At 70.5% G+C, this 55,148-nt stretch carries 55 protein-coding genes and 1 pseudogene (1 of these 56 running past the window's edge); 26 read left to right on the top strand and 30 right to left on the bottom strand.

The window, feature by feature from the left end:
- The 4 genes from ABZS97_RS14930 to ABZS97_RS14915 all read left to right on the top strand — a co-directional run.
- Positions 1-456, top strand: partial view of an XRE family transcriptional regulator gene (locus ABZS97_RS14930; RefSeq protein WP_356137568.1) — the 3' portion only. 129 nt of this gene lie to the left of the window's left edge; the window shows 456 of its 585 coding nt (coding positions 130-585); its start codon lies beyond the left edge, outside the window; it ends in the stop codon at positions 454-456.
- Positions 457-566: 110 nt separating this feature from the next.
- Positions 567-2,078 carry a phosphatidylinositol-specific phospholipase C domain-containing protein gene (locus tag ABZS97_RS14925; protein ID WP_356137566.1) on the top strand — a complete coding sequence of 504 codons (1,512 nt, stop codon included), beginning with the start codon at positions 567-569 and terminating at the stop codon, positions 2,076-2,078.
- Positions 2,079-2,445: 367 nt separating this feature from the next.
- Positions 2,446-3,210, top strand: coding sequence for a hypothetical protein (locus ABZS97_RS14920; protein WP_356137588.1), 765 nt, complete (start codon positions 2,446-2,448; stop codon positions 3,208-3,210).
- A gap of 338 nt (positions 3,211-3,548) precedes the next feature.
- On the top strand, positions 3,549-4,028 hold the full coding sequence (locus ABZS97_RS14915; RefSeq protein WP_356137564.1) for an ATP-binding protein: 480 nt from the start codon (positions 3,549-3,551) through the stop codon (positions 4,026-4,028).
- Between the two features lie 143 nt (positions 4,029-4,171).
- Here the strand turns inward: ABZS97_RS14915 and ABZS97_RS14910 are convergent, their stop codons facing one another.
- On the bottom strand, positions 4,172-4,903 hold the full coding sequence (locus ABZS97_RS14910) for a GAF domain-containing protein (protein ID WP_356137562.1): 732 nt from the start codon (positions 4,901-4,903) through the stop codon (positions 4,172-4,174).
- The gene (locus ABZS97_RS14905) at positions 4,903-5,757 is read right to left on the bottom strand and encodes a GAF and ANTAR domain-containing protein (RefSeq protein WP_356137560.1); all 855 of its coding nucleotides are present in this window, start codon (positions 5,755-5,757) and stop codon (positions 4,903-4,905) included. The genes ABZS97_RS14910 and ABZS97_RS14905 overlap by 1 nt, the downstream gene beginning before the upstream one ends.
- Before the next feature lie 993 nt (positions 5,758-6,750).
- On the opposite strand from ABZS97_RS14905, the gene ABZS97_RS14900 reads away from it, so the two are divergent.
- Both ABZS97_RS14900 and ABZS97_RS14895 read left to right on the top strand, forming a co-directional pair.
- Positions 6,751-7,194, top strand: coding sequence for a MarR family transcriptional regulator (locus ABZS97_RS14900; protein ID WP_356137558.1), 444 nt, complete (start codon positions 6,751-6,753; stop codon positions 7,192-7,194).
- Positions 7,191-7,709: a hypothetical protein gene (locus ABZS97_RS14895; protein ID WP_356137556.1), complete on the top strand. Its 519-nt coding sequence runs from the start codon at positions 7,191-7,193 to the stop codon at positions 7,707-7,709. The genes ABZS97_RS14900 and ABZS97_RS14895 overlap by 4 nt, the downstream gene beginning before the upstream one ends.
- On the opposite strand, the gene ABZS97_RS14890 is transcribed toward ABZS97_RS14895, so the two are convergent.
- The 3 genes from ABZS97_RS14890 to ABZS97_RS14880 all read right to left on the bottom strand — a co-directional run bounded on the left by ABZS97_RS14890 (position 7,702) and on the right by ABZS97_RS14880 (position 9,571).
- Positions 7,702-8,226 carry a potassium channel family protein gene (locus ABZS97_RS14890; protein ID WP_356137554.1) on the bottom strand — a complete coding sequence of 175 codons (525 nt, stop codon included), beginning with the start codon at positions 8,224-8,226 and terminating at the stop codon, positions 7,702-7,704. The two genes, ABZS97_RS14895 and ABZS97_RS14890, sit on opposite strands and share 8 nt — an antisense overlap.
- Positions 8,227-8,384: 158 nt before the next feature.
- The gene (locus ABZS97_RS14885; protein ID WP_356137552.1) at positions 8,385-9,053 is read right to left on the bottom strand and encodes an SDR family NAD(P)-dependent oxidoreductase; all 669 of its coding nucleotides are present in this window, start codon (positions 9,051-9,053) and stop codon (positions 8,385-8,387) included.
- Between the two features lie 134 nt (positions 9,054-9,187).
- A complete protein-coding gene (locus ABZS97_RS14880; RefSeq protein ID WP_356137550.1) occupies positions 9,188-9,571 on the bottom strand; it encodes an STAS domain-containing protein in 384 nt (127 codons plus the stop codon).
- Between the two features lie 432 nt (positions 9,572-10,003).
- Here ABZS97_RS14880 and ABZS97_RS14875 point away from each other — a divergent pair, with 432 nt between their 5' ends.
- From ABZS97_RS14875 to ABZS97_RS14860, 4 genes are all read left to right on the top strand, one after another.
- Entirely contained in the window at positions 10,004-10,747 is a 744-nt protein-coding gene (locus tag ABZS97_RS14875; RefSeq protein WP_356137548.1) for a GAF and ANTAR domain-containing protein, read from the top strand.
- A 214-nt stretch (positions 10,748-10,961) separates the two neighbouring features.
- Complete coding sequence (locus tag ABZS97_RS14870; RefSeq protein ID WP_356137546.1) at positions 10,962-11,831, top strand: MoxR family ATPase; 870 nt, start codon at positions 10,962-10,964, stop codon at positions 11,829-11,831.
- Complete coding sequence (locus tag ABZS97_RS14865; RefSeq protein WP_356137544.1) at positions 11,828-13,243, top strand: VWA domain-containing protein; 1,416 nt, start codon at positions 11,828-11,830, stop codon at positions 13,241-13,243. Before ABZS97_RS14870 ends, ABZS97_RS14865 begins: the two co-directional genes overlap by 4 nt.
- Before the next feature lie 54 nt (positions 13,244-13,297).
- A complete protein-coding gene (locus ABZS97_RS14860) occupies positions 13,298-13,732 on the top strand; it encodes a cupin domain-containing protein (protein ID WP_356137542.1) in 435 nt (144 codons plus the stop codon).
- Positions 13,733-13,845: 113 nt separating this feature from the next.
- On the opposite strand, the gene ABZS97_RS14855 is transcribed toward ABZS97_RS14860, so the two are convergent.
- From ABZS97_RS14855 to ABZS97_RS14845, 3 genes and pseudogenes are all read right to left on the bottom strand, one after another.
- Positions 13,846-15,180, bottom strand: coding sequence for a glycoside hydrolase domain-containing protein (locus tag ABZS97_RS14855; RefSeq protein WP_356137540.1), 1,335 nt, complete (start codon positions 15,178-15,180; stop codon positions 13,846-13,848).
- A 111-nt stretch (positions 15,181-15,291) separates the two neighbouring features.
- Positions 15,292-15,580: pseudogene (locus ABZS97_RS14850) on the bottom strand (hypothetical protein); the annotation flags it as partial.
- 95 nt (positions 15,581-15,675) lie between these two features.
- On the bottom strand, positions 15,676-16,731 hold the full coding sequence (locus ABZS97_RS14845; protein WP_356137538.1) for a cellulase family glycosylhydrolase: 1,056 nt from the start codon (positions 16,729-16,731) through the stop codon (positions 15,676-15,678).
- Positions 16,732-17,634: 903 nt separating this feature from the next.
- Here ABZS97_RS14845 and ABZS97_RS14840 point away from each other — a divergent pair.
- From ABZS97_RS14840 to ABZS97_RS14830, 3 genes are all read left to right on the top strand, one after another.
- On the top strand, positions 17,635-18,624 hold the full coding sequence (locus ABZS97_RS14840; protein WP_356137586.1) for a LacI family DNA-binding transcriptional regulator: 990 nt from the start codon (positions 17,635-17,637) through the stop codon (positions 18,622-18,624).
- A 162-nt stretch (positions 18,625-18,786) separates the two neighbouring features.
- Positions 18,787-19,950, top strand: a complete 1,164-nt coding sequence (locus ABZS97_RS14835; protein WP_356137536.1) for an MFS transporter — start codon at positions 18,787-18,789, stop codon at positions 19,948-19,950.
- Between the two features lie 96 nt (positions 19,951-20,046).
- Positions 20,047-20,697 carry a hypothetical protein gene (locus tag ABZS97_RS14830; RefSeq protein ID WP_356137534.1) on the top strand — a complete coding sequence of 217 codons (651 nt, stop codon included), beginning with the start codon at positions 20,047-20,049 and terminating at the stop codon, positions 20,695-20,697.
- A gap of 91 nt (positions 20,698-20,788) precedes the next feature.
- Here ABZS97_RS14830 and ABZS97_RS14825 read toward each other — a convergent pair whose 3' ends face one another.
- Entirely contained in the window at positions 20,789-21,412 is a 624-nt protein-coding gene (locus ABZS97_RS14825; RefSeq protein ID WP_356137532.1) for a histidine phosphatase family protein, read from the bottom strand.
- A gap of 109 nt (positions 21,413-21,521) precedes the next feature.
- On the opposite strand from ABZS97_RS14825, the gene ABZS97_RS14820 reads away from it, so the two are divergent.
- Positions 21,522-22,265: a maleylpyruvate isomerase family mycothiol-dependent enzyme gene (locus ABZS97_RS14820; protein WP_356137530.1), complete on the top strand. Its 744-nt coding sequence runs from the start codon at positions 21,522-21,524 to the stop codon at positions 22,263-22,265.
- A gap of 42 nt (positions 22,266-22,307) precedes the next feature.
- Here the strand turns inward: ABZS97_RS14820 and ABZS97_RS14815 are convergent, their stop codons facing one another.
- Positions 22,308-22,712, bottom strand: coding sequence for a MarR family transcriptional regulator (locus ABZS97_RS14815; protein WP_356137528.1), 405 nt, complete (start codon positions 22,710-22,712; stop codon positions 22,308-22,310).
- Positions 22,713-22,797: 85 nt separating this feature from the next.
- On the opposite strand from ABZS97_RS14815, the gene ABZS97_RS14810 reads away from it, so the two are divergent.
- Positions 22,798-24,303 carry an MFS transporter gene (locus ABZS97_RS14810; protein ID WP_356137526.1) on the top strand — a complete coding sequence of 502 codons (1,506 nt, stop codon included), beginning with the start codon at positions 22,798-22,800 and terminating at the stop codon, positions 24,301-24,303.
- 72 nt (positions 24,304-24,375) lie between these two features.
- Positions 24,376-24,651 (top strand): DUF6332 family protein, encoded by a 276-nt coding sequence (locus ABZS97_RS14805; protein WP_356137524.1) that lies wholly within the window; start codon positions 24,376-24,378, stop codon positions 24,649-24,651.
- On the opposite strand, the gene ABZS97_RS14800 is transcribed toward ABZS97_RS14805, so the two are convergent.
- From ABZS97_RS14800 to ABZS97_RS14785, 4 genes are all read right to left on the bottom strand, one after another.
- Positions 24,612-25,277, bottom strand: a complete 666-nt coding sequence (locus ABZS97_RS14800; RefSeq protein ID WP_356137522.1) for a response regulator transcription factor — start codon at positions 25,275-25,277, stop codon at positions 24,612-24,614. The two genes, ABZS97_RS14805 and ABZS97_RS14800, sit on opposite strands and share 40 nt — an antisense overlap.
- The gene (locus tag ABZS97_RS14795) at positions 25,274-26,545 is read right to left on the bottom strand and encodes a sensor histidine kinase (protein WP_356137520.1); all 1,272 of its coding nucleotides are present in this window, start codon (positions 26,543-26,545) and stop codon (positions 25,274-25,276) included. The genes ABZS97_RS14800 and ABZS97_RS14795 overlap by 4 nt, the downstream gene beginning before the upstream one ends.
- Positions 26,546-26,645: 100 nt before the next feature.
- On the bottom strand, positions 26,646-27,869 hold the full coding sequence (locus ABZS97_RS14790) for an MFS transporter (protein ID WP_356137518.1): 1,224 nt from the start codon (positions 27,867-27,869) through the stop codon (positions 26,646-26,648).
- Between the two features lie 202 nt (positions 27,870-28,071).
- On the bottom strand, positions 28,072-28,809 hold the full coding sequence (locus ABZS97_RS14785) for a TetR/AcrR family transcriptional regulator (protein ID WP_356137516.1): 738 nt from the start codon (positions 28,807-28,809) through the stop codon (positions 28,072-28,074).
- A 150-nt stretch (positions 28,810-28,959) separates the two neighbouring features.
- Here ABZS97_RS14785 and ABZS97_RS14780 point away from each other — a divergent pair, with 150 nt between their 5' ends.
- Positions 28,960-29,409 carry a nitroreductase family deazaflavin-dependent oxidoreductase gene (locus ABZS97_RS14780; RefSeq protein ID WP_356137514.1) on the top strand — a complete coding sequence of 150 codons (450 nt, stop codon included), beginning with the start codon at positions 28,960-28,962 and terminating at the stop codon, positions 29,407-29,409.
- Here the strand turns inward: ABZS97_RS14780 and ABZS97_RS14775 are convergent.
- Positions 29,399-30,640: a geranylgeranyl reductase family protein gene (locus ABZS97_RS14775; RefSeq protein ID WP_356137512.1), complete on the bottom strand. Its 1,242-nt coding sequence runs from the start codon at positions 30,638-30,640 to the stop codon at positions 29,399-29,401. The two genes, ABZS97_RS14780 and ABZS97_RS14775, sit on opposite strands and share 11 nt — an antisense overlap.
- Positions 30,641-30,822: 182 nt before the next feature.
- Between ABZS97_RS14775 and ABZS97_RS14770 the strand changes: the two genes are divergently transcribed.
- Positions 30,823-32,178: a dipeptidase gene (locus ABZS97_RS14770; RefSeq protein ID WP_356137510.1), complete on the top strand. Its 1,356-nt coding sequence runs from the start codon at positions 30,823-30,825 to the stop codon at positions 32,176-32,178.
- 108 nt (positions 32,179-32,286) lie between these two features.
- On the opposite strand, the gene ABZS97_RS14765 is transcribed toward ABZS97_RS14770, so the two are convergent.
- Positions 32,287-33,327, bottom strand: a complete 1,041-nt coding sequence (locus ABZS97_RS14765) for an NUDIX domain-containing protein (protein ID WP_356137508.1) — start codon at positions 33,325-33,327, stop codon at positions 32,287-32,289.
- Between the two features lie 181 nt (positions 33,328-33,508).
- Complete coding sequence (locus ABZS97_RS14760; RefSeq protein WP_356137506.1) at positions 33,509-33,703, bottom strand: hypothetical protein; 195 nt, start codon at positions 33,701-33,703, stop codon at positions 33,509-33,511.
- A 150-nt stretch (positions 33,704-33,853) separates the two neighbouring features.
- Between ABZS97_RS14760 and ABZS97_RS14755 the strand changes: the two genes are divergently transcribed.
- The 3 genes from ABZS97_RS14755 to ABZS97_RS14745 all read left to right on the top strand — a co-directional run bounded on the left by ABZS97_RS14755 (position 33,854) and on the right by ABZS97_RS14745 (position 36,108).
- The gene (locus ABZS97_RS14755; protein ID WP_356137504.1) at positions 33,854-34,537 is read left to right on the top strand and encodes a hypothetical protein; all 684 of its coding nucleotides are present in this window, start codon (positions 33,854-33,856) and stop codon (positions 34,535-34,537) included.
- A 59-nt stretch (positions 34,538-34,596) separates the two neighbouring features.
- Positions 34,597-35,430: a DUF1206 domain-containing protein gene (locus ABZS97_RS14750; RefSeq protein WP_356137502.1), complete on the top strand. Its 834-nt coding sequence runs from the start codon at positions 34,597-34,599 to the stop codon at positions 35,428-35,430.
- 177 nt (positions 35,431-35,607) lie between these two features.
- The gene (locus ABZS97_RS14745; RefSeq protein ID WP_356137500.1) at positions 35,608-36,108 is read left to right on the top strand and encodes a lamin tail domain-containing protein; all 501 of its coding nucleotides are present in this window, start codon (positions 35,608-35,610) and stop codon (positions 36,106-36,108) included.
- Positions 36,109-36,156: 48 nt separating this feature from the next.
- Here ABZS97_RS14745 and ABZS97_RS14740 read toward each other — a convergent pair whose 3' ends face one another.
- From ABZS97_RS14740 to ABZS97_RS14730, 3 genes are read right to left on the bottom strand one after another with little or no spacing between them, the layout of a single operon-like run.
- The gene (locus tag ABZS97_RS14740) at positions 36,157-37,080 is read right to left on the bottom strand and encodes a carbohydrate ABC transporter permease (RefSeq protein ID WP_356137498.1); all 924 of its coding nucleotides are present in this window, start codon (positions 37,078-37,080) and stop codon (positions 36,157-36,159) included.
- Positions 37,077-37,991: a sugar ABC transporter permease gene (locus ABZS97_RS14735; RefSeq protein WP_356137496.1), complete on the bottom strand. Its 915-nt coding sequence runs from the start codon at positions 37,989-37,991 to the stop codon at positions 37,077-37,079. Before ABZS97_RS14735 ends, ABZS97_RS14740 begins: the two co-directional genes overlap by 4 nt.
- Before the next feature lie 19 nt (positions 37,992-38,010).
- On the bottom strand, positions 38,011-39,279 hold the full coding sequence (locus tag ABZS97_RS14730) for an ABC transporter substrate-binding protein (protein ID WP_356137584.1): 1,269 nt from the start codon (positions 39,277-39,279) through the stop codon (positions 38,011-38,013).
- 266 nt (positions 39,280-39,545) lie between these two features.
- Between ABZS97_RS14730 and ABZS97_RS14725 the strand changes: the two genes are divergently transcribed.
- Positions 39,546-41,567: an NPCBM/NEW2 domain-containing protein gene (locus ABZS97_RS14725; RefSeq protein WP_356137494.1), complete on the top strand. Its 2,022-nt coding sequence runs from the start codon at positions 39,546-39,548 to the stop codon at positions 41,565-41,567.
- Positions 41,568-41,642: 75 nt separating this feature from the next.
- Here the strand turns inward: ABZS97_RS14725 and ABZS97_RS14720 are convergent, their stop codons facing one another.
- Together ABZS97_RS14720 and ABZS97_RS14715 are read right to left on the bottom strand one after the other, a co-directional pair.
- Positions 41,643-42,050: a hypothetical protein gene (locus tag ABZS97_RS14720; RefSeq protein ID WP_356137492.1), complete on the bottom strand. Its 408-nt coding sequence runs from the start codon at positions 42,048-42,050 to the stop codon at positions 41,643-41,645.
- Between the two features lie 115 nt (positions 42,051-42,165).
- On the bottom strand, positions 42,166-43,110 hold the full coding sequence (locus ABZS97_RS14715; protein WP_356137490.1) for an ROK family protein: 945 nt from the start codon (positions 43,108-43,110) through the stop codon (positions 42,166-42,168).
- 203 nt (positions 43,111-43,313) lie between these two features.
- Between ABZS97_RS14715 and ABZS97_RS14710 the strand changes: the two genes are divergently transcribed.
- Positions 43,314-44,351 carry a LacI family DNA-binding transcriptional regulator gene (locus tag ABZS97_RS14710; protein WP_356137488.1) on the top strand — a complete coding sequence of 346 codons (1,038 nt, stop codon included), beginning with the start codon at positions 43,314-43,316 and terminating at the stop codon, positions 44,349-44,351.
- 49 nt (positions 44,352-44,400) lie between these two features.
- On the opposite strand, the gene ABZS97_RS14705 is transcribed toward ABZS97_RS14710, so the two are convergent.
- Together ABZS97_RS14705 and ABZS97_RS14700 are read right to left on the bottom strand one after the other, a co-directional pair.
- The gene (locus ABZS97_RS14705) at positions 44,401-46,227 is read right to left on the bottom strand and encodes a serine/threonine-protein kinase (RefSeq protein WP_356137486.1); all 1,827 of its coding nucleotides are present in this window, start codon (positions 46,225-46,227) and stop codon (positions 44,401-44,403) included.
- 300 nt (positions 46,228-46,527) lie between these two features.
- A complete protein-coding gene (locus ABZS97_RS14700) occupies positions 46,528-47,832 on the bottom strand; it encodes an aldolase/citrate lyase family protein (RefSeq protein ID WP_356137484.1) in 1,305 nt (434 codons plus the stop codon).
- A gap of 180 nt (positions 47,833-48,012) precedes the next feature.
- Between ABZS97_RS14700 and ABZS97_RS14695 the strand changes: the two genes are divergently transcribed.
- Positions 48,013-48,906 carry an endonuclease/exonuclease/phosphatase family protein gene (locus ABZS97_RS14695; protein WP_356137482.1) on the top strand — a complete coding sequence of 298 codons (894 nt, stop codon included), beginning with the start codon at positions 48,013-48,015 and terminating at the stop codon, positions 48,904-48,906.
- An 82-nt stretch (positions 48,907-48,988) separates the two neighbouring features.
- On the opposite strand, the gene ABZS97_RS14690 is transcribed toward ABZS97_RS14695, so the two are convergent.
- From ABZS97_RS14690 to ABZS97_RS14675, 4 genes are all read right to left on the bottom strand, one after another.
- Positions 48,989-49,951 carry an electron transfer flavoprotein subunit alpha/FixB family protein gene (locus ABZS97_RS14690; protein WP_356137480.1) on the bottom strand — a complete coding sequence of 321 codons (963 nt, stop codon included), beginning with the start codon at positions 49,949-49,951 and terminating at the stop codon, positions 48,989-48,991.
- Between the two features lie 75 nt (positions 49,952-50,026).
- Positions 50,027-50,815: an electron transfer flavoprotein subunit beta/FixA family protein gene (locus tag ABZS97_RS14685; RefSeq protein ID WP_356137478.1), complete on the bottom strand. Its 789-nt coding sequence runs from the start codon at positions 50,813-50,815 to the stop codon at positions 50,027-50,029.
- 229 nt (positions 50,816-51,044) lie between these two features.
- A complete protein-coding gene (locus ABZS97_RS14680; protein ID WP_356137476.1) occupies positions 51,045-51,554 on the bottom strand; it encodes a flavin reductase family protein in 510 nt (169 codons plus the stop codon).
- 249 nt (positions 51,555-51,803) lie between these two features.
- Positions 51,804-52,217, bottom strand: a complete 414-nt coding sequence (locus ABZS97_RS14675) for a thioredoxin family protein (protein ID WP_356137474.1) — start codon at positions 52,215-52,217, stop codon at positions 51,804-51,806.
- A gap of 75 nt (positions 52,218-52,292) precedes the next feature.
- Between ABZS97_RS14675 and ABZS97_RS14670 the strand changes: the two genes are divergently transcribed.
- Positions 52,293-52,709, top strand: coding sequence for a DUF4395 domain-containing protein (locus ABZS97_RS14670; protein WP_356137472.1), 417 nt, complete (start codon positions 52,293-52,295; stop codon positions 52,707-52,709).
- A 186-nt stretch (positions 52,710-52,895) separates the two neighbouring features.
- Positions 52,896-53,624, top strand: a complete 729-nt coding sequence (locus ABZS97_RS14665) for a lysophospholipid acyltransferase family protein (RefSeq protein WP_356137470.1) — start codon at positions 52,896-52,898, stop codon at positions 53,622-53,624.
- Between the two features lie 13 nt (positions 53,625-53,637).
- On the opposite strand, the gene ABZS97_RS14660 is transcribed toward ABZS97_RS14665, so the two are convergent.
- Both ABZS97_RS14660 and ABZS97_RS14655 read right to left on the bottom strand, forming a co-directional pair.
- Entirely contained in the window at positions 53,638-54,330 is a 693-nt protein-coding gene (locus ABZS97_RS14660; RefSeq protein WP_356137468.1) for a phenylalanine--tRNA ligase beta subunit-related protein, read from the bottom strand.
- Positions 54,331-54,343: 13 nt separating this feature from the next.
- Positions 54,344-54,937, bottom strand: coding sequence for a transglutaminase family protein (locus tag ABZS97_RS14655; protein ID WP_356137466.1), 594 nt, complete (start codon positions 54,935-54,937; stop codon positions 54,344-54,346).
- Positions 54,938-55,148: the final 211 nt, after the last annotated feature.

The following is a 55,148-nucleotide window of genomic DNA, read 5'->3' as shown; positions in this document are numbered from 1 at the left end:
CTGGAGTCGGGCAAACGGCGCCCGACCCTGGATCTGCTCATCCCGCTCGCGCGTGCGCACCGCGTCGCGCTCGACCAACTGGTCGCCGCACCGGCCAGCGGCGACCCCCGGGTTCACCTCAAGCCCCTGCGCAAGAGTCACGGCAGCGTCCTCGTGCCCCTGACCCAGTACCCGGGCCGGGTGCAGGTGTTCAAGCAGGTGCTTTCTCCCCGCGAGCCGAAACTTGTCACGCACGACGGCTATGAGTGGCTCTACGTTCTGGCGGGCGAACTGCGCCTGATCCTCGGAGAACGCGACTGCACCCTGCGTCCCGGCGAAGTGGCCGAGTTCGACACAAGGGAACCGCACTGGTTCGGCCCGGCGGACCTCAACGCCGTAGAGATCCTGCACCTGTTCGGTCCGCGCGGCGACCAAGTCGTCGTCCGCGCAAGCCCGTCCACGAACGATCCCGCCTGATGCCGTGGGACCTGTTTCAGCCAGGGTCACCGGGCGTCTTGACCGTGCGATTGGTGTAGTCCACTCTTGCCGCTGCACGGGGGTCGGAGACTGCCGTCCGGAGGCTGATGATGAGCGTTCCCAAGCGTGCCCGGTTGCCGCGAAGGGCCCCGCGATGGCTGCCGCGAAGACCTCTCGGGCGGGCGCGAGGAGCCGTCGCCTGCGCGGCGGCCACTGTGGTCGTCGGACTGCTCGGCCCCGGCGGTACGGCCGTGGCGCAGCCCTCGACGTCCACGGACGCATTCAACAGCCTGACCTCGCAGAGCCACCCCGACTGGATGGGCGGAGCGTCCGACGCCCTCGGCCTGGGGAACATGTCGCTGCCGGGCACACATGACACGCTGGCCATCCACGGCGGTTCCCTGTTCCCGTCCGCATACGAGGCCCAGGAGAACCACGGCGACAGCGCGGCAACCCTCACGGCCCAACTGAACGCCGGAATCAGGGCGATCGACATCCGCGTACGCGTCGTCAACGGCGGGACCGCGTTCGCCATTCACCACAGCGACGTGTACCAGAACGCCAACTTCGACGACGTACTCGCCAGGACCCGGGACTTCCTCTCCGCACACCCCACAGAGACCGTCCTGATGAACCTGCACGGGGAGTGCGACGCGGACACCACCGAGGGCGGCAGCGGCAGCGGTTCGATCGGCCACTGCGCCGACGATCCGTCGAACACGACGACCGAGGACCGAACCCGCATTTTCAACGGATACGTGTCCCGCTACCCGGGCCTGTTCTACGCGCCCACCGTGACCGGCAACTCCACCGCGGCGACACCCACGCTCGGGCAGACCCGCGGCCGCATCGTGCTGACCCAGTTCACCGGGCCCCGCGGGCAGGTCTACGGCGGCTACGGGCTGACGCAGCTGACCAGCGGCGACTGGGGCCAGTACGTGGAGAACGACTGGACCCAGTGCGGCCTGGACACCAAGTGGACCGAGGCCCGGGCCAACCTCGCCAAGGCGGCCGGCGACTCCTCGGGCGCCCTGTACATCACCTACACCTCCGCCAACTGCGCCCCGTTCGGGGCCACTCCGGCCGACGTCGCCGGTGGCTACGGCGGCGGCTCCGGCCTGGACCAGCGGACGCTGGACTACCTGAGCGACGGTGGTTCGGGCCGTACGGGCATCCTGATGACCGACTTCCCCGGGCACGGGCTCATCGCCGCGATCATCCGCCGTCAGCCGGGCGGCCTGAGCGGCTCCGTCTCCTCGGGCCTCACCGGCAAGTGCCTGGACGCGTACGGCGGTTCGGACTCCAGCGGCACCAAGGCCGACCTGTGGACGTGCAACGGCAGCGCCGCCCAGCACTGGACCGCGGCTGCGGACGGGAGCGTACGCATCGGCGGCGCATGCCTCGACGTGACCGGAGGAAGCAGCGCTGACGGAGCCCTGCTCCAGCTGTGGACCTGCACGGGTGGCGCCAACCAGCGCTGGACCCAGGGCGCGGGCGGGCGGCTGATCTCGGACCAGTCCGGCAAGTGCCTGGACGTACCGGGTTCGTCCACGACCGACGGAGCGCAGCTGGAGATTTGGACGTGCCACGGCGGCGCCAACCAGCAGTGGTTCCTGCGCTGAACATCACCCCCGACGCCACGAGCGTGGCGGACCGCGAAACGCGTACGGATCACGATCGATACGATATGGACACGATCGATGCGATTGTCTGTACGAGCGTGGCAGGGGGAGAAGCGACTTGCTCCGAACGGCGGAGGGACGTCGTGGCCAGGACGGGGACGACGTTGTCTCGGGCGAAGGGCGGGACGGCGAGGGACCGCCACCGGCCTCGGATCCCGGCAGCGACGACAGCAGCGGCCCCGTCGGCAATAGCACCGGTGACGACAGCCCGCACAGAACCGGCGGCGATGTGCCGGGCAGGGCGGGCGCCGCGCTGCGCCGGTTCCTCCGGTTCGTGGGGCGCACGGTCTACGGGGAGTTCCAGGGCATGGTCGTCGATCCGGTGCGGCAGCTGCTGCGCCGCGGGCCGTCCGCGCTGTCGCTGGCGCTCGTGGCCGTCTTCGGGGTCATCTTCTTCCACGCGATCGCCCAGCGGCAGGCCGGCGCGGAGGTGGTGCGACTGATCGGTGGCGTACAGGGCGACCTCTCGCTTCCCCTGGCGCTGCTGCGCACGCCCGTGTCGCTGTACGTCCCCGCCCTCGACCTGCCGGTGTGGGCGGGCATCACCCAGCTCTTCCTCGCCTTCGCGCTCGCCGAACTCACCCTTGGCCGGGCCCGTACGCTGGCCGTCGCCTACGCCACCACCCTCATGGGCACCCTCACGGTCCGGGTGATGCTCGCTCTCGGGCCGGGCTGGTGGGGGCTGGGGCTGCCGCCCGAGGCGGGCCAGGTGCTCGACACCGGGCCGTCCGCCGCGGTGGTGGGCCTGTTCACCTACCTCTCGGTCGTCCGGCGCGCGCCCGTCGTCTTCACCCTCACCGGCGGCTCGATGGTGTGGGAATCGATCACCCACCCGAACCTGGCAGGGCGCGAACATCTCATCGCCGTCGGCGGCGCGATCCTCCTCGGCCTTCTGCACGGACGCGGCCAACCCTGGCGGGGTGCGCTGACGGCCCGGTTGCGGTCCTGGACATCGGGCGGCAAAGAGCCCGAGGACACACTCTCCGCGGCGGACGAGTCGCACCCGTCGGCTCCGGAACCTGTTCCCACCTCCCCGCCCGGGATCCCGCACAGCGGTCGATGCCACGGCTGACGGTTTTGGCGACCGGCGAAGTTCGGCCGTTTTTCGCACGCACGTGCGTGTGCCCGACGCATTATCCGAACGTATCCGCGACAAGACGGACGCGGTCGGTCCATCCGTTGTCCCGTCCGTGACAGCCCCGTTGAACTGTGGCGCGGGCCGGCGCGCCCCGCGGGCGGGCGCTCTCCCCCGTACACGTCATCACAGGCGGAATCCGGGAGGAAGCCCGGATTCCGCCTGCCCGGCGGTGTCGCGTTCCTGCCGGGGCCGCCCGACGCGGACTGTCGCCGGGCGGCTGCCATGCGCTGCACTTTGTGCGGAAACCGTGTGCGCGGCAAGGGGGATGTGCGGTGAGACGCGACGCGTTCCGGGTGCCCAGGCATCCGTCCTCGGTGGGCCTGGCCCGGCTGCGTGTGTGCCGGCATCTCGCCGTGTGCGGCCATGAGACCGGCAGCGAGGCGGCGGACGCGGCGCTCCTGGTCGTCTCCGAGCTGGTGACGAACGCCGTGCGGCACGGCCCCGTCCTGGAACGGGAGGTGGAGATCGCCGTCACGGCGCTGCACGACGGATCCTGCCTGGTGGAGGTCCGCGACGAGAGCACGACCGTGCCTCACGTTCGCACCGCGAACGACGGGCAGGGCGAGCAGGAGGAGAGCGGCCGCGGGCTGTCTCTGGTCGGGGCGCTGGCCGAGGCCTGGGGTGTGGCACGGCACCGCGACGGCCGGGGCAAGACCGTCTGGGCCCTGCTCCCCTCCCCCGCCCCACCACGCGCGACGCACTCCGAGGTGTGCGCACTGAGCCACGCCGACATCGGCACAGCCGTGCGCTGAGGGCTCCGGACGCGCCGACGCCGCCCGGCGTGCGGAACACATCTCTTACGACAGCCAGGGCGTGGCGGTCGAGCACGGTCCCCCCGCCGTCCCGCCCCCGCGCCCTGGCGCCCCACCCCGAGCCCACCGGGGGCGGCGTCCGATCAGCGACTGGCGCCGAGTACCTCTTCCAGCCGCAGCGTGCGCTGGACCAGGGCTCGGGCGGTGTCGATGAGACGGCAGTTGTTCCCGGCGGCGTAGACGTGCAGGGCGGACAATGCAGCGGACGGATTGAGGCCGCTGTACTCGGCGACCATGCCGGTGGCCATGTCGACGGTGGACTTGGCCGCGATGGTGACCTGCAAGCGAGTGTGGATGTCACTCGGCCGGGTCCGCTCCGCATTCCAGTGGATCAACGCGAGGGCGGCCACGTCGGCCAGCGCCTGTGCCAGCCCCAGATCGCCCTGGGGCAACCCGCCCGGAGAGTCGAGCAGCAGGTTGACCGCGCCGATCGTCTCGTGGTTGACGCGCAGGGGCAGCGCGTGCGCCGAGCGGAAGCCGAACCGGCGCGCCAGCGGCGCCCACTCCGGCCAGCGGTCGGTTTGGGCGTCGAGGTCGCGCGAGTCGACCGGCATGCCCTTGCGGTAGCACTCCAGGCACGGTCCTTCTCCGGCCTGCAGTTCCAGGAGTTCGAGGAAGCCCGTCCGCTCGTCGGTGACCGCCATGGTGCGCAGGTCACCGCGGCTGGTGGCCATCATGATCCCGACCCCGTCGGCCCCGATGATCTCCACACAGTGGCCGGCCAGTCGGTCCATCAGCATGACCGGGTCGACGTCGTCGGCGAGGGTGTCGGACAGCCCGACGAATGCCTCGGCGAGCCGTTGTTCGCGGTCCATCACCGTTCACCGTCCAGTCCCTCTTGACCGCCGCGGTGCGGGTCGTCGTCCCGCGTACGCCTCCCCTGCGTCTCCGGCCAGAAACGCAGCTTACGTGCGACGACGTCGTGGGCCACCTGGCTCACCGAACGCCCCTGCGCGAAGGCGCGCGCCCGCATGCGGTCCAGGGCCTGCTGCGGATCCACGTCGAGTTGCACCATCACCATGCCGACCGCTTGGTGCACCTCGGTGTGGTCCGCCTGCGAGGCCTCCACCCATGACGCTACTCCGTCTCCGGTTGCCTGTTCGACCACGTCGTGCTCTGTTTGTAGATTCAATACGGCGAATGTGACGGCGTCCCGCACCAGCAGGGCGATCCGCAGGGCACGGTCCGAGAGGGATCCGACGGTGTCGCGGTACAGATCGAGGGTGCCGATCGCCATTCCGCCGATGCCCAGCGGCAGCGAGAAGACCGCCCGCGCCCCCAGCCCGACCGCCTGCTGGGCGAAGAGCGGCCAACGGCGCGCGTCCCTGCCCTGCGTGAGGTCGGGTGCCAGTACCGGCACGCCCAGGTCCAGCGCGCTCTGGCACGGCCCGTCCCCCAGCGTGTACTGGGCCTCGGCCAGCTGCCCCGACGTGTCGTCGCTGGCGCACCAGGTCGCCCGCATGGCCCCGCCTCCGGAGAGGGACACGGACGCGCCACTCACCGGCACCAGTCCCACGCAGGCGCGGCACAGCGCCTCGGGCACCTGCCGGGCATCGACATCCGCGGAAGCGGCCGACAGCGCGTCGGTGATGCGCCGGTGATCCTGCTCCTCGGTCGGTTTGCCACCGTCACCCTGATCGTCGCGGTGGTCGCGATGCTCGGGCCGCATCCCTATCACCCCTGCCCGGTCGCGTGCGGTCCGCGAACATGATCCATCACTATCGGCCATGAGTCAGCCCCAGGGGGCGTGGTGTGCGGAAGCCCGTCGGCGAGCCGGTCACCGACGGCTGCGGCCGGGCCTTCCGGCCTGCGCGTCCACACGGGTCTACGGTGCCGAGTGCCCACGTCTCCGTCAGGCCACCGCCCTAGGGGGCATCTTTCTTGACCATGCCACCGCCTGCGGGCGCCGGTGTCGCGCCACGCCGCGTGCCGAGGCGGGGTCGCACGCCGCAGGGACCGTCCCGCGGGGGCCGGTTGGTGGGGCGTCCACGGGGTTCCCCGGCGAGTCCGCCCACGCCTACGTCGAGGCTTCGCAGGCGCAGTTGGCGGGAGGGCGGGCCGAAGTCATCCTCCGCCGGGGGATCGCTGCCGCCGACGCCCGTGGGCCGTACGGCAGCAGCGATTCAGGATGTTCACACCCGTGCGGCGCCGATCCGCTCCCCGGCGATGCTGCCCGGCCATCGCCGATCCTCCGTCACGGAAGCATGGATTCCCCGTTGTGAGTCGGGATCAGTACGGCAGCAGGCGTCCCGACGGGGTCCGCCGGTCGATCGTCGTGTCGCGCGGGGTGGTGGGCCTGCGGGTGGGGCGGATGCGGATCTGTCGGTTCATGACTGCCTCCTCATGCCTGACACGACCAGGTTCCGCGCTCACGCGGCCCGGCACATCGTGCCCGCGGAGGCTTCTGCCCTGCCCCCCGAGCAGCAGTCACCAGGAACGACGTACTCCCGGGGGAGGACGCTGACCCCTTACACACAGCCCTGGCCCTGCCTCGGCCATGCTGTTCAGCGCTGCCCTCACGACGTACCCACCGCCGTGCGCATGGCAAACGGGAAGGGCCCCCCTATACCTGCGGCAATTTCCTGGGGCCCTGTCATGCACTACCCCTTACCCATGCGCTGCCCCTTGCCCTGCATACTACGAAATCGTATATTCCGAAATCGTGACACTTGACAACGCGTCCACCGAACCACCGCCGTGGTCGGCCGTGCTCGCTCTCCAGCGGGCCACCCACGCCACCCTGCAGACCCTCTCCGCCGAACTCGCGGATCTTGAGCTCACCGCGTCCGAGATCAACGCGCTGGCCAATCTGGCCGACGGCCACGGGCGCACCGTCTCCGAGCTGGGCGCCGCCGTCGGCACCCGCCCCACCACCCTGACCAGCGTCCTGGACCGGCTGGAGCGGCGCGGCCACATCACCCGGGGCGCCCGCCCTGGAGACCGTCGCGCCGTACTCGTCGAACTCACGCCCTCCGGACGCCGGACCGCCGCCAGGATCCGGCAGGCGTTCACCGACCTGGAGCACCACGCGCTCGCGGCCCTGCCCGCCGAGACCATCACCGCCCTGCGTACCGCCCTGCAAGCCCTGACGGAGGTTTCCTCGTGACCCCGCAGCCACCCCGGCCGCCCGGGCCACCCGGGCCACCCGGGCCACCCGACGACGAGGCTTCCGCCTTCGAGGAGCTGACGGCCGAAGTCATGGCAGGCGCCGACCGGTTCGGACACCGCGAACACATCCACCGGACCTGGCCGGCCGTGCGGCGCTGCGGTGTATCCGCCGCGATCAGCCTGGTCGGTGAGGGCATCCGCCGCACCGCCCGGTACGCGGGCGCACCGCAGAAATACCACGCGACCGTCAGCCGGGCCTGGGTGGAACTCGTCGGACATCATGCGACCGCGCGCCCCGCGGACACACCGGGCGGCAGTGACAGCGGCGACGGCGACGGCGACGGCGGTGACGGCGGTGACGACTTCACCGCCGTCGCCGAGCATCACCGAGCGCTGCTCGACAAGCGCCTGCTCACCCGCTTCTACCGCCCGTCGACGCCGGCCGCCACGCAGGCGAGGACCGGATGGGTGGAGCCCGACCTCGCGCCGTTCCCCTGGAAGCGCCTCACCTGACGTAGGGGTCGGTCGGCGGCGGGGAAGGCGGTCCGGGGCCGTCGCGCCGGGCGAGTTCGCGCTCCAGCCGGTCGAAGCGCTCGTGCAGGGCCCGTGCGGTCTCGTCGCCCATGCGGTGCGCGGCGCGGCCCGCGGCCTCCGCGACCTCCGCGAGGTGTCCTCGGCGCTTCCCCTCCCGGCCGACGAACCAGGTCGCGAGGGCCGCCGTCACCATCCCGTACGTGGTGATGCCCACGCCCATCACCACGGCGGCGACGATCCGGCCCCACAGGGTGACCGGGTAGAAGTCCCCGTACCCGACCGTCGTCGCGGTCTCCACCGACCACCACAGAGCTCTCGGGTACGACGTGAGCGTGGCGCCCCGCGCACCTTCCTCGGCGGCGACCACCGCCCGGGAGCCGACGAGCAGTGTCACGGCGAGTACGGCGGTCGCGCCGCCCGCCGCCTTGAGGTGCAGTGAGCGCCCCTCGCGTCCGAGGAACAGTTCGATCGCTCTGCCGAGGAATCCGGGCAGCATGTCAGCGGCCTCCGCCGGTCCGGGTGGGGCGCCGTGCGTCGCTGCGCCCGCGCCATGGAGCCAGTCTGCGGGCGGTGATCCACGCGGGCATCCCGGGCGGGGCCGGCGCGCGAGCCGTAGCGGCCGGCGCGCCGAGGCCCCCGCCCGGTCGCGCGCCGTCAGGCGGCGTCGAGATCGTCCGCGAAGTGCCGGAAGCCGTGCCGGTCGCGGTGAATGGTCCACAGGAGGTCCGCCAGCACGGCCGGGTCCTTCCTCGGGTGTCCGGGAACGATCGCTCCCGGGACGATGAGCTGCCCGACGTGGATGCCGTCGTCGGCGAGCGTCTCGTGCAGGAGATGGCCGTACGCGCTCTCGGCGGCGAAGGCGATCGAGGTGCCGGCGCGCTCGGGGTGCGGAACCGCGGCGGTGCCGCCGTTGACGAAGAGGACGGTGCCGCGACCCAGCCGCCGCATGCCGGGCAACACCTGTCCTACGGCGGCCACGGGCCCGTACACGGAGAAGGCGATCGGCCCTGCCAGGTCGGCCGGGCCGGTCTCCAGGACCGGCCGCATGAAGTCCTTGTGCGGAACCGGACTGTACTGCAGGACCTCGATCGGGCCCAGCGCCGTGCCCGCGGCTTCCAGCGCTGCCGCGAGGGCGTCCGGATCATGTACGTCGGCGGCGAAACCGGCCGCGGTCACACCGTCCCGGGTGAGATCGGCGGCGAGCGCGTCGAGGTGCTGCTGACTACGGGAGACCAGGGCGACGTCGTGTCCCGCGCGGCCGAACCGCCGGGCGACGGCCGCTCCGAGGCCGGGACCGGCTCCGACGATGGCAAGGGTGGTCATGTGTCCTCCTTGGGTGCGCCCTTCATGGGATCACGCGCGTGGCGCGGCGCCCCTGCGACGCGGCTGTCTCCCCTGCCGTCGGCCGCGTCTTCCCCTGCGATCCGGCCCCGCCAGTGCCGACGGGGTCGGGCGGATCATGCCGGCACGTCCGTGTCGTCCGGCGTGTCGTTCGCCGCGAAGGGGACGGGCAGTTCACCGAGCACGGTGAAGACGCCGTCCACACCGGTGATGCGCAGGACCCGCAGGATCTGCGGACTGTCGAGGACGAGCCGTACCCGGCCCTTCCGCCGCGGCGACCGCTCGCTGATCCGCAGGAGCAGCCGCAGCCCGCCCGCGTCCAGGAAGGTCACCGACCGCAGATCGACCAGAACGGCACGTCGGCGACGGCGGAGAAGGGCTGCCACGCGCGGAGCGAGTTCCAGATCCGCCCAGGCGTCCAACTCCCCGTGGAATTCAATGAGCAAGGTGTCCGCCACCACATGGTGACGCAGTGCGAAGGTGAAGTGACGGGTGTCCATGGGCCCACCCCCAGGTGTGCTCCTCCCGCGCGGAGCGACGGCACGTCAGATGGCGCGACTGATGGATGCGGCGCCAGACGCCACCAGGGTCCGGGGTGGCACCACAGTGGTAACCCCATCGTGCCCGTAACGGACCTGTTCGTACCCTCTGTCGGGCCGTTTTCGGCAGGCGATTCCGGGCGTACGAGCCCGGGACGCCGTCGCTCAAGGACTTCACGCGGTGGCATCGGACGGACGAGCCACCTTGCGTGCACGTGACCCGAGCTGACAGAGGATCCGTTCGGCAGGCATCAACTCACAGTAACGGGGCAGCAGCTCGATGTGCTTGCCTGCTGGGTCGAGCGACCGCTTCGGAAGCCCGAGCGTCCGCTCATGAGGCCGTGCTCTGGGGCGCGGTCCCCATCGAACGACCAGCAACCGATGGATGGAGCGATGGCACCCCCGGTTCACGAACACCAGGCCGCCGAAGCACTTCTCGCTCTCGCCGCCGCCCCGCACCAGGGTGAGGACGAGGGCGATCTCCTACGGCGACTGGCCTGTAGCGCAGTGCATGTCACCGGCGCGGACGCGGCCGGCTGCAGTCTCGCGGACGGCGGCGCGGGCCGACCCCACCGCCTGGCGGGATCCGACGACATCGCCGTTCAACTGGAGCACGATCAAGTGGAGTTGCAGGAGGGGCCGGGTCTCGACACGGTCCGCTCCGGCAGGCCCCTGACCGACCTCCCGATGGTCCGTACGCACGGCCGCATCCGGTGGCCGCGGTTCACCCGCCGCGCCCTGGATGCGGGGTTCACGGCCCTCTCGGCCCTGCCCCTCACCCACCAGGACCGCGTCTTCGGGGCTTTGGTCCTCTATCACCGACAAGGCGTTATGCACCCCGAGGACGTGCGATGGAGCCGACTCCTCGCCGACGCCGCGGGCGTCGGCCTGGCGCACCGCAGTGTTCTGCACGAGGCCCAGTGCCGCACCGAGCAGTTGCAGGCCGCGCTGCACAGCAGAATCGCCATCGAGCAGGCCAAGGGCATGCTGGCCGAACGCCTCGGCTGCACGTCCACCGAGGCCTTCGCCCTGATGCGGCGGCATGCGCGCACTCACCGCGTGAAGGTCACCGATCTCTCCGCCGAGATCGTCAGAGGACCGGCTGACACAGGACCCTTCCCGAAGCCCCCGCACTGACGGTCGGACATCCGCCCTCCCCCTCCGGACCCTCCCGAACCGCGGAACACAAAACCAAGGACTACCAACCCTTCGCCCGCCGGCGCCGGGCCGTGACGTTCGACGCAAACAGCGCTTGCCTCTTGTGGACGGTGCACGGGACCTGATCACGTAGCGGGCAAGACGCAGCACGCCGCCGTCGAGCACGGTGGGTCGAGACCCGGGGGCACACCGCATGACGACCGGTTACTTCACATCCGTCGAGGACGTCTCCGCGCGCCTCGCCGAGACCGGCTATCTGGCCTCGCCCGCCGTCGCCACCACCGTCTTCCTCGCCGACCGCCTGGGCAAGCCCCTGCTGGTGGAGGGGCCGGCGGGGGTGGGCAAGACGGAGCTGGCGAAGGCGGTGGCCGAGGTCGCGGACGCGCGCCTGATCCGCCTGCAGTGCTACGAGGGCGTCGACGAGTCGCGCGCGCTGTACGAGTGGAACCACGCCAAGCAACTGCTTCGTATCAGCGCCGGTCGCGACGAGACATGGGACGAGGCGCGCACGGACATCTTCGGCGAGGAGTTCCTGCTGCCGCGCCCGCTGCTCACGGCGATCCGCGGCGACGAGCCGAAGGTGCTGCTGATCGACGAGACCGACAAGGCGGACGTCGAGGTGGAGGGCCTGCTGCTCGAAGTGCTCAGCGACTTTCAGGTCACCGTGCCCGAACTGGGCACGATCGCCGCGACGCGCCGCCCGTTCGTGGTGCTCACCTCGAACGCGAGCCGTGAGCTGTCCGAGGCGCTGCGCCGGCGCTGCCTCTTCCTCCACATCGGCTTCCCCGACGAGGAGTTGGAGCGTCGTATCGTACGGCTCAAGGTGCCGGGCCTGGATGCCGCGCTGACCGAGTCCGTCGTACGGGTGGTGGGGGCGCTGCGCGAGATGGATCTGCGCAAGGTGCCGTCCGTCGCCGAGACCATCGACTGGGCGCGTACGCTGCTCGCGCTCGGCGCGGACACCCTCGACGAGACCGTCGTACGCGACAGTCTCGGTGTGCTCCTCAAGCACCAGGAAGACATCCTCAAGGCGGCCGCCAAGCTCGATCTGGACGCCGTGTGAGTGCGCCGGCCGGAGTGCCGGAGCGGCTGACCGGGCTCGTCCAGGCGCTGCGCGGGCACGGCATCCGGATCGGCACCGGCGAGACCGTGGACGCCGCGCGGGCTCTGGAGGCGCTCGGTCTGACCGACCGCGCGTACCTGAGGGAGGGCCTGGCTTCCGCGCTGCTGCACGGCACCGCCCAACGGGCCGTGTTCGACCCGGTCTTCGACCTCTACTTTCCGCGCAGTGTCGGAGCCCCGGTTCTCGACCGCGACGGCGAAAGCGATGACGAGAGGGCCGGTCGACGCGGCGACCGGGACGATCTGCGGGATCGGTTGGCGGCCGCCCTCGCCGCCAACGACCAGGCGTTGATGGGGCAGTTGGCCGCGGAGGCGGTGGATGCCTTCGGTGCGTACGGGAGTTCACCGGGGTCCTCGTCCGGGTCGGACGGCTGGTCGTCGTACCAGACGCTGGACCGGCTGCGTCCGCAGACGCTGCTGGCCCGCGTCCGCGCGAGTGTCCGTGCACAGGGCGCACAGTCCTCCGCGGCCGCCTTCACGGACCGTCTCCTCGACGACGAACTCCGGCAGCGGATCGAGGAGTTCAGACGGCAGGTGCGCACCGAGGCGCGCCGCAGGGTCGCCGAGCGGCGCGGCAGGGACGAGATCGCCCGCCGGGCCGTCGTCCCGACCGCCGACCGGGTCGACTTCCTGCTCGCCGGACGCACCCAACTCGCCGAGCTGCGGCGGACGGTGCATCCCCTCGCCCGCAAGCTCGCCACCCGGCTGGCCGCGCGCCGCCGCCGTGCCTCGCGCGGCACCATTGATCTGCGCCGCACCCTGCGCGGCTCGCTGTCGACGGGTGGCGTACCGATGCGTCCGGTGCTGCGCCGACGCCGCCCCGTGCGTCCCGAACTCGTGCTGCTGTGCGACGTGTCCGGATCGGTGGCGGGGTTCTCCGACTTCACGATGCTGCTGGTACAGGCGCTGCACGACCAGTTCAGCAAGGTGCGAGTCTTCGCCTTCGTCAACCGGATCGACGAGGTGACCGGCCTGGTCGTGCGCGGCGCCGCCGACGCGGAGGGCCTCGCAGGCCGCATCCTTGAGCACGCCACGCTGACCGGCTGGCACGGCAGCAGCGACTACGGTGTGGCGCTGGGCGAGTTCGCGGAGCGGTACGTCGACGCGGTCGGCCCCCGCAGCTCCGTGTTCGTCCTGGGCGACGCCCGTACGAACATGAGCGACCCGAACCTCCCGGCACTTCGCCGCATCGGCGAACGGGCCCGCCGCGTCTACTGGTTGAACCCCGAGGGCACATCCCAGTGGGGCACGGGCGACTCGGCGGCCCTCGACTACGCCGAGGTCGTCGAGATGCACGAGTGCCGCAACGTCCAGCAGCTCAGCGGACTCGTGGCACGGCTGCTTCCGGTCTGACCCGGGCATATACGGGAGGAACTCGTGTCCCTCGACCGCTAAAGGACCACTCCCATGCGATACACGGCTCGTGCGGCACTGGCCGCGCTCACGCTCCTGGCCACGACCTTCGTCGGTGGAACCGCGCACGCGACGCCGCCCGGCCCCGGCGTCACCGCCAAGATCATCGCCCAGTCCACCGTGGGCGGCACCGACTACACCCTGCGCGAGATCACGGTCCCGGCCGGCGAGAGCACCGGCTGGCACTACCACGACGGCCCGCTGTACGCGGTGGTCAAGCAGGGCACGTTGAGCCACTTCGACTCGACCTGTGCGTCCGACGGTGTCTACAGAGCAGGGAGCACCATCGTGGAGCCGAGCGGCTCCGATCACGTCCACATCGGCCGCAACCTCGGCAGTGCACCGCTCGTGCTGGACGTCCTGTACGTCCTGCCGCACGGGGCGCCGTTCTCCGAGGACGCCCCCAACCCGGGGTGCTCGTTCCAGTGATCCTTCTACGGCGGCCCGGGCCGTGGTGTCGAGCCATTGCCGCACGGTGAGTTCGTGCGCAGCCGCCAGGGCGTCCGGGACGGCGAAGGGAGCCGCGCCGATGAAGAGTCCGGTCAGCAGCGCGGCACGGGCTTGCTGTACGTGGTGCCGCTGGGCGTGGCCACGTAGTGGTCCGACACATAGTGCCCGTTGTCGAGTCCGTCCCAGACCTTGTTCGTTCCCACGGCCGAACCGGGGCGTTGGCAAGTGACCCACGCCAGCGCTCCGTTGGGCGAGGTGCCCACGCCGGAGTATCCGGCGCCGGGGCCGCTGCGCTCCGTGAGGCCGCTCACCGACTCGACCTGATACGGGTACGTGCAGCGGGGCAGGGGCGGGCTGTAGCCCGTGGCGGACGGGGTGTCGACGTAGTGGTCGGCGACATAGAACCCGTTGCCGAGCTTGTCCCACACGGGGGTGCCGCCGACCTTGGAGCCGGGTGCCTGGCAGACCACCTTGAGGGCCGCGCCGGGCGCGTACGTCGCGGCGACGGCGTAGGTCGTCGAGGGACCCGTGCGGGCGTTGACCGTCGCGGTGCCGGTCGCCTTGTACGGGAGGGCGACCGTGGCGACGGGTGCGTCGACCCGGTCGGTGTCGATGTTCACGGTGGCGCCGCCGTACGTCTCGTTGTGGCTGCCGCGGTACTGCTTGGCGCGCTGGTGCCGGGCCCACTTGGAGTCGGCGACACCGGCCCAGCCCTTGAGGGAGTCGAGCCCGTCGTAGCGCGCGACCCACAGGGCGTCCGGTCGTGCGTATGCCGACGACGTGTAGACGTCGGCGAGTTGCCTGGCGCCCAGGGTGAGGTTCATGTAGACGCCGGAGACATACCCGAGCCGGTGCAGTTCCTTGGTCCAGGCCGAGGCGTAGTTCAGCACGGAGACGCGACACGTGCTGTTGTTCTGGGGATAGTCCTCGATGTCGTTGTAGAGGGCGCTGCCGGCCACCATGCCCAGCTTCTTGGCCGCTGCCACCGCTTGCCCGGCGGCAGCGGCGCCCTGCGACCGGGCCGTCGCCGGGCTCGTGCTGATCTTCGTGTCGGACGGCCGGGCTCCGCACGGCGGCTGCAGGCCCTTGTGGATGGGCAGCAGACGCCACTTCAGCTTCGCCACGGAGGCCACCCACGCGGCGGTCAACTGCGGTTGCGCGCATGTGCGGTTGGCGCCCGAGACGTAGACACCGAGGGCACGGTACGGCGACGCGCTCCAGGCCTTCATGGTGGCCAGGGAAGGGGCCGTACAGGTGTCGAAGGCGAGCCCGGAGTAGCGGGTGGCGCTCGCGGCCGCCGGATAGCCGCCCGGTGTGGCCGGTTCGGCCGCCGCGGGCGGGGCGAGTACCACCGCGGCGGAGCCGCCCAACACGCAGGCGGACGAGACGGCGAGAAGTCGTCGAAGGGCGGAGCGCGGCTGCGGCATGACGGTTCCCCTGAGCGGCTCGGTGGAGTTGGCGCCAGGGTGGGCGCGCCCTCCATGCACGGAAAGAGGCCGATCGGCCCGACTTGTACACCGATCGACCCCTGTCCCGGGTTACGCGTCCGCGGAAGCCCGTTGGCGGCTCCTCCCGGTCCGTCCGCCGCTCCACCCGGCGAACTCCCCTGCCATGGACCGCCGCACGGCCTCGAACGGCTTGCCGATGTCGGCGAGCGGACGCAGCCGATAGGAGGAGGAGCAGCCGCGGTTCGCGAACAGCCTTGCGCTCGTCGTGCGTGTACGCGACCCGGCCGTTGTCGCCGCCGAGGCCCATCTGCCGGTGACTGAGCCGCAGTACGACCGCGTCCAGTGTGGTGAGCCGATAGTCGTGCCGGACTCCTGGGGCGGATGAAGAGCGACGACATGGCGGGACCACACACAGACGCGGTCGGCCGCGATGCGGGAACATCACGGCCGACCGCTCCTTGAACAACGAACCCGTCAGGGGCTGACAGGCTTGCCGCGTCCCCAGCTCCAGGCAAGCCGGTCCGCACCGGACTGGTTGGTGGTGGCCAGCCACGGCCGGGCGGCGTTGCCGATCAGCTTCTGCAGCGAATACGTGTCGTCGGTGCGCAGGCCCGGCCAGTAGACGGAGCCCATCTTCAGCTGACGGAAGGTGTCGGTGTCGGCCTGGATGAAGTTGATGGAGTTGTTGTCCGGAGTCGCCTTGTTGTAGTCGAGACCGGTGGTCATCGGGGCACCGAACTCGTCGGCGACGGTCCGGCTCGCGCAGTTGCCGATGCGCTCCTTGAGGTCGGACACCCACTGGTCGTAGGTGGCGTACTCCTTCCAGAACCCGTAGTGGTGCAGCGAGAGGTAAGTGCCCTTCAGGCGCGGGTCGGCACAGACCGAGGTGACGTGGTCGTTGTAACCGGCGCCGCTGACGAACACCCGGTTGCGCGGGACCGACGGATAGGTGCCCAGCCACTTGACGGCGAGGTCGGCCCACTCGGTGTCGGTGTAGCCGTGCGGCTCGTTCATCGGCTCGAAGTAGACCCTGGAGTTGCCCTTGTAGGCCTTGACCACGGTGTTCCACATGGGCCAGTAGGTGGCGGGGTCGTCGATGAAGCCGTCCTTGCGGGCGCCCGTGCCCTCCCAGTAGGAGACGATGACCTTGAAGCCGTGGGCCGTCGCCGCGTCGATGACGCCCCGGTAGGACTTCCAGTAGGGGCCGTTGACCGTGTACGGGTTGATGGGCAGCCGGACCGTGTTGGCACCGAGGTTCGCGCGGAACGCCGAGATGACCCGGCTCGCCTTGGCGTACGTCTGGGCGTAGGTGTCGGAGGTCGACAGGCCGGACAGGACGACGGGGTCGTCGGCGTAGTTGTCGCGGGGGTCGGCCCAGTTCACGCCCTTGAACTGGGTCGTGTCACCGCTCGGAGCGGCGGAGGCGGGGCTGCCCACGAGCGTCGTACCGCCGATCGCGGCGATCGCGACCGCCACGACGGCGGCACGTGACCGTGAGGTGGACCGGGTTCTGGCGGGGGTCTTGCGCATCAGCTTGCCCTTTCAGGAGATGGCGGCTCGGCGCATGGGGAGTCTGCGCGTGGAGAGCGGCCGTCGGAGGTGTTCAGGGCCGGACGGGCGGTGTCGGCTCGCCGTCGGCGGCCCCGTTGATGGACCGGCGGGTACCGGTTCCCACCGCGCTGGGCACGAGGGAGAAGGGGAGGCCGTCACGTCGTTCGCGCGTGACTCCGGTGGCGTGGAATCAGCAGGTTCAGCGGGGCGGGGGTGGAGGGGAGGGCGCCACCCACTCGGTTCTCCGCGTCGGCGTCGGCCCGCTCAGGGAAGGCGTAAGGCGCGATCCTTGGCGGAGCCTGCCTTCGCGACGGGCGGCGGTCGTCCGCCGTCGAGCTGTCGGCCGGTCGACGGGCGCCTGCCGTCGAACCGACGTCCGGTCGTCAGGCGTACGGCGCCGAACCGGCCCCTCGTCGATGGGCGCCTGTGTCGGCCCGGCGGCCGTTCGGCGTCTGCCGTCCCGAGGCGGGCGGCCGCGAGGCGCTGCGCATCCTCGTCCGCGGTGCTGGGAACCACCGTTGCGCTCCTCCCTGCTCCACCATCGCGACTTCATGTTTACGTAAACATGCTGCGGACAGAACACCCGCGGAGTCTCCCGCCAGGCTGCTCCCCTAGCGATGTTTACGTAAACTTCGGGGCGTCGGAATCGTGGCATCCGCCCCAGCGGTCGTCAAGGTTTCCCACGCGTAACATCCGTTGCACCGCCTACCGACGTCCCGGGCCGAGGGAAGCGGGAGTCGAAGGAAGCGGGAGTTCAGGGAAGCGGGAGTTGAGGGGACGATGGACTTGAACCACCGGGAGGAGCCGGTCCCCGTAGCCGCGGGCGGCGCCCAACGGGGCGGCTCCGGCGTGCCCGGCGGACGCCGTAAGCAGCGCGTGTCCATGGCCGATGTCGCCAAGCTCGCGGGAGTCTCGTCCCAGACCGTTTCGCGGGTCTCCAACGGCCAGCCCGGGGTGATCGGTTCGACCCGGGAGCAGGTACTCGCGGCGATGCGGGAACTGGGCTACCGGCCCAACAGCGCGGCCCGCGCCCTGCGTTACGGCCAGTTCAACACCATCGGCGTGATCCTCTTCAGCCTGTCCTCGACGGGAAACAGCCGCACCGTGGAGGCGATCGCCACGCACGCGGCGGCCGAGGGGTATGCGATCACACTGATCCCCATCGACGTCCCGACCCAGGACAACGTGCTGGGCGCCTTCACGCGGATGGGCGAGCTGGCTGTCGACGCCGTCGTCGTGATCATGGAGATCCACCTGCTCGACACCGGCACGGTGCAACTGCCGCCCGGCGTGCACGCCGTCGTGGTGGACTCCGACGCCGGGGACCGTTACAGCGTGGTCGACACGGATCAGGCCGACGGTGCCCGCAAGGCCGTCCGGCACCTGCTCGACCTGGGCCACCGCACCGTATGGCATGTGACCGGCCCTGAGGCGTCCTTCGCGGGCCAGCGGCGCACCCAGGCCTGGCGTGCCGTGCTGGAGGAGGCGGGGTGTCCGGTGCCGCCGCTCCTGCACGGCGACTGGTCGGCCGCGTCCGGCTACGCGGCCGGTCTCACGCTCGCCGGGAAGCCCGACTGCACCGCCGTGTTCGTCGCCAACGACCAGATGGCCCTGGGGCTGCTGCGCGCCTTCCATGAGCGCGGCCTGGCCGTCCCCGCCGACATCAGCGTCGTCGGCTTCGACGACATCCCCGACGCCGCCTATTTCGTCCCGCCCCTCACCACCGTCCACCAGGACTTCGCCGAAGTGGGCCGCCGATGCGTCCAGGGCGTCCTGGAGCAGATCCGCACGCGCGGCGGTTCCCCGCCCGGGACCGACCTCGTCCCGACCAGCCTGATGATCAGGCAGAGCACCGCGCCACCACGAAGATGACGTGCCGCGAGGCCCCGCCCACCCGGTCCGCATCGGCGCCATGTCGCCCGCTTCAGCACAACCGTCATGTGCGGGCAGGCGCTTACTTCCTTGTCCCGGCCACCGACTGCCACCTACTCTGACTTTGTGCCGCTAATAAACAAACTCATCCTGCACAACGCCGTGCCGGATCGTTCCCTCACCCGACTCCGTATCGCCCTCACCGCTTTCTTCGCCCTCGACGGCTTCGTCTTCGCCGGTTGGGTCGTCCGCATCCCCGCGATCAAGGAGCAGACCGGCGCCTCCGCCACCGCCCTCGGTCTCGCCCTCCTCGGCGTCTCGGCCGGAGCCGTCGTCACCATGACCCTCACCGGACGTCTGTGCCGCCGCTACGGCAGCCACCCCGTCACCGTCGCCTGCGCGGTCCTGCTCTCCCTCAGCGTCGCCCTGCCCCCACTCACCCACTCCGCGCCCGCACTCGCCGCCGTACTGCTGGTCTTCGGCGCCGCGTACGGCGGTATCAACGTCGCCTTCAACAGCGCCGCGGTCGACCTGGTGGCGGCGCTGCGCAGGCCGATCATGCCCACCTTCCACGCGGCCTTCAGCCTGGGCGGCATGATCGGGGCCGGGCTCGGCGGGCTGGTCGCGGGGTCCGTGTCCCCCACCCGCCATCTGCTCGGCCTCACCGTGATCTGTCTGCTCGTGACAGCCGCCGCCGGGCGCACCCTCCTGCGCATCGAGCCGCCGGTACCGGCCGAACAAAAGGACCGCGAGGACCGGGGCCCACGCCGTTCGGGCCCCGGCACCCGTGGACTGGTGGTCGTCTTCGGCCTGATCGCACTCTGCACGGCGTACGGCGAAGGGGCCCTGGCCGACTGGGGTGCGCTGCACCTGGAACAGGATCTGCACGCCCACCCTGGCGTCGCCGCGGCCGGCTACTCCTGCTTCGCGCTTGCCATGACGCTCGGCCGGCTCAGCGGCACCGCGCTCCTGGAACGGCTCGGTCGCACCCCTACGGTGGTGGCCGGCGGGGCGACGGCCGCCGTCGGCATGCTGCTCGGCTCGCTCGCCCCCTCGGTCTGGGCGGCCCTGCTCGGCTTCGCGATCACTGGGCTCGGCCTCGCCAACATCTTCCCCGTCGCAGTCGAACGCGCCGGCGCGCTGGCCGGTCCGAGCGGGGTCGCCGTCGCCTCCACCCTCGGCTACGGCGGCATGCTCCTCGGCCCGCCCGCCATCGGGTTCATGGCGGACTGGTACTCGCTGCCCACCGCGCTCACCAGCGTCGCCGTGCTGGCGGCGCTCGCCGCCGGCATCGGGTTCGCCACCCGGCGCGCGGCGGCCGGCTGACGCCTCGCGGCGTTCACTCGAATGGCGGGGCGAGGGGATCCCTGGGAGCCTGGGAGGGGAGGGGCACGCCCTGCAAGCGGGGGTAGGAGGTCTCTCGTGCGAGTCGCACCGTTGAGCGGCCTGTTGGCCGTGGCACTGACCGTCGTCTCATTCCTGCTGTTGGGCGACACGCCGGACGTCGACACCCCTGGCAGGCAGGTCGGATCGTACTACGACGCCCACCAGGGACGGACGTTCGTGAGTCTGTATCTGCTGGTGCTCGCAGGGGCGTTGTTCATTTTCTTCGCGGCGTATCTGGCCCGAGTCGTCCGCAGCACGCCGTCCAGTGTCGACTGGCTGCGCAGGGTGGTCCTCGCCGGTGGTGTGCTGATCGCCGCGGGCTTCTGGACAGGGGCCGGCATCAACCTGGCCCTCGTGGACCTCGCGGACAAGTCGGGCGCGGGCAGGGACACGCTGCAGGCATTGAACGCGCTGAGCGAGGACTTCTTCATCCCGTTCGTCGGCGGGATGGGTCTGATGCTGCTGGCCGCCGGCCTGGCCACGGTGCGCGCCCCCGTCGGCGCACTGCCCCGATGGCTGGGCTGGGCCGGCATCGTCCTCGGCGTCCTGGTCTTCATCCCCTGGGTCGGCTTCTTCGCCTTCATGCTCTCGGGACTCTGGGTCATCGTCACCGCCGTACTGCTGGCCCGCCGCCCGCACCCCGACACCCCCGTCGACGTGGCAACGCCTCCGCTCTCCCCTCTCTGAGGAGTGAACGCCACGTAGGCCCCGGCGACATGACCGGCTCCGTCGGCACCTCTGCAACGCCAGATCAGCACATCTGTGCCACCGGCAACGCTCAGACCTGGAGCTCCGGCGGGAAGCCCGTCCAGCGCAACGGGGCGGGCAGGTGGCCCGTGTCGTTGTAGAGGAGGACGGAGGCCGGGCGCCCGGGGGCGTAACGGATGACCGTCAGCGCGGCGTTGGCGTGGTTGAGGGCAATCCAGCGCCACTTCGGGGCGTCCAGAGCGGCACGGACGATCCAGCCGATGAGGAAGTTGTGGGTGACGACCAACTCGTGACGAGACTCGCTCCCTTCGACTGGTCCAGTGAACCGCCGGAGCGCCTCTTGGGCCAGGGCCGGTCCCAATTCCCGTTCCTCAGCAGAGAATTGGGCAAGACGAGCGAGAGTGGCGTCGCCGGACTCGGCCGTGATCTCGCCGGGTTCGGGCAGGTACGGAATGTAGTCACCGGCCGCCTTCGACATCCGCAGGTCGACACCGTCGAGGCGGCCGTGCACCAACTCGGCCGTCTCCTCGGCCCGTCGAAGCGGGCCGTGGTGGATCACCGAGACAGGGCTGTCCCGGAGACGTTCACCGAGGAGCACCGCCTGCCGGCGTCCGCTCTCCGTCAGCGTGCTCTCGTCGGAGGACGCCTCTGCATGCCGGGCGAGGTACAGATAGCGGTCGGCCGTTCCGGTCACGTGAACCCCTTCATCGAACGTTCTTGATCTTGCGGACGCACGAGGGGACGCAGAGAGAGGCTGCCTGGTTCCAGGCCCTGAAGCGCACTCGATCCGGCAGACTCGCCGCATGAAGACTGCGGAGTTCGTGGCCACCCTGGACCGGGAGGGCCGGCTGCTGGCCGAGGCCGCCGAGCGGGCGGGAACCGATGCGAAGGTGGCGACCTGTCCGGACTGGCAGGTACGCGACCTGGTACGGCACACGGGCATGGTGCATCGGTGGGCGACGGCGTTCGTCGCCGAGGGGCACACCTCGTACCATCCCGACGGCGGGCTGCCGGACCTCGACGGCGCCGAACTCCTGGCCTGGTTCCGGGAGGGCCACCGCCGACTCGTCGACACATTGGCCACCGCCCCCGCCGACGTCGAGTGCTGGAGCTTCCTGCCCGCGCCCTCGCCGCTGGCCTTCTGGGCGCGGCGGCAGGCGCACGAGACGACCGTCCACCGGGTCGACGCGGAGTCGGCGCTCGCCGAGGCTCCGACCGCCATCGCGACGGACTTCGCCCTGGACGGGATCGACGAGCTGCTGAACGGCTTCCACGCCCGCGCCCGGAGCGGAGTCCGCACGCAGGAGCCGCGCGTGCTGCGCGTACGGGCGTCGGACGCGCCCTCGGACGCGGTGTGGACCGTACGCCTGTCGCAGGATGCCCCGGTGACCACGAGGGACGCTGCCGGAGAGGCGCACTGCGAGCTGTCCGGGCCGGCCGCGCGGCTGTATCTCTCGCTGTGGAACCGGCTGCCTTTCCCTGCCCTGACAGGTGACGCCACGCTCGCCGCGCTGTGGCGGGAGAAGTCCGGGATCACCTGGAGCTGAACCGAGCGGAACGGAGCCCCGGAAGTCAGCCGGTCCGAAGGGTCAGTCGGGCGGGCCCTGGACCAGCATCCGCGTCAGCACGGCGCGCTGCACGGGCAGCACCTCGTCGTGGAGGTCGCGGCCCTTGGGGGTGAGGGCGACGCGCACGCCGCGCCGGTCCTCCGGGCACATGCAGCGCGTCACGAGCCCGTCCTTCTCCAGACGGCCGATGAGGCGGGACAGGGCGCTCTGACTCAGGTGCACGCGCTCGGAGATCTCCTGGACGCGGTAGGTACTGTCGCCGTCCGCCGCGGAGCTCTCGGCGAGCACGTCCAGTACCTCGAAGTCACTGGCGCCCAGGCCGTGTCGGTGCAGCTCGCGGTCGAGCTCGCACAGGGTGCGGGCATGCACCGCGAGGATGTCACGCCACTGGTTCACGAGCCCCTGCTCGGCGTTGGTCGTCGCCATGGGCGCACGTTAGCAAAGAATCCTCTTTATTGCATTGGAACTAAATGCGTTTGCATTGGATGCGTGTGCATGTAGTGTCTCCGACATGACCTCTCCGCTCACCACCCCCGCGTCCGACGGACGCTGGACCCCTCGACTGTGGGGCACCCTCCTGGTGCTCTGCGCCGCGATGTTCCTGGACGCACTGGACGTGTCGATGGTCGGCGTCGCCCTGCCGTCCATCGGGTCCGAACTCGACCTCTCGACCTCGACACTCCAATGGATCGTCAGCGGCTACATCCTGGGATACGGCGGGCTGCTCCTCCTCGGCGGACGCACCGCCGACCTGCTGGGCCGCCGCCAGGTCTTCCTGGTGGCCCTGGGTGTCTTCGCGGTCGCCTCGCTGCTCGGAGGCCTCGTCGACTCGGGCCCGCTGCTGATCGCGAGCCGCTTCATCAAGGGCCTGAGCGCGGCCTTCACCGCCCCCGCCGGCCTCTCCATCATCACCACGACCTTCGCCGAGGGCCCGCTGCGCAACCGCGCCCTCTCCATCTACACCACCTGCGCGGCCACCGGCTTCTCGATGGGCCTGGTGCTGTCCGGGCTGCTCACCGAGGCCAGTTGGCGCCTGACCATGCTGCTGCCCGCGCCCATCGCTCTCCTCGCCCTGGTGGCGGGCCTGAAGCTGCTGCCGCGCAGCGAGCGCGAGAAGGACCACAACGGCTACGACATCCCCGGCGCGATCCTCGGCACGGCATCGATGCTGCTGCTCGTGTTCACCGTCGTACAGGCCCCGGAGGCCGGCTGGGCCTCGGCCCGTACTCTGCTCTCCTTCCTCGCGGTCGCCGTCCTGCTCACGGTCTTCGTCGCCGTCGAGCGGCGCAGCCCGAGCCCGCTGATCCGGCTCGGGGTGCTGCGCTCCGGCAGCCAGATCCGGGCGCAGCTGGGCGCGATGGCGTTCTTCGGCTCGTACGTCGGCTTCCAGTTCCTGGTGACCCTGTACATGCAGTCGCTGCTGGGCTGGTCGGCGCTGCACACCGCGCTCGCCTTCCTGCCCGCGGGCGCCCTGGTCGCGCTGTCCTCCACCAAGGTGGGCGCCATCGTCGACCGGGTGGGGACGCCGCGGCTGCTGGCTGCGGGCTTCGCCCTGATGGTCGTCGGCTACGCGCTGTTCCTGCGCGTGGACCTCGACCCCGTGTACGCGTCGGTGATCCTGCCGTCGATGCTGCTGATAGGCGCGGCCTGCGCGCTGGTCTTCCCCTCGCTCAACATCCAGGCCACCAACGGGGTCGAGGACCACGAGCAGGGCATGGTCTCGGGCCTGCTCAACACCTCGGTGCAGGTGGGCGGCGCCCTGTTCCTGGCCGTCGTGACGGCGGTCGTCACCGCCCACACGCCCGAGAACCCCTCGCCGCAGGCCGTCCTCGACAGCTACCGGCCCGGTCTGATCGTGGTCACGGGCATCGCGGTCGTGGGCCTGCTGATCTCCCTCACCGGGCTGCGGACACGACCGGCACGAGAGTCGCTCGTGGTCGCCAAGTCCGCACCCGAGGAGGCTGTTTCCGTTCAGAAGGAAGGGGTGGACGTGACGCCTGTGGCGGTCCGCGACTGATTCCGCAGTCAACTCCACGCGTCCGGTGGGCAGTTCCTTGCCTGCCGGACGCGCTGCCGTGACACTCGCGGTATGGGGAGACGCACGAAGGCCGAGGAGGACGCCGAGACGGTCGAGATCGTCTACGCCCTGTTCGCCGCGGCGATCCTGGCCGGAGCCGCGTTCTTCGGCGTCTCCGAAGTACTCCCCATGCTCTTCGGATCCCTCCGCGCCCGGCACGACCTGCTGGGCCCACTTGCCGCCCTGAGCGCGGTCATCGTCTTCCCCACGGTTCTCGTGATCGTCCTCGGGCGCTTCCGCCGGGCCGCTCAGCCCAGCCAGCCCGGCCGAACCAGGCCCGACTCGTAGGCCAGCACGACCAGTTGGGCCCGGTCACGGGCGGCGAGCTTCACCATGGTCCGGCTCACGTGCGTCTTGGCCGTGAGCGGGCTGACGACCAGCCGCCGGGCGATCTCCTCGTTGGACAGGCCGATCCCGACCAGGGCCATCACCTCCCGTTCCCGCTCGGTGAGTTCCGCCAGTGAGTGCGCGGCCGCCGGCTCCTTGGAGCGGGCGGCGAACTCGGAGATCAGCCGCCGGGTGACGCCCGGCGAGAGCAGTGCGTCACCCTCGACCACCGCCCGTACCGCGCGCAGGAGTTCCTCCGGCTCGGTGTCCTTGACCAGGAAGCCCGAGGCGCCCGAGCGGATCGCCTCGAAGACGTACTCGTCCAGTTCGAAGGTGGTGAGCATGACCACCTTGACGTCCTTCAACTCCGCGTCGCCGGTGATGCGGCGCGTGGCGGCGAGACCGTCGAGCACGGGCATCCGGATGTCCATCAGGACGACATCGGGGCGCAGTTCGCGCACCTTGCGCGCCGCTTCCTCGCCGTCGGCGGCCTCCGCGACCACCTCGATGTCCGGCTGGGCACCGAGCAGCGCCTTGAAACCTGCCCGGACCAGCGACTGGTCGTCGGCGAGCAGTACGCGGATCACCGGTCCTCCTTGAGCTTCAGCGGCAGCAGCGCCAGCACCCGGAAACCTCCGTCGTCCCGCGGGCCCGCCTCGATCGTGCCACCGAGAGCGGCGGCCCGCTCCCGCATTCCGGCCAGACCGTTGCCGCTGCCGCCGGCGTCCGCCCCGGTCGCGGGCCCGTCGTCGTCGATGCGCAGCCGAAGGGCACCCGCCATGCGGTCGACCAGCACGCGCGCGCGGCGCGATCCCGAATGCCGTACGACATTGGTGAGGGCCTCCTGCACGATGCGGAAGGCGGCGAGATCGGTGCCCGGGGTCAGGGCCCTTTGCGCGCCCCTCGTCTCGACGACGACCGTCAGACCCGCGCCGGCGGCCTGTTCGACCAGTTCCGGCAGCCGGTCCAGGCCCGGGGCCGGGGCGCGCGGTGCGTCGCCGGGGGTGCGCAGCGTGTCGAGCACCTGGCGTACCTCCCCGAGCGCCTCCTTGCTGGCCGCCTTGATGGTGGTCAGCGCCGTGCGGGCCTGCTCGGGATCGGAGTCGAGCAGCGCCAGGCCGACGCCCGCCTGAACGTTGATCACCGAGATGCTGTGCGCGAGGACGTCGTGCAGTTCGCGGGCGATCCGCAGGCGTTCCTCGTCGGCGCGCCGCTTGCTCGCCTGGGCGCGTTCGGCACGGTCGCGGGCCCACTGCTCGCGGCGTACGCGGGCCAGCTCGGAGAGCGCGACGATCACCACCATCCAGGTGGCGACCGCGATCTCCCCGCCCCAGGAGGCGGCCGAGTCGTCGTTCGGCGGCAGCCACCGGTAGAGCCAGTGCCCGACCAGGAGGTGCGCCGCCCACAGCATGCCGAGCGCTCCCCAGGCCGCCTTGCGGTGCCCGGCGAGCACGGCGCTGAAGCAGGCGACGGCGACGGTGAGGAACACCGGACCGTACGGGTAGCCCGCGCCGAGGTAGACCATCACGCAGGCCGCCGTACCGAAGACCACCAACCTCGGGTGGCGGTGGCGCCAGAGCAGCAGGCCGGAGCCCGCGACGAGCAGGGCACGGGCGAGGAGGTTCAGCGGCTCACGGTCGCTCTGCGCATGCGCGGCGAAGTTGCTGCCGATGAGCACGAAGACGGTCAGCAGCAGCGTGGTGCGCCACGGCCAGCGCGGGAGGGTGTCCTCTTCGTCGCCGTCCCGTCGGTTCCACCACGGCGGGCCCTGCCACCCCCCTGGCCGCCGTACCGCCGGTGGCCCGCCCCACGCCCGGCGCGGGCCACCGCCCCTGCGTGCGCGCTGCTCGTCCATGACCGTCACGCTAGACCGCACGGGACCACCATGGCGTCACCCCGGCGTCGTGATCACGTGTACTCCCTGCGTAGTACCCGCAGACGGAGCCGCGTCGCCGCTACACCGGCGCTGCTTCAGGGACTGGCCGAGCAACGACCTGCCGGCGCTGCGCCCAGCGGACAGCGGGTGGTGCGGCCAGACCCGTGAGAGCGAACAGTGCGCCCACGACGTACCAGCCGGGGCGGCCCCAGCTGATGCAGAGCGCGATGAGCAGGGTCGGCCCGACGGCTTCGGCCAGGCCGGCACCGAGGCCGAACACGCCCAGGTACTGGCCGGTGGCGCGCGGCGGGGCGAGGGCGAACGACACCTCGAAGCCCGCGGCGGAGTGCCACAGTTCACCGATCGTGTGGATCACCACCGCGGTGAGGAGAAGTGTCGCGGCGGCCCAGGCCGGCACCCCGGCGGACAACGAGATCAGCGCGCACGAGACGAGGAAGGCCACGCCCGCTCTGCGGTAGGCGCCCGCACCCGCCGCAGGGCTGTCGATGCTGCGGCTCGCTCGTACCTGAAGGGCGACGACCATGACGGTGCCGGTGAGCATGGTCCCCGAGATGAGCCAGTGCGGGGCGGTGGTGGCACCCACCAGCCAGAGCGGGATGGCCACGGTGAGCACCTTGAACTGGATGGCCATGACGCCGTCGAGGGCGGTGATCAGCAGGTAGGGCCGGTCCCGCAGCGCGATCCAGCGAGGGCCGACGGCCGTGACCGCGGGCTTCAGCGGCGGCAGAAGGACCAGGATCGCCGCGGAGGCCGCGAAGGCGAGCGCGTTGCCGAGGACCAGCAGGTGGTAGGCGGTGAGCGTGCCGACCTGGACGACCCAGCCCGCGAGCAGGGCCCCGAAGGAGATCCCGACGTTGGTCACGGCACGGAGGTAGGCGCGGAACTCCTGCGGCCGGTCCCCTCCGTAGTGCCGGATGAGCGGGCTGCGGGCGGCCAGCCCGGCCGCCTTCCCGCCGGTGGCCACGGACACGGCGAGGACGAACGGCCAGAAGCCGTCCGCCAGTACGAACCCGGCCGTCGCCAGCGCCTGGACGATCAGCGTGGTCGCGTAGACGCCGCGCGCCCCGTGCCGGTCCGCGAGGTGACCGACGCCGATGCCCAGCGCCAGCGAGACGAACCCGGCGATGCCGAGCCCGAGCCCCACCTGACCTGCGGGAAGGTGGACCGCCTGGGTGAAGTACAGGACCCCGGCGGTCAGATAGAGGCCGCTCCCCAGGGTGTAGACGAAGTTCGAGGCCGCGATGACGCGCTGCGGTCCGGGATCGGGCAGCAGTTGAGGCATGGCGTGGCTCCGCATCCGGGCAGGCGGTACAAGCGGTAAGGACCAGCCAAGCTTGTTGCATATTACTTGCAAGAACAAGGTGGTTGCGAAAACTGACAGAACTCAGCCCATTCGCCAGGGAGGGACCCAACCGCCGACGCAGCCCTGGACACCCGGACACCCGGGATTTTCCACGGCACTCACCGCACGCGCGGATCACTCGTCAGGACCCGGCCCCGCCGCGCCCGCCGCCCGCCGCACCCGTGGACCGGGGGAACACCAACCCCACGCCGTGGGCGAGTTGGTCCACCGCATACCGGAAGAACGCCTGCCGCTCCTCCACGACCCGGTTGAACTGCCCGAACAGCTCGAAGCCGATCAGTCCGTAGAGCTGCGCCCAGGCGGCCACGAGCGCCACGATCACCTCTGCCGGCAGGTCGGGTGCGAGGTCGGCGGCCATCCGCTGCGCCTCGGGCTTCAGTTCCGCGGGCAGCGGCGTACGCGCCACCCCCTCGCCCTGATGCGCGTCGCGGACGATGCCGATCAGGAGGAGGCCCACGCGGGCGGCAGCCGGGACGGTGGCCTCCGGGGCCGTGTAGCCGGGCACCGGGGAGCCGTAGATCAGCGCGTACTCGTGCGGATGCGCCAGCGCCCATCGCCGCGCCGCCTCGCACACGGCCCGCCAGCGCTCCCGTGGCTCGGCGTCGGCGACTTCGGCGTGCGCCGACTCCGCACCCTCCCCGAGGGAGTCGTACGCGTCGATGATGAGCGCGGTCAACAGGTCGTCACGGCTGGGGAAGTAGCGGTACAGCGCGGAGGAAACCATGCCGAGCTCGCGGGCCACGGCCCGCAGGGAGAGCTTGGCGGCGCCCTCCGCGGCGAGCTGTCTGCGCGCCTCGTCCTTGATGGCCGCTGTGACCTCGATCCTGGCTCGGGCGCGCGCTCCTCGTGCGGTACTCATGCCGGCCAGTCTTCCACGTTTCCAGAGCAGTGCACACAAAAGAGAGCACTGCTCTTGCTTTGGATCACTGATCTCGTACACACTTCTCTCAAGCGAGAGCAGTGCTCACACTTTCCGTCCGCTCACAGGCATCCACTGGAGGAAGTCACCATGTCCGCACACGTCAAGAAGCCCGGCTGGTTCACCGTCAACGTCTTCAACCGCGCCGTCGCCTGGATGACCCGCCGCGGCCTGAGCGTCTGGGGCTCCCGGGTCCTCGCGGTCCGCGGACGCAAGAGCGGCGAGTGGCGCACCACCCCGGTCAACCTGCTCACCGTGGACGGCGCGCAGTACCTCGTCGCCCCCCGCGGCCACGTCCAGTGGACGCACAACATGAGGGCCGCGGGCGGCGGCGAGCTGCGCCTCGGCAAGAACGTGGACGTGTTCACCGCCGCCGAGGTCGCCGACGACGACAAGGTGCCGCTGCTGCGCGCCTACCTCAAGCGCTGGAAGGCCGAGGTCGGCGTCTTCTTCAACGGGGTCGGCCCCGACTCCCCCGACGCGGAGCTGCTGCGCATAGCCCCCGACCACCCCGTTTTCCGGCTCACGCTCAAGAGCTGACGCCCGGCTCCTCGGACGGTGAACGGTCGAGCGCGATCAGGGCGCGCCCGGCCATCGGGTGGCTGCGCACGAGCTCGCCCAGCGAGGTCGCTCCGCGCGTGATGCCCGCGAACGCCCGCCAGGCAGGCCGGAAGCTCGTGAGCGCCGCGTGGAACACACCGGGACGCCGTTCGAAGGCCGCGAGCATCCGCTTGCCGATGCTCATCTCGACACCGAGGCCCGCCTTGATGGCGAAGGCGTAGTTCAACGCCTGGCGCCGGGTGTCCACCGCGTCGTGCGCCTCGGCGATCCGCACCGCCCACTCCCCCGCGAGCCGCCCCGAGCGCAGCGCGAAGGAGATGCCCTCGCGAGTCCACGGCTCAAGGAGCCCGGCCGCGTCGCCACAGACCAGGACCCGGCCGCGCGACAGCGGCGAGTCGTCGGCGCGGCAGCGGGTCAAGTGCCCCGAGGAGATGCTCGGTTCGAAGCCGGCGAGCCCGAGCCGGGCGACGAAGTCCTCCAAGTACCGCTTGGTGGCAGCGCCTTCGCCCCGCGCCGAGATGACGCCCACCGTCAGCGTGTCCCCCTTCGGGAACACCCAGCCGTAACTGCCGGGCAGCGGGCCCCAGTCGATGAGGACGCGGCCCTTCCAGTCCTCGGCGACGGTCTGAGGCACCGGGATCTCCACTTCCAGGCCGAGGTCGACCTGGTCGAGCTTCACGCCGACGTGCGCTCCTATGCGGCTCGCGCTGCCGTCCGCGCCGACGACGGACCGCGCGAGCACCGTCTCACCGCCCTGCAGCACCACGGCGACGGTGCGCCGGTCCGGGACCGCCGATCCGTGCTGTTCCACCCGCGTGACGGTGACCCCCGTGCGCAGTTCGGCGCCCGCCTTCTGCGCGTGCTCGACGAGTTGTTGGTCGAACTCGGGCCGGTTGATCAGCCCGAACAGCATCTGCTTGGAGCGGCGGGTGCGCGTGAACCTGCCGTCGAGCGCGAACGTGACCGCGTGCACCCGGTCCTGGAGGGGCAGTTCGAAGCCGGGCGGCAGTGCGTCGCGCGAGGGGCCGATGATGCCGCCGCCGCACGTCTTGTAACGGGGCAGCTCGGCTTTCTCCAGCAACAGGACACTGCGTCCCGCGACCGCTGCCGCATAGGCGGCCGAGGCCCCTGCGGGTCCCGCGCCGACCACGACGACGTCCCACACCCGCTCCGCGCCGCCCGAAGAGTTCTCGGAGTTCTCGCTGCTCACGATGGTTTGCTGCTCCCAGTCCAGCCGTCTGCCGCACCTGTCCCCCGCATCCTACGGCGGGCATCGCCGCAGATCGCTGTGGGAGGATCGGACCCGTATGCGCCCGCACACCAGTACGCGGGTGCGCACGCACGATCACTCGTACCCACAAGTACAACGTCGCACCTACAAGGAGCGTGCCCATGTCGTCGAATCCGGTCGCCGAGACCGTCGCCTCGCTGATGCCGAGGGCGAAGGCGGAGCTCACCGAGCTGGTGGCCTTCAAGTCGGTGGCGGACTTCGACCAATATCCCAAGAGCGAGAGCGAGGGGGCGGCCAACTGGGTCGCCGACGCGCTGCGCGCCGAGGGTTTCCAGGACGTGGCCCTCCTCGACACCCCGGACGGCACCCAGTCGGTGTACGGCTTCCTGCCTGGCCCCGAGGGCGCGAAGACGGTCCTGCTCTACGCGCACTACGACGTGCAGCCGCCGCTGGACGAGACCGCCTGGGCGACGCCGCCGTTCGTGCTGACGGAGCGCGACGGCCGCTGGTACGGACGCGGCAGCGCCGACTGCAAGGGCGGCGTCATCATGCACCTGCTCGCCCTGCGCGCCCTCAAGGCCAATGGCGGCGTTCCGGTCAACGTCAAGGTGATCGCCGAGGGCTCGGAGGAGATGGGCACGGGCGGCCTGGAGCGGTACGCCGAGGAGCACCCCGAGCTGCTGGCCGCCGACACCATCGTCATCGGTGACGCCGGGAACTTCCGGGTCGGGCTGCCGACGGTCACCTCCACGCTGCGCGGGATGACCCTCGTGCGCGTGCAGGTGGACACGCTCGAGGGCAACCTGCACTCGGGCCAGTTCGGTGGTGCCGCGCCCGACGCGCTCGGCGCGCTGATCCGCGTACTGGACTCGCTGCGTGCCGAGGACGGTTCGACGACGGTGGACGGACTGACGACCGACACGTCGTGGGACGGTCTGCAGTACGACCAGGAGGCGTTCCGCAAGGACGCCAAGGTGCTCGACGGCGTGGAGCTGATCGGCTCCGGCACGGTCGCCGACCGCATCTGGGCGCGTCCGGCCGTCACGGTCCTCGGCATCGACTGCCCGCCGGTCGTCGGCGCCACGCCGTCCGTGCAGGCCGGTGCCCGGGCGCTGGTCAGCCTGCGCGTCCCGCCGGGCGTGGACGCGGTCCAGGCCACCAAGCTGCTCCAGGCCCACCTGGAGACGCACACGCCGTGGGGCGCGCGGGTGAGCACCGAGCAGATCGGCCAGGGCCAGGCGTTCCGCGCCGACACCTCCAGCCCGGCGTACGCCGCGATGGCCGAGGCCATGTCGGTCGCCTACCCGGGCCAGGAGATGCAGTACGCCGGTCAGGGCGGCTCCATCCCGCTGTGCAACACCCTTGCCTCGCTGTACCCGCAGGCCGAGATCCTGCTCATCGGGCTCAGCGAGCCGGAGGCCCAGATCCACGCCGCGAACGAGAGCGTGTCCCCGCAGGAGCTGGAACGCCTGTCCGTCGCCGAGGCCCTGTTCCTGCGCAACTACGCGGCGAGCTGACCGGCCGGGCGGCCCGGTCCGCCCACGGCAGGGGCCCTTTCCGGCGCGGGCTGCGCACCCGCCCGCGCCGGAGGCGTGAGGGCCCGGATCACAGCGCCGGGACCGGCGTCAACCGACCGGCACCCCCGCCTCCAGATAGAGCGCCGCCCCTCGTTCGCGTGCCCGCAGTGCCCACCGCAGGCGTTCGTAGCGCACCGGCGGCAGCAGCTCGGCAGCCTCCTGTTCGGTGACGAAGCGCCAGTCGCGCAGTTCGGGGCCGGGCAGCAGCAGGCGTTCGGCCGCGTCGGCGTCGAGGTGGCCGCCGTCGAAGAGGAGGCGCAGGCCGCCGTAGCCGGGAGGCGCGGGCGGCTCCCAGTCGACGACGAGCAGGCCGGGTACCTCGTCGAGCCGGATGCCCGTTTCCTCGGCGACCTCGCGGATGCCGCCGCGCGCGGGCGCCTCTCCGGGTTCGACGACCCCGCCGGGAAACTCCCAACCCGCCTTGTACGTCGGGTCGACGAGCAGCACCCGGTCCTGCTGGTCGAAGAGCAGCACCCCGGCCGCGACGGTCTCGGCGGTGGGCTCGGGCGTCTGCACGATGTCGCATGCGGGCACGTCACCCGCGCGTACGGACTCGGCGATACGGACGGCCGTGTCGTACGGGGTGAGCGCGCTGGTGTCGATGAGGTGGGCGTCGGCGGTGAGCCAGCCGGCGAGTGCGGCGCGGTACGGCTCGATGTGGTCGTAGGACCACTGGCGTATGCGTATGTCGCCGTCGGGCAGGTCCTCCGGTATCTCGCGGTCCGCTATGCGTGCGCGCAGGATCGTTTCCGCCGGAGCGAGGAGCACATGGCGTACGGGGATACGGCGGGACGCGAGGCCGCCGAAGATCTCATCGCGGTACTCCTGGCGCAGCAGGGTCATGGGGACGACGAGGACACCGCCGAGCTCCGCGAGCAGAGCGGCCGCGGTGTCGACCACCAGTCGCCGCCAGATCGGCAGGTCCTGGAAGTCACCGACCTCGGCGAGGCGCTTGGGCGGCAGCAGCTGTGCGAGTCCGCCGCCGATGACCTCGGGGTCGAAGAGCGTGCTGTTCGGGATCAGGTCGATCAGTTCCCGTGCGGTCGTGGTCTTCCCCGCACCGAACGCACCGTTGACCCAGACGATCACGGTTCCCCCTCTTCTGTTGGCCCCCTGTGGCTTGCCCGCTCCACCCTGCCACGGAAACCAGGTCCAGTTGAGGGAGCCTTCCGGCGGCCGGAACGCCGTGGCGCCGGTGCCCCTCCCTCGGGGCACCGGCGCCATGAAGCGGGCTCACCGGTCGCGCCGGCTCATCCGTCACCCTGGTACGTCAGTTGTTCTGGCCCAACGCCTTGTCGTCCACGGCGAGGCTGTCGCTGCTGACGGTGTGGTCGAGGGTGCTGACGGTGTCGGGCAGGTTCAAATCGTCGAGTACGCCGCTGTCGGCACCGTGGGACGGTGAGATCGCCGCGACGACGAATCCGGCGGCGAGGGACGCAACGGCAAGCATGCTTCGCTTCTTCATGCCCGAATCAACTGCGCACCGGCAGATGGGTCACGGGTAGGCCACGTACCTCCTTTTTGGCGAAATCATGAAACTGCCGACGGCCGAATTCCGTCCTTCCTGCCGACTCGATCATCCCGATACGGGTCTTGTGACACAGGGGGACGCATCATGACGCCGAACACCCGGACGACCCGCCGCAGACCCGGCGCCGTCCGTGCGATCGCACTGAGCCTGTGCGCGGCGGGGGCACTGGCCCTCACCGGCTGCTCCGACGGCGGGAACACGGGCGGCGCGGCCGCCGGCACGGACCCGAGCACGGCACAGACGACTGCCTCGGGCGGCAAGTCCGGCGACGGATCGGGCGCGGCGAGCGCACAGCCCGCCTCGAAGACGTCCGCCGACCCGGGCAGCGGCTCCAAGGCCCCCGGGACCAAGGCCTCCGCGTCCGCACCGCCCGCCTCCGCCACGACGGCCCCTTCGGACGGCGGCGGCACGGGCGACGGCTGCGATCACAAGATGCCGATCTCCCCCGACGAGATCGCGGTCTACCGCTACAGCCCGGAGGGCGGCTCCCTGAACCTCATCGTCAAGCACGGAAACTGGGGCTGCGGCACCGGGGACTCCGACGGTGCCCCCTTCGAGACCGTCGGCAAGGAGACGTATCTGCCGATGGACCAGGCGGCATACGTGACCGCGACCAACCCCGTCGTGGAGAGCTCCGAGAACCAGCGCATCGGCGTCCAGGAGTTCCTCGACTGGGTCGAGGCGCATCCCGACTCGGGTCTGGTCTTCAAGTACCACGTCGGCAAGAACGGGGTCGTCGACAGCCTTGAGGAGGTCTTCACCCCCTGACCGCCGACCGCGCCCGTGTGGTTCCCGCGAGCCGGGGAAACCGGCAAGCGGGAGGTTCGATGAACACGACTGCGGTGACGCGCAACAGTCCGATCGGTGGTCGACGGGCGGTACGGAGTTCCTTGACGGAAGGCGCGGCGAGGGCCGGGCTGGCCGCTCGCGGGGTCATCTATCTGCTGGTCGGCGTGCTGGCTCTGCAGATCGCCTTCGGCGACCGGAAGAAGCAGGCCGACCGGGGCGGCGCGCTGGCCGAGATCTCCGGAAAGCCCTTCGGGGCCGTCCTGTTGTGGGTGCTGGGCGTGGGGCTTGTCGGTATGGCGCTGTGGCGGCTGTCCGAGGTGGCCTTCGGCTCGGTGGGGCAGGACGGTCGCAGCGCGAAGAAGCGGCTGCTGGCTCTCGCCCGCTGTGTCTTCTACTCGTTCGTGGCCTACTCGGTGCTGTCCTTCGCGGCGGGCTCGGGTGGTAGCAGCTCCAGTGACGAGCAGTCGCGCGATGTGACGGCCAAGGCCCTTGATCTGCCGGCCGGTCAGTGGATCGTGGGCGCGGCCGGGGCGGGCATCGTGGTGGCGGGCGTGTGGGTGGGCGCCCGGGCGGTGCTGCGGGAGTACCGGCGCAATCTCAAGCTCGGTGAGATGTCGACGGGGGTGCGCCGCCTGGTCGACACGACGGGAGTGGCCGGAGGGGTGGCCCGCGGGCTGGTGTTCGTCGCGGCGGGCGGCTTCGCGCTCCGGGCGGCCGTCGAGTACGAGCCGGACAAGGCGAAGGGTATGGACGACACCCTCCGCTCGTTCGCCGACACCGCCGCGGGCCCGTGGCTGCTGGTCTGCGTCGCGACGGGCCTGGTCCTGTTCGGCGTCTTCTCGTTCGCGATGGCGCGCTGGCGCAGGGTCTGAACCGGCGGCGGGGCGACGCCCCCCGACCGAGCGAACCCACCATCAGAGGGAGCCCACCGGCAGCACGTACCGGACGTCGGTGGGCTTCGTCGGACGAATCCGCAAAAACGTCACCGCCCAGCACCGGCTTCTGTACGCTCTGACGCTTCACATGGCACCACCAGGGGGGTACATCCCATGCGTCAGCGCTTCGCGATAGCCGGGGCCATCACGGCCACCGCACTCACCGTCGTCCTCGCCGCACCGGCCCAGGCCACCGAGTACAGCTCGGCGCTCAAGGTCCGCGGCATCCAGTACAACGCGCCCGGCAGCGACTCCAACAACTGCGCCACCGGCAACACCAAGGAGGAGTACCTGACGATCAAGAACTACTCGTCCTCGACGACCGTCAACCTCAAGGGCTACAAGGTCAAGGACGCCAGCGCCAGTGGCAACGTCTTCACCTTCCCCTCCAACCACTACCTCCAGCCCGGTGACTACGTGAAGCTGCGCGGCGGCCGCGGCACCGACTCCGACGCACACAACGTGGTGTACCGGCAGAGCTGCAACTTCATGTGGAACAACGGCGGGGACACCATCTACCTGTACAAGTCGAACGGCAGCCACGCCGACACCCACAAGTACACGGCGAGCGCCAACGACCCCGACGGCAACGGGTACATCACCTACCACGGCTGAGCCGCACATCCATGACCCGCTCGCCGCGGGCCGGTGGCTCCACGATGGCTACCCCTTCGTCGACCCCAGTGTCAGCCCGGCGATGAAGTGCCGTTGCAGCACCAGGAAGACGAGGATGGTGGGCAGGGCGACCAGCACCGAGCCCGCGGCGAGCAGGTTGTAGTCGGTGAAGAACTGACCCCTGAGGTTGTTCAGTGAAGAGGTGACCGGGAGTTTGTCGGGGTTGGAGATGAAGATCAGCGCCCACAGGAAGTCGTTGTAGATCCAGGTGAACTCGAGGGTTCCCAGGGCTGCGAGGGCCGGGCGGCACAGCGGCAGGGTGATGCGCCAGAACTGGGTCCACACACCGGCGCCGTCGACGATCGCGGCCTCCAGGATCTCCTGCGGCAGCGTGCGCATGAAATGGGCGAGGACGAAGACGCAGAAGCCCATCTGGAAGCCGATGTTGACGATGATGACGGCCCAGTAGGAGTCGTACATCGTCATGGAGTCGGACATCCACCAGGGCAGCGGGATCCTGTTGAACAGGACGTACAGCGGGGTGACGATGACCTGTTGGGGCAGCAGGTTGCCCGCGGTGAAGAACATCAGCAGGACCAGCCCGCCGCGCAGCTTCAGCCGGGAGACGGCGAAGGCGACGAACGAGGCCAGAAAGAGGGTCACCACCACGGCGGGGACGGCGATCAGCAGCGTGTTGGTGAAGTACTTCCCCATGCCGGATTCGGTGTAGGCCCGGCGGTAGTACTCGAAGGACAGGTGCTTGGGGAAGGAGAAGTAGCCGTTCTGCGCCGTCTCCTCGTAGGGACGCAGTGAGGCGTAGACGGCGAGCAGGAGCGGCGCGAGGAACGCCAGCGACACGCCGGCCAGGAAGATGTGCACGCCCCAACGGCCGTGTTGCGAAGGGGACTTGGGGGCGGGAAGGGTGGTGGCGGCCGGGTGGACGGGCGCGCCGGTGCGTAGGTCTGCGGTCATCGGTCGCGGGCACCTCGCAGCTCTTGGACCAGGAACGTCACGATGAATCCCAGGGAGACGGTGAGCAGGACGACCGCGATGGCGGAGCCGAATCCGATGCGACTGGCCTCCCCGATGATGTTGTCGGTGATCAGGACGGAGAGCACTTCCAGTCCGTTGCGGCCCTTGTTGACGGCGTAGACGATGTCGAAGGCGCGCAGTGCCTCGATGACGGTGATCACGCCCACGACGACGTTGACCGGGCGCAGGGTCGGGAAGACGACGCGGAAGAAGGTCTGCCGCTCGTTCGCGCCGTCCATGGCGGCTGCTTCCTTCAGCTGCGGGTCGACGGACTTCAGGCCGGCCAGGTAGAGGATCATGACGTAGCCGACATGCCGCCAGCCCGCCGCGATCATGATCATCCACAGGTTGAGGTGCGAGTCCCCGAGCCAGTCGATCGGGTCGGCGCGGTTGTTGAGGACGGTGTTGACCACGCCCTGGTCGGTGCCGAGGATCAGCTGCGCGATGAAGCCTACGATGGCGAGAGAGAGCACGACCGGCATGTAGATGACGGACTGGTAGAAGCGGCTGAAGCGGACGCCGCGGTCGATGAGCACCGCGAGGAACAGTCCGAACGGGGTGGCGACCAGGCCGAGGAAGAGCAGCCACATGACGTTGTGGCGCACGGCAGGCCAGAACGCCGGATAGTTCTCGACGAGGTTCTTGTAGTTGTCGCCGCCGACCCAGTGGACGTCGCCGACGCCGTCCCAGGCGGTGAAGGAAAGCCCGATGGAGGCCAGCGTCGGGCCCCAGATGATGACGATGTCCAGCAGAACGGGCAGGCCGAGGAGCACGCCGAGGACGACGACGTCGCGGCGGGTGAACCGCCGCAGACGCCGCCGACCGGCGCGCCGTGGGATGTTGAGCGCCACGGAACGTCTTCCTCCGGATTCAGCCGACGGGCGACGAGAAGATGGTCTTCTTCTGTCGTTCGATGCTGTTGCACAGACCGTCGACGTCCTTCGGGTTGCCGATGAAGTCCTGGATCGCCTTGATCATCACAGTCGAGGCGAAGTCGGGACGGGTGTCGCGGTCCATGAACTGCGAAATCTGCTTGGCGCCGGAGACCAGTTGGGCCGACTTCTTCTGCAGGGCGCTGTACTTGGAGGTGTCGGCGCCGTCGTTGACCGCCACATTGTTGGGGTCGAGAGCGAGGTAGGTTTCCTCGGCCTTGGGGGCGCCCAGCCATTTCAGGAGATCCTTGGCGCCGGTGAGGTTCTTCGACTTCCTGGCGACGAGGAATCCGTCGATGGGGGCTTCCACGGCGTCCTGCCCGTACTGCGGGTCGATCTCGGGGAAGGCGAAGAAGTCGATGTCCCCGCGCTCGTTCTCCGCGAACTGGGTGCCGGGGTGCGGCATTCCGAACACGGCCATGCCCGTCTTGCGCTGCGCCAGACCCTGCCCGGCCTCCTCCCAGGTCCTGCCGAGGGCGCCCTTTTGGTAATACGGCATCAGTTCGCGCCAGGTGTCGAAGACACCCTTCACCTTGCTGTCGGTCCACGACTCCTTGCCCGCCATCAGGGACTTGTGGAAGTCGTAGCCGTTCAGGCGCATGTTGATGTAGTCGAAGGTGCCCATCGCGGGCCAGCCGTCCTTGTCGCAGAAGGCGACCGGAATGCCGTCCTTGGACATCTTCTTGGCGAGCGCGATGAACTCGTCCCAGGTTCCCGGCTGTTGGTATCCCTGCTTCTCAAAGAGGCTCTTCCGGTGGAAAACGGCCCACGGATAGTAGTAGTACGGCACGAAGTACTGCTTGCCCGCGTGCGTGGACTGGTCCTTGAGGGCGTCGGAGAAACCGGTGAAGCCGCTCCACACATCGCTGATCTCGTGCAGCAGACCCTTCTCGGCGAAGTACTGCATGCGATATCCGGCGAACCACATGAAGACGTCGTCGGGCGTGCCCTGCAGATAGCGGTTGATGTTCTCCTGGAAGTCGTTGTGGTCCTTGGTGTTGACCTTGACCTTCTTGCCCGAGGTCTTCTCGTACGCCGTGAAGGCCGCCGCGTAGGCCTTCTTGGGAATCGGGTCCGAGGCGTTGGACCCCACGCTGACTTCATTCTTGTTCCCACCCGATCCATCGCCGCAGGCGGACAGCAGGACGGGGAGCGTGACCGCGCCGACTCCCGCGGCCGCACCACGCAAAAGATTGCGCCGGGACATCCGATGTCCTGCCGTGCCTTCGGGCACGCCGAACTCCTTGAACGATGACTGTGCCATGTCGCCCTCCTCGGGGTGCCATCCAACACAACCGAACGCGCGGCTTGGATCTCACTCCCATACAGAGGTGTCGTCAAGGGTTATGACGAAATATCGAACAACCGTTACCCTTCTCTTCCAACAGAGTCCGACAGGTCCTACCGTAAACGCGCACGACAGACGAGGACTGCTACACGTCCTACCTTTCGCGTGTTCGGAGGAACGTAACGATGCGTCACCTTCACATCCGCACACCTCGCCGAAGAGTGATCGGAGCACTCGCCGCAGGACTGTTGTGTACGACCGGGCTCGCGGCGCCGGCTCTCGCCGCTCCCACCGCCGACCCCGCCGCGCCCACCCTGGCCGACGGTCTTGCCCTCACCCCGCCCATGGGGTTCAACAACTGGAACTCCACGCACTGCCGGGCCGAGTTCAACGAGACCATGGTCGAGGGAATCGCCGACCTGTTCGTCGACAAGGGCCTCAAGGGCGCCGGGTACCAGTACGTCAACCTCGACGACTGCTGGGCCCTGCCGACGCGCGACGCGGACGGCAAGCTGGTGCCTGACCCGGTCCGATTCCCCCACGGGATCAAGGCAGTTGCCGATTACGTGCACGCCAAGGGACTCAAGCTCGGCATCTACACCAGCGCGGGAACGAAGACGTGCAACAGCGCGGGATTTCCGGGCGCACTCGGCCACGAGTACAGCGACGCCCAGCAGTTCGCGGACTGGGGCGTCGACTACCTCAAGTACGACAACTGCAACAACCAGGGCGTGGACGCCAAGCTGCGCTACACGACGATGCGTGACGCCCTCAAGGCGACCGGTCGGCCCATCGTCTACAGCATCTGCGAGTGGGGTGAGAACAAGCCCTGGGAATGGGCGTCGGACGTCGGCCACCTGTGGCGCACGACCGGCGACATCAGCGACAGCTGGGGCTCGATGCTGTCGATCCTGAAGCAGAACCTGCCGCTCTCCGCCCACGCGGGCCCCGGCCACTGGAACGACCCGGACATGCTGGAGGTCGGCAACGGCGGAATGACCGACACCGAGTACCGCACACACTTCTCGATGTGGTCGGTCATGGCGGCACCGCTGCTCATCGGCTCCGACCTGCGCAAGGCGTCCGACGCGACCTTCGACGTCCTCGGCAACAAGGAGGTCATCGCGGTCGACCAGGACCCGCTGGGCAAGCAGGGCTCGGTGCTGTCCTCCGAGGGCGGCCGCTGGGTGGTCGCCAAGGAGATGAAGGACGGCAGCCGTGCGGTGGCGCTGTTCAACGAGACCGGCAGTCCACAGCACATCGCCACCACCGCCCGAGCCGCCGGACTGCCCGAGGCCGGCGCGTACACCCTGCGGGACCTGTGGCAGCACAGGAGCTACAACACCGCGGGCACGATCGCGGCGACCGTCCCCGCCCACGGCACGGTTCTCGTCCGCGTCTCGGCCGGCGGCCGGTGGGCCACGCACCCGCCGGCCGTCGAACTCGGCCTGGACGGCAGCCCGTTGGTGCAGGCCGGCAAGACGGCCGCGCTGACGTCGAAGGTCACCGACCTCGGCCGTACGCCCGCCACACACCTCTCCGTGACACTCGCCGGCCCTGCCGGCTGGACGGTGAAGGCCATCTCGCCGACCACCGCGGGCCTGCTGCCGACGGGCCGTTCCCTGCGCACCAAGTGGCAGGTCACCGCCCCCGAGTCCACCGCCACCGGCTCGTACGACCTGACGTTGAGGGCGCGTTACCGCTCCCTCACGGGTACGCGCGTCGAGAGCGTGCTGCCGCTGAAGGCAACCGTGGTCGTCGCGCCACCCGCGGGTGTCTCCTCGCTCGGTGACCTGCCGTGGCTGTCGACGACCAACGGCTGGGGCCCAGTCGAGCGCAACACCAGCAACGGCGAGAGTGCCGCGGGCGACGGTCGTCCGATCACTCTGGGCGGTGTCGAATTCGCCAAGGGGCTGGGCGTGCACGCCGAGAGCGCCGTCGAGTACTACACCGGCACGGTGTGCGAGTCGGTCACCGCGGACGTCGGTGTCGACGACGAGAAGGGCGCGCGCGGCACCGTCGCCTTCGAGATCTGGGCCGACGGCACGAAGGTCGCCTCGACCGGGGTCCTCACCAACGCGATGCCCGCCCAGCCGGTCACGGCCGACGTGAGCGGCGCCCAGGTGGTCCGGCTCGTCGTCACCGACGGCGGCGACGGCATCGACTCCGACCACGCGGACTGGGCGGACGCGAAGCTCGTGTGCTGAGCACCGGACCCGCCGAAGTCACCGCGCGATCGTCGAGGGTTCAGCCCCTGACGACGCGCGGTGACCGTCATCGGCCTACCACCACGCGCTGCAGCGCGCCGTGTTGTCGCCCTGCGCCTGCACACAGACGCGGGCCAGCGCAGGGTCGTTGTCCGGGATGTAGGTGGACTCCTGGGTGTTCCACGGGTCGACCCAGATCCGGTTCTGCAGCCCGTAGAAGTGGTTGGTGTCGCCGTCCGGGGCCCAGTCGATCCAGCCCGAACAGGTGGTGCCACCACTGCTGTTGTTCACGTAGTTCCGGACCTGCCAGCCCCCGCCGCCCGAAACGTACTCGCTCATCAGGGTGCCCGAGCAGCTGTTGCTCCACACCGTGTGCCGCGCGGTCTCGGCGGAGGCGACCCCGCTGCCGCCCAGCACCAGCGTGGCGACTGAGGCAAGCGTGCCGACCCCGACGGCAGCCCGCCGCACGATACGTGCTTTCATGTCCCGTTCCCTCCCTCATGCCCGGCATGCGCCGCGCACGAGTGATCTTCAGGGAAGGCTCCAACAGGCGGCCAATGGAACGCCAACCGCCGAATGGAGGACCAACCACCGCTTTTCACACGGCAGTTGGGCGCGGTGACCTGCAGGCCGCCGCAGCAGCCCCCACCAGGCCCGCATCCGTCCCCGTCTGCGCGGGCACGACCGTCAGCCGCTGGACGAAGGACAGGGTCGCGTAGTCGGCCAGGGCCTTGCGCAGCGGTGTGAACAGGATGCTGCCGGCCTTGCCCACACCCCCGCCGATCACCGCGATGTCGATCTCGACCAGGGTCGCGGTGGCCGCGATCCCGGCAGCCAGCGCCTGCGCGGCCCGCTCGAAGGAGGCCACGGCGACCGGATGACCCTCGCGCGCGGCGGCGGCCACCGCGGCGGCCGAGGTGTCGCCGTCGGGACCGGGCAGCCAGCCCTGTTCCAGGGCGCGGCGGGCGATGTTGGGGCCGCTGGCGATGCGCTCGACGCAGCCACGGGAACCGCACGGGCACGGGTCGCCGTCGAGGTCGACGCTGATGTGGCCGATGTGCCCGGCGTTGCCCGTCGGGCCGGGGTGCAGCCGGCCGCCGAGGACCAGGCCGCCGCCGACGCCGGTGGAGACCACCATGCACAGCGCGTTGTCGTGCCCACGGGCGGCGCCCTGCCAGTGCTCGGCGGCGGTGATCGCCACCCCGTCGCCGATCAGCTCGACCGGCAGGCTTCCGGTGACCCCACGCACCCGCTCGACCAGCGGGAAGTCACGCCAGCCCGGCACGTTCACCGGGCTGACCGTGCCCGCGGAGGCATCCACGGGGCCCGCGCTGCCGATCCCGACGGCTCCTGCCCTGCTCCACAGCGGGGAGCCGGTCAGCTCGCCGAGCACGTCCTCGACGGCCCGCATCACGGTGTCGCCGTGCTCCTGCGCCGGCGTCGGGCGCTGGGCGCGCAGGAGGATCCGGCCGTGGCCGTCCACGAGCGCTCCGGCGATCTTGGTGCCGCCGATGTCGAGCGCGGCCACGAGGTCGGTGTGCATCAGTGTCTGATCTCCCGCTGAACCTTGAGGAACCTTGAGGAAAGGGCAGGCCGGTCTCGCGGTGGGGGCGCAGGCCGGAGATTGCGGTGGACAGTCTCTCCCGCATCTGACAACGTTGTCCAGGCTCTATGCTCGACGCCACATCCTCATACAAGCCGGGGGACCTTCGCATCCCCGCGGACGACACGACAGGACAGGACATCGTGGCAGAGACCGCCCGTCGCCCCGAGAACCGCTACGGCAACCGTCCGACGATGAAGGATGTCGCGGCGCGCGCCGGGGTCGGCCTCAAAACGGTCTCACGAGTCGTCAACGGCGAGCCGGGCGTCACCCCGGACACCGAGCGCCGAGTCCAGGAGGCCATCGACGCGCTGGGCTTCAGGCGCAACGACAGCGCCCGGGTGCTGCGCAAGGGCCGCACCGCCAGCATCGGCCTCGTCCTGGAGGACCTCGCCGACCCGTTCTACGGCCCCCTCAGCCGCGCGGTGGAGGAGGTGGCCCGGGCGCACGGTGCCCTGCTCATCAACGGCTCCAGCGCCGAGGACCCGGACCGCGAGCAGGAGCTGGTCCTCGCCCTGTGCGCGCGCCGCGTGGACGGGCTCGTCGTGATCCCCGCCGGTGACGACCACCGCTACCTGGAGCCCGAGATAAGGGCGGGCGTCGCCACCGTGTTCGTGGACCGACCCGCCGGAAGGATCAACGCCGACGTCGTCCTGTCGGACAGCTTCGGCGGTGCCCGGGACGGTGTGGCCCACCTCATCGCCCACGGCCACCGCCGCATCGGCTTCATCGGCGACATGCCCCGCATCCACACCGCCGCCGAGCGGCTGCGCGGCTACCGCGCCGCCATGGAGGACGCGGGCATACCCGTCGAGGACGCCTGGATGTCCCTCGGCGTCACCGACCCGCAGCGGGTGCGCAGGGCGGCCGAGGACATGCTCTCCGGCTCCTCCCCCGTCACCGCGGTCTTCGCCGGCAACAACCGCGTCACCGTCACCGTAGTCCGGGTCATCGCCGAGCGCGGCCGCCCCGTCGCCCTAGTCGGCTTCGACGACATCGAGCTCGCCGACCTCCTCCAGCCCGGCGTGACCGTCGTCGCCCAGGACGCCGCCACCCTGGGCCGCACGGCCGCCGAGCGCCTCTTCCGCCAACTGGACGGCAGTCTCGTCGTCCCCGAGCGCATCGAGCTGCCGACACGGCTGATCACGCGCGGCTCGGGCGAACTGCCGCCCACGGACTGACCCTTGGCCGCAGACGTCGGCCTCGGGGCTCCAGCGGTCGCGTACGGCGTCAGCAGACGGGAAGTCCGGGAAGCGGTGCGTCGTTGTCGCCGCCCTTGAGGTAGACGTCGCTGACGAAGACGTTCGTGTTGCCGCTGTCGTCGTCCGTCCTGGCCCACCACACGTTCGTCCACTCGCCGTAGGTCTCGCGGCGGCCCAGGTTCTGCTGGCAGTAGAAGTAGTTGGTGCCCGCGTTGAGGACGCCGGCCTCGGCTCCGGCAGCCGTGTAGGACTTGGCGGTGCGCCAGACGTTGCAGTTGTACTTGCCGCCGCCGGCGGGGTCGCACACCGGCGCGGGGCTGGAGCCGCCTGCGCCGCCGCCTGCGCTCCCGCTGCCGCCGGTCGTGCCGCCGTCGCCCGAGCCGCCCGTCGTACCGCCCGAGCCGGTGCCGCCGCCCGAGCCGGTACCCGTGCCGCCGCCGCCCGCGGGCTTCGACGCGGAAGCGGTGGCCTCCCGGGTGGCGGTGGCCGCACCCTTGCCGCCCGGCTCCTTGCCGGGAGCCTTGGACTTCCGCTCGCCCTTCCCGGTGGGCTCCGCGCCGTTGGAGAGGTCGTCCGCGCCCCGGCTGTCGTCCCCCGAGGGCACGGCACCGGCGCCGTGGGACGCCGTGGGCCGGGCCGCGCCTGCGGTGGCGGTGGTGTCGTCGGAGCGGCCGAGGAGCGCGACGGTCACGCCGGTCGCGGCGAGTACGACGGTGACGGCCAGCGCGGTCAGCAGGACGCGCCCCCTGCCGCGGCGCGGCGAGGGTGCCGCAGCGGGTGACGAGGCCGGGGTGACCACGGTCGGGCCCATGGGCGGCGCCCCGAAACCGGCGCCCGCCCCGGACACCGGGACCTGCGGGACCTGTGCGGGCGGTCCCTGCTCGGGCGGCCCGAACCCCGGCGGGATCGACGGAACGCTCCGCTGCGTCGTCTCACGTATCGCCTCGCGCGGCAGCGGCGCCGGACCGCGCAGCCCGGTCGTCGCGGTGTCCGCATCGGGTGCCGCAGCCACCTGCTCCAGCAGCTCGCGGGCCCGGTCCGCGTCCGGGCGGGCGTCCGGCTGCTTGTGCATCAGCTGCTGCAGTACGGGCCCCAGCGGCCCGGCCCGGCGCGGCTCCGGCAGCGGATCGACCACGATCGCGGTGAGCGTGGACCAGGTGGACGTACGGCGGAAGGGCGACGCGCCCTCGACGGCGGCGTACAGCGTCGCGCCGAGCGCCCAGACGTCCGACGCGGGGCCGGGGTCGTTGCCCTGGGCCCGCTCGGGTGCCAAGTAGTCGAGGGAGCCGACGAGTTCGCCGCTGCGGGTCAGGTGGGTGGCGGAGCCGTCGCCGGGGTCCTCCATCGTCGCGATGCCGAAGTCGGTCAGGACGACCCGTCCGGATCGGTCGAGGAGGATGTTGCCGGGCTTCACGTCGCGGTGGAGCACCCCGGCGCGGTGGGCGGCGGCGAGTGCGTCCATGACCTTGGCGCCGATGGACGCCGCCTCGCGCGCGTCGAGAGTGCCGCGCTCGCGCAGGACGTCGTCCAGGGAGGGTCCGTCGACCAGTTCCATGACGATCAGTGGGCGTCCGTCGACCTCGGCCACGTCGTGCACGGCGACGACGCCGGGATGGCGCACCCGGGCCGCGGCACGTGCCTCGCGCTGCATGCGCAGGCCCAGGTCGGCCAGTTCGAGCGCGGCGGCGTCCGTGTAGGTGCGCAGCTCCTTGACGGCGACCTCGCGGCCGAGCACCTCGTCGACGGCTCTCCAGACGACACCCATGCCACCGCGGCCGAGCTGCGCCACGATGCGATAGCGCCCGGCGAGCACCCGGCCGACGCCCTCCGCCTGTTCGTTCTCCCCCGAAGACACCGCTGCCCCGTTCCTGTGACACACCAATGAAGTGCCGCACAGCCTACGGGGCAGCGGTGACAGCAGAAGTCGTAGGGGACTCCTGTGACGGACCCCCTACAAATGCTCCCCCGCCGCAATTCTCCTGCGTGACTCCCAGGGGGTGTTTTGAAAGTCCTGTGCGGTGCCCGCGGTGTTCGGTGCGTGCCCTCGGCGTGCCGGACGAAGGTCCTCGTACTGGACGTACTTGGGTCTTCGGCCGGTGCGGCGAGGGTGCGTGCCGGGCGCCGTGGGTGCTGTGCGGGACTTTCAAAACACCCCCTAGATGCCGGAGATCGTCAGGTCCGCCCGCCGGGGCGCGGCGAAGCCCTCCAGGTCGGCGCGGGTCAGGCCGGTCAGGCGGGCGACCTCGGCGATGTCGAGAGCGCCGCAGTCCAGGCCGCGCAGCAGGTAGCCGCTGAGGGCCTTGGCAGTGGCGGGCTCGTCCATGACGTCGCCGCCCGCGTGGTTGGCGTATCGCGCGAGGCGGCCCGCGGCCTGCTCGAAGCCCTCGCGGTAGAAGGCGAAGACGGCGGCGTAGCGGGTCGGGATGTGGGCGGGGTGCATGTCCCAGCCCTGGTAGTAGGCGCGTGCGAGGGCCCGGCGGGTGAGGCCGTAGTGCAGCCGCCAGGCGTCGTGGACCTTCTCGGTGGGGCCGACGGGAAGGACGTTGGTGGAGCCGTCGCAGACGCGTACGCCGGTGCCCGCGGCGGCGACCTGCATGATCGCCTTGGCGTGGTCGGCGGCCGGGTGGTCGCTGGCCTGGTAGGCGGCGGACACGCCGAGGCAGGCGCTGTAGTCGAAGGTGCCGTAGTGCAGGCCGGTGGCGCGGCCCTCGGCGGCCTGGATCATGCGGGCGACGGTGGCGGTGCCGTCGGTGGCGAGGATGGACTGGCTGGTCTCGATCTGGATCTCGAAGCCGATCCGCCCGGCGTCCAGGCCGCGCGCCTTCTCGAACTCCTCCAGGAGCCGGACCATGGCGGTGACCTGCTCGGCGTAGGTCACCTTGGGGAGCGTCAGGACGAGTCCGTCGGGCAGCCCGCCCGCCTCCATCAGCCCGCTCAGGAAGATGTCGAGGGTACGGATGCCGCGGTCGCGTACCGGGGCCTCCATGCACTTCATCCGGATGCCCATGTACGGGGCCGCGGTGCCGTTCTCGTACGCCTCGGCGATCAGCCGGGCCGCACGGGCGGCGGCCGCGTCCTCCTCGTCGTCCGGGCGGGGGCCGTAGCCGTCCTCGAAGTCGACGCGCAGGTCCTCGATGGGCTCGCGCTCCAGCTTGGCGCGGACGCGGTCGTACACGGCTGCGGCGAGGTCGTCGCCGAGGCCGAGGACGGCGGCGAAGGAGGCGGCGTCCGGGGCGTGCTCGTCGAGGGCGGCGAGGGCCCTCTCGCCCCAGGAGCGGACGGTGTCGGCGGCGAACACGTCACCGGGCACGTACACGGTGTGAACCGGCTGGCGGGTGCCGGGGTCGCCGGGGTAGCGGCGCTCCAGCTCCGCGTCGACCGGGGCGAGGGAGGCGCTGATCTCCTCGCTGACGGCGCCCGCGAGGCTCGTCGTCACCTTCTCCTGCTGGCCCTGACCCATCCCACACCCTCCTGTTTTCCGCTTCACGGAATCAACAATCCGTAGAGCGAAGTTATCTGTGGAGCTTCCCGCCGGTCAACACCTGTCCGCAGCGTGGTCCGTCCTCCTCACTTCTGCCCCACGCCTTCTTCCGTACAGCCGTGCGCACCCTTCATCCTGACTCGGGTGGGAGGGGGTCGCGTGTCGAACATCGGGCGAGTGACGCGTCGTATGGGCCTGCGGACCGGGGCGGCGGCGGCCGCCGCGCTGCCGCTGCTCGGTCCGGCTGCCGCTTCCGCCGGCCGGCACCCGGGCCACCGCCTGGACGTCATGACGTTCAACCTCCGCTACGCGAGCAAGGCCGAGCCCAACAGTTGGTCCGCGCGCCGCCCCGTGATGCGCGAGCTGCTGCACCGGGAGGCACCCGCCGTCCTCGGCACGCAGGAAGGCCTCTACCGGCAGCTGCGCGACATCGAGTCCGATCTCGGCCCGCGCTACGACTGGATCGGCACGGGCCGGGCGGGTGGCAGCCGGGACGAGTTCGCGGCGGTGTTCTACGACACCCAACGCCTGGCCCCGGTGGAGTACGACCACTTCTGGCTCTCCGACACCCCGGAGGTGATCGGCTCGAACACCTGGGGCGGTTCGTGCGTCCGCATGGTCACCTGGGTCCGCTTCCGCGATCTGCGCGACGGTGAGCGGGAGTTCTACTTCCTCAACACGCATCTCGACAACGCGAGCCAGCACGCGCGCAGCCGCTCCGTCCCGCTGATCCGCGCGCGAATCGCCCGGCTGGACTCCTCCCTTCCTCTGCTGCTGACCGGCGACTTCAATGTGGCGGCCCACCAGAACCCCGTCTACGACGCGCTGCTCGGCGCCGGGCTCGTCGACACCTGGGACGCGGCGGTCGAACGCGGCCCGCTGTACGGCACCTTCCACGGCTATGGACCCCTCGTCCCCGACGGCGACCGGATCGACTGGGTTCTGGCGACGCCCGGGGTCACGGTGCACCGGGCTTCGGTGAACACCTTCTCCAAGCGCCGCCAGTTCCCCAGCGACCACCTTCCCGTGCAGGTGTCGCTCACTCCGGGATGACAGCCCAGCAGCCCCCGGGAAAACGCCGAGGCCCCCAGGGCCGCCTGCGCGGTCCCGGGGGCCTCGATACAGCCCGGCTCGATCAGCCCTTGCGGGTGTTGATCTCCTCGGTGAGCTGCGGGACGACGTCGAAGAGGTCGCCGACGACGCCGTAGTCGACCAGGTCGAAGATCGGGGCCTCGGCGTCCTTGTTGACGGCCACGATCGTCTTCGAGGTCTGCATGCCGGCGCGGTGCTGGATGGCGCCGGAGATGCCGTTGGCGATGTAGAGCTGCGGCGAGACGGACTTGCCGGTCTGGCCGACCTGGTTGGTGTGCGGGTACCAGCCCGCGTCCACCGCGGCGCGGGAGGCGCCGACGGCCGCGCCGAGGGAGTCGGCGAGCGCCTCGATGATCGGGAAGTTCTCGGCGCCGTTGACACCACGGCCGCCGGAGACCACGATCGCGGCCTCGGTCAGCTCCGGACGCCCGGTCGACTCACGCGGGGTGCGCGCGGTCACCTTGGTGCCGGTGGCCTGGGCCGAGAAGGACACCGTCAGGGCCTCGACCGCGCCGGCGGCCGGGGCGGCCTCGACGGGCGCCGAGTTCGGCTTGACCGTGATGACCGGGGCGCCCTTGGAGACACGGGACTTGGTGGAGAAGGAGGCGGCGAACGCGGACTGCGTCGCGACCGGGCCCTCGTCACCGGCCTCCAGGTCGACGGCGTCGGTGATGATGCCCGAGCCGATGCGCAGCGCCAGGCGGGCGGCGATCTCCTTGCCCTCCGCGGAGGACGGGACCAGGACGGCGGCCGGGGAGACGGCTTCGTAGGCGGCCTGCAGCGCGTCGACCTTCGGCACGACCAGGTAGTCGGCGAACTCGGCGGCATCGGCGGTCAGGACCCGGGTCGCGCCGTGCTCGGCGAGTGCGGCGGCGGTGTTGTCCGCACCGGCACCCAGCGCGACCGCGACGGGCTCGCCGATGCGGCGGGCCAGGGTCAGCAGCTCCAGGGTGGGCTTGCGGACGGCACCGTCCACGTGGTCGACGTAGACGAGAACTTCAGCCATGGGACTTCTACTCTCCTGCTTGCGAAAGATGAGGGGCGGTCAGCGAGTGGGGTGTGCCTGCACTCCCCGGGGCGCTCAGATGAACTTCTGGCCCGCGAGGAACTCGGCGAGCTGCTTGCCGCCCTCGCCCTCGTCCTTGACGATCGTGCCGGCGGTGCGCGCCGGGCGCTGGGTGGCGGAGTCGACCACGGTCCAGGCACCTTCGAGGCCGACCTCGTCGGTCTCGATGTCGAGGTCGGACAGGTCCCAGGACTCGACCGGCTTCTTCTTGGCGGCCATGATGCCCTTGAAGGACGGGTAACGCGCCTCGCCCGACTGGTCGGTGACCGACACGACCGCCGGGAGGGAGGCCTCCAGCTGCTCGGAGGCGGAGTCGCCGTCGCGGCGGCCCTTGACGGTGCCGTCCTCGACCGAGACCTCGGAGAGCAGGGTGACCTGCGGGACGCCCAGACGCTCGGCGAGCAGCGCCGGGACGATACCGGCGGTGCCGTCGGTGGACGCCATGCCGGAGATGACCAGGTCGTAGCCGGCCTTCTCGATCGCCTTGGCCAGCACCAGCGAGGTGCCGATGGCGTCGGTGCCGTGCAGGTCGTCGTCCTCGACGTGGATGGCCTTGTCGGCGCCCATGGACAGCGCCTTGCGCAGCGCGTCCTTGGCGTCCTCGGGGCCGACGGTCAGGACGGTGATCTCCACGTCGTCGTCGGAGTTGTCCGAGATCTGCAGCGCCTGCTCCACCGCGTACTCATCCAGCTCGGAGAGCAGACCGTCCACGTCGTCCCGGTCGACGGTCAGGTCATCGGCGAAGTGCCGGTCGCCAGTGGCGTCGGGCACGTACTTCACAGTGACAACGATCCTCAAGCTCACGCCGGCTCTCCTACTGCATCGTCATTTCTGGGCTGCCTTCTTTCAGGCAGCATAGGCGCCTGAAGCGGCCGATCCCGGTCGGGGCGGCCCGCGCTCCGAACGAAATATTACTCGTCAGTACACCCAGTGAATGCCCACTAAGCAAGCGCTTTGAACTGTGACCTTGGCAACGCTGCGTAGTCGAAAACAGCAGCCTGAGCCCGGTCCCGAGGATCATGCGCGACCGAGCCTAGTCGCGCAGGCCGCCGAAACGCCCCTCGTGGTAGAGCAGCGGGCGCCCCGCGCCCGAGGGGTCGCCGAGGACGACCTCGGCCAGCACGACGCGGTGGTCCCCCGCCGGGACGCGTGCCACGACCCGGCACACGAGCCAGGCGAGTACGTCGTCGAGCACGGGAACGCCTTCGGGGCCCTCGCGCCAGCCGGTGGGCGCCCCGAAGCGGTCGGCGCCGCTCCTGGCGAAGGTCGCGGCCAGTTCCCGCTGGTGCTCTCCGAGTATGTGCACGCCGACATGGTCGGACTCGGCGATCGCGGGCCAACTGGAGGCGCCCAGGCCGATGCCGAAGGAGATGATCGGGGGCTCGGCGGAGACCGAGGTGAGCGAGGTCGCGGTGAAGCCGACGGGGCCGCCGCCACCCGGGGCCGTGATCACGGCGACACCGGCCGCGTGCCGCCGGAAGACGGAGCGCAGCAGGTCCGGGGAGGCGAGCTGGGGAGTGGCGAGGTCGGGCGTGGCCGTCATGGAGTTGTCCTTCTGCGGGAGGTGGTGAGCGGATCCGTGGTTGCTCAACAACTCGGACAGTGCGCACGCGCGATGCGGGTCGGGGCCGCGGTCCGAATGCGTTCGCGCTCGAGGAGAAGGAGTTCCGGGGGCATGCGATCAGGCTGGCGACAGGCGGTGCGGGCAGTCAAGGGCGTTCCGGCATCTGGGAGCCGCATCACCCGCGGCCCCCCAGGTCAATGGGCCATGGGGCAGTTGCGAACCGCCGGTTCACACGGCCTCCCCCAGCGCGGCGATCACGTCGGCCTTGCGGGGCTGACCACTGGCGCGCCGCACGATCCGTCCGTCCGCGTCGAGGACGAGCACGGTCGGCGTCTTGAGGATCTCGAGTTCGCGTACGAGTTCGAGGCGGTCCTCCGCGTCGATCTCCACGTGGATCACGCCCGGCACCATGTCGGCAACCTCGCCGAGCACCCGCCGGGTCGCCCGGCAGGGGGCACAGAAGGCGCTGGAGAACTGCACCAGCGTGGCCCGTTCACCGAGGTCCTGCCCCAACTCCGGCGCACCGAGCCGCTTTCCGCCGTCGCGCCCGCGCACCCTCACCCTCCCGTTCCGCCGCTGATGCAGCACTCCGTACCCGCTCGCCAACGCGAGCACCACCACGCACACCACAAGTCCGGTCATCTTCGCGTGCAGCGTTCACGCGACTGCAAAGATTCCCCGCTCCTCGAAATCCCTCCGATGCGGAATGCTTGATTCATGGACATTGATGTGAGGGGGCCGCGGTTCGGTGCGGCCGTGACGACCGTCGTACTGGCGGTCGTACTGATCACGGGAAGCGCCTGGCTGCTGGCCTGGCAGACGCTGGCCTTCGCGATGGGCGCGGCCGGCGGGGTGGGGCGCTCCCCGTACGGCTGGTTCTTTCGCAGGGCCGTGCGCCCCCGCCTCGGGCCGCCCACGGAGTTCGAGGCACCCGAGCCGCCGCGGTTCGCCCAGGCTGTCGGGCTGACCTTCGCGGCCGTGGGACTCGTCGGGTACGCGGCGGGAGTGCAAGGTCTCGGCCTCGCGGCGACGGGGGCCGCGCTCGCCGCCGCGTTCCTCAATGCCGCGTTCGGATACTGCCTGGGATGCGAGATGTACCTGCTCGTACGGCGGGTGACTGTTCGAGCGGAGTAAAGGCGGCGTAAAAGCCCGAGGTGGATCAAGCTGTCGACGTGACGAGGATCTCGCCGTTCTCAGGCACCAGGACTGGCCCCCCGTCCGTTCTTGGGGCACGATCTGCGCAATGCCGTAAACCTACGGCTGCGTAACTTCCGCCCATGGGGATCCCGTCCCAGGCAGAGAGAAGGGTCCACTCCGTCCATGGCAGAGCTTGTCTACCGTCCCGTCGTCGGTCTCGCCCAAACGTTGTTCAAGGCCTGGGACCTCAAGATCGACCTGCAGGGATCGGAGAACATTCCGCGCTCGGGCGGCGCCGTGCTGGTGAGCAATCACATCAGCTATCTGGACTTCATCTTCGACGGCCTGGCCGCGCTTCCGCAGAAGCGCCTGGTGCGCTTCATGGCGAAGGAATCGGTGTTCCGGCACAAGATCTCCGGACCGCTGATGCGCGGTATGAAGCACATTCCGGTGGACCGCAAGCAGGGTGAGACGGCGTATCAGCACGCCTTGCAGTCGCTGCGCTCCGGCGAGATCGTCGGCGTCTTCCCCGAGGCGACGATCTCGCAGTCGTTCACCCTCAAGAGCTTCAAGTCGGGCGCCGCGCGCATGGCCCAGGAGGCCGGCGTCCCGCTGATCCCGATGGCGCTGTGGGGCACCCAGCGTCTGTGGACCAAGGGCCACCCGAAGAACTTCAGGCGCAGCCACACCCCGATCACGATCCGCGTCGGCGAGCCGGTCGAGGCCCCGGCCGACCAGTACGCGGGCGCGATCACCCGGCGGCTGCGCGAGCGGGTCCAGGAGCTCCTGGAAGCCGCGCAGCGCGCCTACCCCGTGCGCCCCAAGGGGCCGGACGACACCTGGTGGATGCCCGCGCACCTCGGTGGCACGGCGCCGACCCCCGAAGAGGTCCGCGCCGCCGAGAAGAGCTGAGCGGGCCGACCGGTCAGGCCGGGGCGTGGACGGTGATCCGCGCCCCAGGGCTGAACTTCTCCAGCAGTTCGGCGAGTTCCGCGCCGGCCGCCTCGACGTCGGCGACCGGCATCGGCGCCAGACTCTCCAGCAGGAAGATCGCGGAGGTGGACGCCTGCGTGAGCCTGGTGCGCGGTCCCTGGCGCCAGTTCCAGCGGCGGCAGGTGACACCCTCGTCGTCGCACCACACGACCTCCCCGGCGTCGGGGTGCTCGACGATCTCCTCGCCGCCCGCGACGGTCACGAAGTCCTCGACGCCGGTGGCCCGTTCGAGGCGCATGCCGCCCCGGATGCGGTCGGTGTCCTCGCCGCCCACGGGGATGAGATGGGCGACGCTGATGGCGTTGTAGAGGTCGACGAGGACGTTGATACGGGGCAGTCCGGCGTCCGTGAGGGCCCGCTTGGCCAGCGCTTCCGCCGAGTTGCGCGTCCGTGAGGGCTTGGATCCGAACGCCGTGTACGTCTCGCGCCAGGCGGCCATGTGCGGGTCCTCGTGCGGAGGGCGCCCGTCCAGTCGTGCCGCGAGACGGCGGGTCGCGTCGTCGAGGAGGGCCGAAGTCCCCTCGGTGCTGGGCCCGTTGAGGAGTCCTTGTGCCTCGACGGCGACGTGGGTGAAGCCGGGCGCGAGGGCGCGCACCTCGTCGGACACGGTGAGTGTGAGAGTCATCGACTGCCTTGCCTCAGAGCGCGGTGGGGAGGGTCTTCCACAGGTGCGGCCGGTCGGCAGCGTCCTTGAGGGCATGCACAACGGCCGGGTGAGGTTCAGCGTACAGCACCGGATAGTCCACCTCATTGGACTCCGGATCCGGAATCCAGGCCAGCCGCTCCCCACCGAGCGAGAACTGCGCGTCGACGCCCGGCTTGTTCCCGCGGCAGTCCTGGCGGTGCCAGGCCCCGTTGAACCGTACGGCGACAAGGCCGTGCACGACATGCCCGCTGCCGTCGTCGTGCAGCAGGCTCTGATAGCAGAGCGCGGTGGGGATGTCCTCGGCCCGCAGGAGAGCGGTCAGGGCATGGGCCTTGGCGTGACAGATGCCGGTGCGCTGCTCCAGGACGTCGGAGGCACGCCAGGTGACCCGGGGATCGCCGGAGTCCGCCGAGTGCGGGATGGTGTCGCGCACGAATTCGTAAGCGGCCCGCGCATAGGCATACGAGTCGGCGGCACCCTTGGCGAGGCGTACGGCCGTCTCGCGTACGAGCGGATGATGGTGGTCGATGACCTCGTCGGCGGCCAAGTATGCGGACAGGTCGGGGGTTTGTTGGATCAGCTCCATGTGCGCAGAGCATAGGAATACGGCCGACCCGGAGTCAATGACTTTTCGGTCGACCGTATATCTATGCATGCTCCTGGCTCTCGGTGGAGAGGCCCGGGACAGATCCTGGCGCCGTCCTAGGGGGTGTTTTGAAAGTCCTGTGCGGTGCCCGCGGTGTCCGGTGCGTGCCCTCGGCGTGCCGGACGAAGGCCCTCGTACTGGACGTACTTGG

This window comes from Streptomyces sp. NPDC005485 (genome assembly GCF_040606085.1).
GTDB lineage: Bacteria > Actinomycetota > Actinomycetes > Streptomycetales > Streptomycetaceae > Streptomyces.
The sequence above is the reverse complement of the archived record's forward strand: the minus strand, read 5'-3'. Positions and strand labels throughout refer to the sequence as shown.

Excerpts from the sequence above, each read along its gene's own strand:
- ABZS97_RS14750 (WP_356137502.1), top strand. The coding sequence starts at position 34,597 with ATGAACACGACTGCGGTGACGCGCAACAGTCCGATCGGTGGTCGACGG.
- ABZS97_RS14820 (WP_356137530.1), top strand. The coding sequence starts at position 21,522 with ATGAAGACTGCGGAGTTCGTGGCCACCCTGGACCGGGAGGGCCGGCTG.
- ABZS97_RS14730 (WP_356137584.1), bottom strand. The coding sequence starts at position 39,279 with ATGTCCCGGCGCAATCTTTTGCGTGGTGCGGCCGCGGGAGTCGGCGCG.
- ABZS97_RS14655 (WP_356137466.1), bottom strand. The coding sequence starts at position 54,937 with ATGGAGCTGATCCAACAAACCCCCGACCTGTCCGCATACTTGGCCGCC.
- ABZS97_RS14675 (WP_356137474.1), bottom strand. The coding sequence starts at position 52,217 with ATGACCGGACTTGTGGTGTGCGTGGTGGTGCTCGCGTTGGCGAGCGGG.
- ABZS97_RS14670 (WP_356137472.1), top strand. The coding sequence starts at position 52,293 with ATGGACATTGATGTGAGGGGGCCGCGGTTCGGTGCGGCCGTGACGACC.
- ABZS97_RS14840 (WP_356137586.1), top strand. The coding sequence starts at position 17,635 with ATGGCCGATGTCGCCAAGCTCGCGGGAGTCTCGTCCCAGACCGTTTCG.
- ABZS97_RS14680 (WP_356137476.1), bottom strand. The coding sequence starts at position 51,554 with ATGACGGCCACGCCCGACCTCGCCACTCCCCAGCTCGCCTCCCCGGAC.
- ABZS97_RS14920 (WP_356137588.1), top strand. The coding sequence starts at position 2,446 with ATGGTCGTCGATCCGGTGCGGCAGCTGCTGCGCCGCGGGCCGTCCGCG.
- ABZS97_RS14770 (WP_356137510.1), top strand. The coding sequence starts at position 30,823 with ATGTCGTCGAATCCGGTCGCCGAGACCGTCGCCTCGCTGATGCCGAGG.
- ABZS97_RS14860 (WP_356137542.1), top strand. The coding sequence starts at position 13,298 with ATGCGATACACGGCTCGTGCGGCACTGGCCGCGCTCACGCTCCTGGCC.
- ABZS97_RS14785 (WP_356137516.1), bottom strand. The coding sequence starts at position 28,809 with ATGAGTACCGCACGAGGAGCGCGCGCCCGAGCCAGGATCGAGGTCACA.
- ABZS97_RS14925 (WP_356137566.1), top strand. The coding sequence starts at position 567 with ATGAGCGTTCCCAAGCGTGCCCGGTTGCCGCGAAGGGCCCCGCGATGG.
- ABZS97_RS14755 (WP_356137504.1), top strand. The coding sequence starts at position 33,854 with ATGACGCCGAACACCCGGACGACCCGCCGCAGACCCGGCGCCGTCCGT.
- ABZS97_RS14720 (WP_356137492.1), bottom strand. The coding sequence starts at position 42,050 with ATGAAAGCACGTATCGTGCGGCGGGCTGCCGTCGGGGTCGGCACGCTT.
- ABZS97_RS14805 (WP_356137524.1), top strand. The coding sequence starts at position 24,376 with ATGGGGAGACGCACGAAGGCCGAGGAGGACGCCGAGACGGTCGAGATC.
- ABZS97_RS14780 (WP_356137514.1), top strand. The coding sequence starts at position 28,960 with ATGTCCGCACACGTCAAGAAGCCCGGCTGGTTCACCGTCAACGTCTTC.
- ABZS97_RS14880 (WP_356137550.1), bottom strand. The coding sequence starts at position 9,571 with ATGGACACCCGTCACTTCACCTTCGCACTGCGTCACCATGTGGTGGCG.
- ABZS97_RS14715 (WP_356137490.1), bottom strand. The coding sequence starts at position 43,110 with ATGCACACCGACCTCGTGGCCGCGCTCGACATCGGCGGCACCAAGATC.
- ABZS97_RS14745 (WP_356137500.1), top strand. The coding sequence starts at position 35,608 with ATGCGTCAGCGCTTCGCGATAGCCGGGGCCATCACGGCCACCGCACTC.
- ABZS97_RS14700 (WP_356137484.1), bottom strand. The coding sequence starts at position 47,832 with ATGGGTCAGGGCCAGCAGGAGAAGGTGACGACGAGCCTCGCGGGCGCC.
- ABZS97_RS14790 (WP_356137518.1), bottom strand. The coding sequence starts at position 27,869 with ATGCCTCAACTGCTGCCCGATCCCGGACCGCAGCGCGTCATCGCGGCC.
- ABZS97_RS14795 (WP_356137520.1), bottom strand. The coding sequence starts at position 26,545 with ATGGACGAGCAGCGCGCACGCAGGGGCGGTGGCCCGCGCCGGGCGTGG.
- ABZS97_RS14885 (WP_356137552.1), bottom strand. The coding sequence starts at position 9,053 with ATGACCACCCTTGCCATCGTCGGAGCCGGTCCCGGCCTCGGAGCGGCC.
- ABZS97_RS14725 (WP_356137494.1), top strand. The coding sequence starts at position 39,546 with ATGCGTCACCTTCACATCCGCACACCTCGCCGAAGAGTGATCGGAGCA.
- ABZS97_RS14740 (WP_356137498.1), bottom strand. The coding sequence starts at position 37,080 with ATGACCGCAGACCTACGCACCGGCGCGCCCGTCCACCCGGCCGCCACC.
- ABZS97_RS14875 (WP_356137548.1), top strand. The coding sequence starts at position 10,004 with ATGGCACCCCCGGTTCACGAACACCAGGCCGCCGAAGCACTTCTCGCT.
- ABZS97_RS14660 (WP_356137468.1), bottom strand. The coding sequence starts at position 54,330 with ATGACTCTCACACTCACCGTGTCCGACGAGGTGCGCGCCCTCGCGCCC.
- ABZS97_RS14905 (WP_356137560.1), bottom strand. The coding sequence starts at position 5,757 with ATGCGGCCCGAGCATCGCGACCACCGCGACGATCAGGGTGACGGTGGC.
- ABZS97_RS14665 (WP_356137470.1), top strand. The coding sequence starts at position 52,896 with ATGGCAGAGCTTGTCTACCGTCCCGTCGTCGGTCTCGCCCAAACGTTG.
- ABZS97_RS14855 (WP_356137540.1), bottom strand. The coding sequence starts at position 15,180 with ATGCCGCAGCCGCGCTCCGCCCTTCGACGACTTCTCGCCGTCTCGTCC.
- ABZS97_RS14815 (WP_356137528.1), bottom strand. The coding sequence starts at position 22,712 with ATGGCGACGACCAACGCCGAGCAGGGGCTCGTGAACCAGTGGCGTGAC.
- ABZS97_RS14870 (WP_356137546.1), top strand. The coding sequence starts at position 10,962 with ATGACGACCGGTTACTTCACATCCGTCGAGGACGTCTCCGCGCGCCTC.
- ABZS97_RS14690 (WP_356137480.1), bottom strand. The coding sequence starts at position 49,951 with ATGGCTGAAGTTCTCGTCTACGTCGACCACGTGGACGGTGCCGTCCGC.
- ABZS97_RS14760 (WP_356137506.1), bottom strand. The coding sequence starts at position 33,703 with ATGAAGAAGCGAAGCATGCTTGCCGTTGCGTCCCTCGCCGCCGGATTC.
- ABZS97_RS14890 (WP_356137554.1), bottom strand. The coding sequence starts at position 8,226 with ATGCTGCCCGGATTCCTCGGCAGAGCGATCGAACTGTTCCTCGGACGC.
- ABZS97_RS14810 (WP_356137526.1), top strand. The coding sequence starts at position 22,798 with ATGACCTCTCCGCTCACCACCCCCGCGTCCGACGGACGCTGGACCCCT.
- ABZS97_RS14845 (WP_356137538.1), bottom strand. The coding sequence starts at position 16,731 with ATGCGCAAGACCCCCGCCAGAACCCGGTCCACCTCACGGTCACGTGCC.
- ABZS97_RS14910 (WP_356137562.1), bottom strand. The coding sequence starts at position 4,903 with ATGGACCGCGAACAACGGCTCGCCGAGGCATTCGTCGGGCTGTCCGAC.